This is a genomic window from Agrobacterium sp. LEGMi-208b, from assembly GCF_059511785.1.
In genome coordinates this window covers 669,513-723,176 of sequence record NZ_CM183445.1, presented here as the reverse complement: position 1 = coordinate 723,176, position 53,664 = coordinate 669,513, and the positions used below count along the sequence as shown (strand labels likewise).

Sequence of the window (53,664 nt, the reverse complement as noted above, 5' to 3'; positions counted from 1 at the left end):
ACGGCAAGCTGAAGCTGCTGACCGATTATTTTCGCGATACGCCCGATCCTGACCGGGGTTACGGATTGGCGGCGATTGCCGGCACGCTGGACCTCAAAAGCGTCAAACCCGCCATGCTGCGCGAACTGGTGCTGGAGCGCATGGATGAGGTGCTGTTCCGTTACTCCTATGATTATGTCGGCGATCTGGCCGAAACCATTTCGCTGGTCTGGGGCAATATCGGCGGGGCTGACGATTCCGAGGCGCAGGACCCGCGCCTCGGCGAAGTCGTCACATTGATGAATTCGCTGGGGCGTACCGAGGTGCGCGGCGCGGTGCGCGATCTGCTCGACCGGCTGGATACGTCGTCGCGTTTCGCTTTCCTCAAACTCGCCACCGGCAGCCTGCGCATCGGCGTTTCGGCGCGGTTGGCACGGCAGGCGCTGGCGGATTTTGCGGAGAAAGACATCACCGAAATCGAAACCCTCTGGCACGGGCTGACACCGCCCTATATACCGCTTTTCGCATGGCTTGAGGGGAAGTCCGAGCGGCCGGTACTAGCCACGCCCGCCATCTTCCATTCGGTCATGCTGGCGACGCCGGTGGCCGACGGCGACCTCGATGCGCTGGACCCGGCCGACTATGCCGCCGAATGGAAATGGGACGGTATTCGCGTGCAATTGTCCCGCGCTGGCGAGACGCGAAAACTCTATTCCCGCTCCGGCGACGATATTTCCGGCGCCTTTCCCGATGTTCTGGAGGCGATCGATTTCGAAGGCGTGATGGATGGCGAATTGCTGATTGGCGGCACAGTGCGCTCCAACAATCTCACCCGCACCTTTTCCGACCTGCAGCAGCGGCTGAACCGCAAGACGGTCACAGCGAAGATGCTGGATGATTATCCCGCCTTCATTCGCGCCTATGACCTGCTGTTCGATGGCGAGAGCGATGTTCGCGCGCAGACTTATCTGGAGCGCCGCGGCCGCCTTTCGGATATTATCGAGCACGCACCGCATGACCGTTTCGACCTCTCGCCGCTGATCGGCTTTTCCAGCTGGCAGGAACTCGACACGCTGCGCGCCGCCCCGCCCGATCCGGTGATCGAGGGGGTGATGATCAAGCGCCGCGACAGCGCCTATCAGGCCGGCCGCGCCAAGGGGCCGTGGTTCAAGTGGAAACGCGATCCTTACAATATCGACGCTGTCATGATGTATGCGCAGCGCGGCCACGGCAAAAGGTCGAGCTATTATTCCGATTTCACCTTCGGCGTCTGGGCGGAAGGCGAGGATGGCGAGCAGCTGGTGCCTGTCGGAAAGGCCTATTTCGGCTTCACCGATGCGGAGCTGGAGGTACTGGACAAGTTCGTGCGCGACAATACGGTCGAGCGTTTCGGTCCGGTGCGGGCGGTGCGCGCCACGCCGGATTTCGGTTTCGTGCTGGAGGTGGCCTTCGAGGGTATCAACCGTTCCACCCGCCACAAATCGGGCGTCGCCATGCGCTTCCCGCGCATTGCGCGACTTCGCGCCGACAAGCTGCCGGCGGAGGCTGACAGGCTCTCGACGCTGGTGGCAATGATCGATGCTGTGGAAGTGTAGGGTGCCTTGGCCGCCCCTTATCCTCCGTGGCAGGCACGGGAACGGCAAGACGCTGTCCAGAAATTGCCATGATGGCTGCGAATACATTGTTGTCATTCGCGAATCCGTGATTGGACAGCCTCCCGCCGCAGTGTTGAACTGCTGTTACAACCATCCCTTCAGGTGACCATATGGCAGACAAACGCTTTCTTTCCTCAGCCTTCGGACAGGAAGAGAGCGGCACGATCTTGCCGAGCCTGACGCGGCGAAGCCTGCTGGCCGGCGCCATGGGGCTATCAGCGGCCGCATTTTTACCGCCCCGTGCGAAAGCGGGCATTGCTGCGCCCGAGGTGTTGCCGCTGGAACGGCAGGATTATGCGGAGGCGCGTAAACGGTTCCACACCCATCTCCTGCGAAAAATGGCTGCGCCGGAAAAATCCTCTGCGCTCGGCACCCCGCCCGGGGCGGAACGTGTCACCTATCCCGGCGGGCCGGATGGTTCCATCGAACTTGTCGCCTGGCTCTCCCACTACCAGCCGTCAAAAACGCTGAAGCCCGCCGTACTTTTCCTCCATGGCGGCAACGCCACCGGGGACGGCCATTGGGCGCTGATGAAACCCTATTGGGAAGCGGGCTATGTCGTGCTTCTGCCGTCCTTCCGGGGGGAAAACGGCCAGAGCGGCAATTATTCCGGCTTTTACAACGAAACGGCGGATGCGCTGGCGGCGGCCGCCTATCTGGAAAACCTTCCCGGCATCGACAGAAATCGTTTCTTCATCGCCGGCCATTCCAATGGCGGCACGCTGACGCTTCTGGCCGCCATGAGCCGCAGGTTCCGCGCCGCGGCACCCATCTCCGCCGGTGTCAATTCCTGGCGTTATTTCAACCGCTATAGCGACGAGATATGTTTCGACGAGACAGACGAGCGCGAATTCATCATGCGCTCCTCCGTCTGCTTCGGCCCCAGCCTCAAATGTCCGGCGCTGCTTCTGCGCGGCACGGAGGAGCGGCCTTTCGATGCCGATCACCAGCTTTTCGTGGATCGCGCCCTGACATCCGGCTTCAAGGTCGACAAGAAGCTGTTGCCCGGCACCCATAACGGCGTGGTGCCGCATGCGGTCGAGGAAAGCATCCGCCTTTTCAACGCCTTCGTCTGAAATGCGATACTGTGCCGCTGCTTATCGACGCGTGCGGTCCTAGCTCTTGACGATGGACGTCTTGGCCTGTTCAGCCCACCATGCGCCGTCTTTTTTGTCGGCATATTGGGCGCGCTTGTTGGTGAACTGCCCCTGGGTGCACATCTCGCGGTAATTGCGGATCGGCAGCCCCAGTTCCTTGACGACGGCATGCACCACCGTCGGGCCGGTCATGTCGTAGACGCTGGCGAGCGTTCCGTCTTCGATATTCTGGGAAATACGATCGGCCATCAGCCCGAGCGCCGGGTGACCGGGCCTGGAGGCCATGAAGTAATTTGTGATCTCGCCGCTTTTCATGGCGATGAAGACGGCCTCTTCATCGGGTCCGATCACATCTTCCGGGCGCGCCGCGAAATTGGAATCGATATCGAGATAAATGCCGCCTTCCTGCAGAAGCACCAGAATACGCCAGAAATCCGCCTTGGCGGCGCCCACCTGCAGCCGCCGGAAGGCATCCGCATAACGTCCGGGAAAATGCCGGTCGATATAGGCCTGACACGCCTCGTCATCATGGTAGCGATATTCGAATTCCGGCGTCAGCCATCGGTTGAACAGGAAATTCGCATAGATCGGCGTCGTTACCCTATTGGAGTAATTCGTCTGCCAGATGATGCGGGGAATGGCCTTTTCCGTCTTCGGGCTGCGTCTGGCGGGCTGATATTCGGGAAGCGTTTTTCTTCTGCCGGGCCGGATGAACAGATCGATGGAAAAAATGACCTTGGCGATGTTTCCGCCGATCTTGATCGCGCGGTACGCGATGCGGTTATAGCCATGCTTTGCCAAGTTCAGCGCTCCTGCGCGTGGAATCGTTTGTCGCGCGCGTGGAAACGGCGGTACGCGGTATTTATTGGACGCAATTAGTTTGTCAATATGCCGTAAATGAGACGGCCGGACCTCGATTGACGAGGCCCGGCCGTCTTCTATGCGAATGGAATATCAGCCCTTGTTGCGGTTGAAATAGCCGAGAAGCCGCATCGCATTGGCGGTGACCAGAACCGTCGCGCCGGTATCGGCGAAAACGGCGAGCCACAGGCCCGAAACGCCGGTGACGGTGGTGACAAGAAAGACCGCCTTCAGGCCGAGCGCGATGGTCACGTTCTGGCGGATATTGCTCATGGTGGCGCGCGACAGGCCGATCAGGCGGGCAGCGTCGCCGACATTGTTGCGCATCAGCGCCGCATCCGCCGCTTCCATCGCCACATCGGTGCCGGAACCGATGGCGACCCCGACGCTGGCCGCCGCAAGGGCGGGTGCATCGTTGATGCCGTCGCCCACCATCACCACGGTCTTCTTTTCGGCAAGCTTGCGGATTTCCTCGACCTTGTTCTGCGGCAGCAGTTCGCCGCGCGCCTCAAGGCCCAGCTTGTTGCCGATGGCACGCGCCGTGCGGGCATTGTCACCCGACAGCATCAGCGAGGAAATGCCCATCTCCTTCAGCGCTTTGACGCCATCAGCCGCATCCTTGCGCGGCTCGTCACGCATGGCGAAGAGACCGCTTGCCGCCCCGCCGACTATCACGACGGCCACCGTCTTGCCTTCGCTTTCCAGTGCGGAAATGCGATCGGAAAGGTCCTTGGAGAGGGTGCCGACTTCCGTTGCAAAGCGCGGCGCGCCGATGAACAGGTCCTTCCCGCCGACATTGCCCTGCATGCCGCGACCGGAGATCGCCTTGATGTTGGAGCCGGGCAGGGGCTTCACGCCCAGTTTTTCGGCATGATTGACGATGGCGCGGGCGAGCGGATGGCTCGATTCGTGCTCGATGGTCGCGGCTTGCGCAATCAGTACGGCTTCGTTGCCGTCAAGCGCCACCACATCGGTCACGACGGGTTCGCCGAGCGTCAGCGTGCCGGTCTTGTCGAAGGCGACTGTTTCGGTGCGCGCCAGCATTTCGATGACCGCACCGCCCTTCACCAGCATGCCGTGGCGTGCCGCAGCCGAAAGGCTGGAGGCGATGGCCGCGGGAACCGAGATGACCAGCGCGCAGGGGCAACCGATCAGGAGCAGGGCGAGACCGCGATAAATCCAGGTATCCCAGTCGCCGAGGCCGACAAGCGGCGGCACGATGATGGTCAGCACCGAAATCGCCACGATCAGCGGCATGTAATAACGCGAGAAGCTCTGGATGAAGCGTTCCGTCGGTGCACGCGCATCCTGTGCTTCCTCGACGAGCGTGATGATGCGGGCAATGGTATTGTCTTCCGGTGCGCGGTCGACGCGGATGCGCAGCGAGCCGTCATGGTTGATCGAGCCGGCAAAGACGCGCGCACCCTTTTCCTTGGCGACGGGAATGCTCTCGCCGGTCATCGGCGATTCGTCGACGCTGGACTGGCCTTCCATGACAATGCCGTCGGCGGCGATACGGTCGCCGGGACGCGCCACGACCACCTGGCCGATGCGCACCTGATCGGCCGCGATCTGCCGAAGCGCACCGTTTTCCTCCACCAGCGCCGTTTTTGGCAGCAGCGAGCCGAGCGCCTTGATGCCCGAACGGGCGCGGGCGGCGGCGAAACCTTCCAGCAATTCGCCGACGGAGAAAAGCAGCACGACAATGGCCGCCTCTTCCGCCTCGCCGATGATGATCGCGCCGATGGCGGCAATCGTCATCAGCATTTCGATGGTGAAGACCGCGCCGAAACGGGCGGCGTTGAAGGCGTTCTTCGCGATGGGGAAGAGCGTGACCAGCGTGGCGACGATGAAGGCGTAACCGCCCCATGCCGGGAAGCTCAGTTCCGCCGCATAGGCGATGGCGACCAGAATGGTGCCGGTGAAGGTGTTGCGCGCCTTTGCGGTGCGCCACCACGCGCCTTTTTCATCCGCGCCATGGGCATGTCCCACTTCGGCGCTCTGCGCCGCAGCCGCCGGTGCGGAACCATGCGAAGGTTTTGCGTGGTCGTGACCGGAATGGTCGTGGCCAGAATGGTCATGCTTGGAGTGGTCATGATCATGCCCGCTGCAGGATGCGTGATCGTGCCCGGAATGGTCATGATCTGAATGATCGTGGTCGTGGTGATGGCCACTGCACGACCCATGGTCATGATCATGATCCGCGACTTTTTCGCGCGCGGTCTTTTCCTGCGGCAACAGGGCCGGTTTGAAACCGAGCTTGCGCAGCGTGTCCTCGATTTTTTCGACCGGGGTTTTGCTCTCTGCAAGCGAAAGGTTCAGCCTTTCGCGCGCAACCGAGACCTTAACGTCGGCAACACCCGGCAGGCGGGAGAGCGCGGTCTCGATCTTGGCGGCGCAACTGCCGCAATCCATGCCGCCGACCGAAAAGGTCAGCGCATTGCTGTTGTCGGCGCTCGTTCCGGCATCGGCATGATGGCCGCCGCAGGACGAATGATCGTGGTCATCATGGTCGTGGCCGTGATGATCCGCTTCGACTTTTGCGCGGGAGACTTTTTCCTGCGGCAGCAAAGCGGGTTTGAAACCGAGCTTGCGCAGCGTGTCTTCGATTTTTTCGACCGAGGTTTTGCTTTCGGCCAGCGAAAGGTTCAGCCTTTCCCGCGCAACGGAAACCTTGACATCGGCAACGCCCGGCAGGCGGGAAAGCGCGGTTTCGATTTTCGCCGCGCAGCTGCCGCAATCCATGCCGCCAACGGAGAAGGTCAGTTGCTCGCCGTCTTTGCCCTTGATGTTTATGCCTGTCGAAATATTCATGGTTTCCGCTCCTGAATTCCAGTCGACAGCCAATCTGGCACCTCTAGCAACTAGAGCTTCAAGAGCAAAAATGCGTTTTTTCGATTTTTTTTGAAAAACCGACGCCAGCTTCGCGCCAGCCGCACGGTTCATCATGCCGTCAGATTGGATTCCATGAAGCGGTTCAGATGATAGCACTCCTTTTGAAAAACGGTCGCCGGGCGGCCTCTCTGGCGGGGCTTTCCCTGCTGCCTCTCATGAGCGGCTGCCTTTTTGTGACGGATACGACCCGGATGGATCCGGATGTTTTCGTCAGGGAAACGGCGCCGGTATTCAATTTCAACTCCGTCAGCTCCAATCGCCAGCCGGAACTGCCACCGCAGCCGGGCCAGCTTTCGACGCGCCCGCCGGATCTGTTCAGAACCCGCTTCCATCAGGAATATGGTCCGCCGGTGCGCGGGCAGGGGCTGCAAGCCCCGCAGGTGCAGGGCTCTAACGCATCGCAGCCGCAGGGTCAGACGATGGGCCAGACGATGGCCTATGGCCTGCCTGTTTCCAATCCGCTGCACCGGGTCATGTACGGCCCGATCCGCGATGAGGACCGCTCGCTGCCGGCCATTCCCTATGGCCGCATCGATCCGCGTTATCTCCGGCAGGAAGTGAGCTATCAGACGGCGGAAGCGCCTGGCACCATCGTCGTCGATACCAGGCAGCATTTCCTTTATCTCGTGCAGTCCGGCGGCAAGGCGATCCGTTATGGCGTTGGGCTGGGGCGTGATGGTTATGCCTGGTCGGGCCGCGGCAAGATCCAGTGGAAGGCGAAATGGCCGCGCTGGACGCCGCCCGATGAAATGGTCAAACGCCAGCCGGAACTCGCCTCCATCTCCGCCGCCAATGGCGGCATGACGCCCGGTCTCAACAATCCGCTCGGGGCACGCGCGCTTTATATCTTCAAGGATGGCAAGGATACGCTTTACCGCGTTCATGGCACGCCGGACTGGCAGTCCGTCGGCAAGGCGACATCCTCCGGCTGCGTGCGCATGCTCAATCAGGATGTGATCGATCTCTACGAGCGCGTGCCGCAAGGGGCGCAGATTGTGGTTATCTGAACACGTTCTAAAAGAAAGAGATATTGGACCCATTCCGCCAGCGCCTTGTGACTGGCTTTTAGCGGTCGGTTAACTATTTTCGCAATACGCATGACACGGAACAAATGACGTACAACGGCGATATAGCCGTTCGAAATGTGGGACAAACCGGCCTTATGACAAGCACCGACACAGATCTTTCCAGACGCACCTTCCTTTCCCTCCTCGGCCTCTCTTCCGCTTCGCTTCTCGCAGGCTGTGCCTCCTCGGGCACGGGAGACGCCATCCGCCAGCAGGCAAGCGCCATCGGCAGCGATTTCCGGCAGATGTTCTCGCCGGGCGTCAGCGATGCGGAACTGGCCGTCATGTACGGTTCGGTCGAGGATGGCGGTTACGTCATTCCCGCCGTGCCCTATCAGAAAATCGACCGCCGTTATTACCGCCAGCGGGTTGTCGACCCGACCGGCGAGCGTCCCGGCACCGTCGTCGTCGATACGCGCTCGCGTTTCCTTTACGTCGTGGAGCAGGGCGGCAGCGCCATGCGGTACGGCGTCGGCATCGGCCGTGATGGTTTCGCCTGGTCGGGCGAAGGTGTCATCCAGTGGCGGCAGAAGTGGCCGAAATGGACGCCGCCGGACGAAATGGTCGCCCGCCAGCCGGAGCTGGTCAAATATTCCTCCAAGAACGGCGGCATGCCGCCGGGCCTGAAGAACCCGCTCGGTGCGCGCGCGCTTTATATCTTCCAGAACGGCAAGGACACGCTTTACCGCCTGCATGGCTCGCCGGAATGGAACTCCATCGGCAAGGCCGTTTCCTCCGGCTGCGTGCGCCTGATGAACCAGGACGTCATCGACCTCTACGACCGCGTGCCGCAGAAGGCGCGTGTGGTGGTGTGGCAGTAATCCCAAGCGCTTCTCTATAAAAAGGCGGTCTTGTGCCGCCTTTAAGGAAGCCTGCTTCCATCCTCGGGCTCGTCCCGAGGATCTAATCACGTCGCGTTAAATCGATGTAGCAGATGCTCGGGACAGGCCCGAGCATGACGGAAGAGAGATTATCAGCCCTTGTGATTTGCCGGAGGATTAGGGGCGGCTGAGACTGTCCTTCAGCGCATTCACCCGGTCGCGAATCTGGACCAGCTCCTCCAGACCGCAGCCGGTGGCATTGCCGATTGCCGCCATGATTTTCACGCCTTCTTTTTTAAGGTCGGCCCCTTTTTTCGTCAGCGCCACCAGCACCTGCCGCTCATCCACCGTGCCGCGTTTACGGGTGATCAGCCCGGCATGCTCCAGCCTCTTGAGAAGCGGCGACAGCGTGCCCGAATCGAGCCCCAGCATTTCGCCGAGCGCCTTGACGGTGGATGTCTCCTTTTCCCACAGCGCCATCATGACCAGATATTGCGGATAGGTCAGCCCGATCGGGTCCAGCAGCGGTTTATAGGCGCGTGTGAAGGCATGCGCCGCACCATAAAGGGCAAAACATATCTGCTGGTCCAGCCTCAGCAGGCTTTCCATTGTCTTCTCGTTGCCCTCTGCGTCCATTTTCCTGCTCCAAAATCAACCGGGGAGGGAACAATCAGCCCCCGCTTTCGGTTCCTGCCACATGGATGCGCGGCGAAATTTCGTGAAAATTATCGCAAAAAACAAATCTTCATTCAATGTGCAAAACTATATTGCGCACAATTTAATTGTGCGTTATAAGATGCTCAACACCAACCCGAAGGAGTAAATGCCATGCCCATTCTCTACACGACCAAAGCATCCGCCACCGGTGGCCGCGCCGGCAACGCCAAGTCGGAAGACGGCGTTCTCGACGTCACGCTTACCGTTCCGAAGGAACTGGGCGGCGATGGCGCCCGTGGCACCAATCCGGAACAGCTTTTCGCGGCCGGTTATTCCGCCTGCTTCCTTGGTGCGTTGAAATTCGTCGCCGGCAAGGAAAAGGTAAAGATTCCTGAAGACACCACTGTGACGGCAACGGTCGGCATCGGCCCGCGCGAAGACGGCGGCGGTTTCGGCATCGAAGTGTCGCTGAAGGCCAATATTCCGGGTGTCGAGCGCGAAGTCGCCGAAAAGCTGGTTGCGGCCGCACACATCGTCTGCCCCTATAGCCACGCCATGCGCACCTCCACGGAAGTGCCGGTCTCGGTGGCCTGATAAAGCGGCTAAGCGCTGGATCGTCACTCTTGGGGCCGGGTTCATCCCGGCCTTCTTGTTTTCAGAAAGAAAAATGCTATATTCTTTCCAAGGAAAGGATACGCGCCATGAATATTCACGCCAAGACCGCCATGGATCCCGCATCGCAGGGCAGGGTCGTCACCAAGGCCGTCATCGCCGCCGCCGAGCGGCTGGGCCTGAACGCTGCCCGCACGGCCGATATTCTGGGTGTCTCCGCGCCAACGGTCTCGCGCATGAAGCGGCTCGATTTCCTTTTGGAGCCGGGCGCCAAGTCCTTCGAGCTTGCGGTGCTGCTGATCCGGGTTTTCCGCTCGCTGGATGCGATTACCGGCGGCGACGAGGCGGTGGCCAAAAACTGGCTGCGCAATCACAATACGGCGCTTGATGCCGTGCCTGCCGAAAGGCTCACCACCATTACCGGATTGATCGATGTCCTCTCCTATCTGGACGCCCGACGCGCTCCTGTCTGAAAAACGTGCCGCATCGGGAAAATACTGGCGGCTGGTGGAAGCGCAGCATCAGGTTTCCACCATGAAACTGGTGGATACGGTGGAGGAGCAATCGCTGCTGGAAGATATTCTTGAGACGAGCAAGAGGCCGTTTCCGCCTGATTGCGCCGGTTTCGATTATCTTCTGGCCACGCCCTTCCGATATGGCGCCGCTTATCCGCATGGCTCGCGTTTCCGCCGCGCGGGCTATACCGAAGGCGTCTATTATGCCGCCGCGAAGGTGGAAACGGCGCTCGCCGAAATGGCCTTTTACCGGCTGCTGTTTTATGCCGAATCCCCCGGCACGCCGCTGCCGGCCAATCCCGCCGATTATTCCGCCTTTGCCGCCCGTATCGCCACCGATGCGGCGCTTGACCTCACGCAACCCAAACTGAACCGCGACGAGGCGCTCTGGACCGATCTCACGAATTACGAGCCATGCCAGGCGCTGGCCGAGCAGGCACGTCTGGCGAAGGTGGAGGCGATCCTCTACCGCTCGGTGCGCGATCCCGCCGCTGGCCTCAACATCGCGATCCTCTCTCCCAAAGCCTTTGCCGAAAAAGCACCGGTGGAACGCATGAGCTGGCGCATCCGCCTGTCGAAGACGGGCGTGCAGGCATTGTGCGAATTTCCGATGCGCAGAACCGGTTTCGCGGTCTCGGATTTCGCCGGCGATCCACGCCTCGCCAGCCTGCTCGGCTGACGAGGCGTCATTTGTCGGGGAGCATCATGCCGAGGCGAAAAACGCTTCGGGATCGTCGACTTCCACCAGCTTGCGCTTTTCGATCAGCCAGAAGCGGGTTCCGACCGTCCGCACGAAACTCCGGTCGTGCGAGACAAGCACGCAGCTGGCCTCACGGCTGATGATTTCCGCCTCCAGCGTTTCCTGGCCGTCTATATCAAGATGGTTGGTGGGTTCGTCCAGCAGGTAGAAATTCGGCTCCGCCAGCCGCAGCGCCAGCATGGCAAGCCGCGCCTTCTGCCCGCCGGACAACTTCGCGATGCGGCGTTTCTGCATTTCCATGTCGATGCCGGCGCCGGCGAGCAGGCCGTGGATGCGCTGGTCGCCAATGTCGAAACGGCGCGACAGCAGCGCCGCCGGCGTGCTGTCATCGTCGATTTCGGCCAGCGACTGGTCGACATAACCGGCCACCAGCGATGGCGTCGCCTTTATGCCGTCCTGTATCTGGCCGGCACCCGTCACCGCCGCCTGCAGCAGCGACATCAGCCGCGTCTTGCCGACGCCATTACGGCCGAGAATGACGATACGGTCGCCCTGGCGGATAAATTGCCGGCCGGTGCGAAACAGCACTGTTCCATCCGGCGTCGAGACCGGCACGTCCTCCAGCGTGACCAGAACCTTGGCATGGGTGCCGCGATTGGCGAGCTGGATCTTGCCGGCGGATCGCTCGATATGGGCGGGCCGCGCTTTATCCTCGATTTTTTCCGCACGCTCACGCAATTGCTTGGTCTTGATGGTCAGGAGATCGCTGCCGGAATTGATGCCGATATTGTTGAGTTTGGCCGCCTGCCGGCGCAATTGCTGCGCGGTTTTCATGTCGCGCTGGAAACGCCGCTCATCGGCGGCATCCTCCTCCTCCAGCGCCGCGCGCGCATGGCCATAGGGAAGGCGGAACAGCGCCGAGTTTTCCGGCCGCAGGAACAGCGTCGTCCGGGTGACGTTGTCGAGAAAGGCGCGGTCATGGCTGACGATGATGACGGCCGTATCGCGCGGCAATTCACCGAGCCAGCTTTCCAGCACATTGATCTTTTCGAGGTCGAGATGGTTGGTTGGCTCGTCGAGCAGCAGCACGTCAGGTTCGGTGATCCAGGCCTTGGCCAGCATGGCAAGCCTCTGCCAGCCGCCGCTCAGTTCCTTCAGGCGGCGCTCGCGGAAGGGTTCGGGCACCAGCATGGCGTCGAAGATGATGTCGGCGCGCCAGCTTTCGCTGTCGATCGTGTCTTCCGGCAGGGCGGAAAGCACGGCGTCCCGCATCGTGTGGTCCATCAGCGCGGAAGGCAGGTTTTGATGGACGATGGACTGCGTCAGCCCGCGCAGCCGGGTCAGGTCGCCGCTGGTGGGGTCCATCTCACCGGCAAGGCAGTTGAGCAGGGTGGATTTGCCGCAGCCATTGGCCGCAACGATGCCGATGCGGTCTCCCGCATTCACGGTGAGGCTGAGATTGGAGAAAAGCGGCTTACCCAGAATGATTCCGAGGTTTCGAAGCGTGATGATGGTCATGAAGTCGTCTCTGGCAGGACGGACCCGAACCGTTGTCTGCGCGTGCAGGACCGGTTTCGGTTCGCGGTGATCCGTCGTGAAAATATGCGCAATGGCAGACAAACTGCGTCCTGCGCGGCCTTTTAGGCAAACCAGAGTGTGGGTGTTCCGGTCAGCCCTGCAAACGTGTCCGCAGGGCAAAAAGGTGGCAGAGCTGACGATTGCGCCAGAAGCAGGAAATATCCATGCGAAGCCTCCTTTCATGAAACGTGTTGAACTGCTCTGAGCATTACCAGCGGCGGCTGTTCGTGGCAACCCGCTTTGATGGGGGATGCAGGGCTGGAATGCGTGGAGAGGTGGGCGGCGAATGCCTTCCCTGGGGATGGGGAGGCGACGAAAGCAGCACCCTATCGATTCAATAGGGTTCTGCCTCGGTCGGAGGGGCTACTGCTTGCCCACACGCGCGCGCAGTTCTTCGACATGCGCGGCGATTTCAGGCGTCACCGCATCGCCGAAATCCTCCATTTCGAACATCGGGCGGATTTCGATCTCGCTTTTCTCCAGCATCGGGTTCGGGCAGCGCTTCACCCATTCCACGGCCTCGTCCATGTCCTTAACGTTCCAGATCCAGAAACCGGCGACCAGCTCGTTGGTGTGGGGGAAGGGGCCGTCGACGACGGTGCGGCTGTCGCCGTCGAAAACAACCCTCTTGCCCTTGGAGGAGGGGTGCAGGCCGTCGCCGGACTGCATGATGCCGGCATTGACCAGTTCCTCGTTGAATTTTCCCATGGCCTCCATGAGTTCGGTCGTGGGCATTACGCCATCTTCGCTGCTTTTGGTGGCTTTTACAAAAACGATTGCACGCATGATCATTCCTCCTTGATTGCGCTTTCTTCGTAGTTTCGCTCCCCGGCGCGACGGCCGGATGACATTCTTACCGATAAAAGTGGCGCTATCCCGTCAGCCGAGGTCGATGAGATCGCGGCGCAGCCGGTCGGGGTCGCCGCTGCCGATACGCGCTTCGACTTCGGCGTGCGTCTCCTGCCAGATGGGAAAGGCGGCAGCGAGAACGGCCATGCCATCGGCCGTCAGCCGCAACCGCTTGCCGCGTTTGTCCTTCGGGTCCTGCTCGATGCTGACCAGCCCGCGCCGCTCCAACGGCTTCAGCGCCGCCGTCAGCGTCGTGCGGTCCATGGCCAGAAGATGGGCGACCGGCCCCATCGGCGGCGGCTCCGGCCGGTTGAGCGACATCAGCAACGAAAATTGCCCATTGTTGATGCCGATGGGTTTCAGCGCATTGTCGAATAGCCGCGCCAAAGCCCGCGCCGCACGCTGCGCATGCAGGCAGAGACAGGCGTCCCGCACGAAAAGAGTTGTCGAAAAAGGAATCACGCTGGCGTTTGACATGGGATAAATATGTTGATATCAACCTAATTAGTCAAGCGGAACTTGATGCTCCGCAGACTGTTTATTGACTTTCAGCACAGAAATAGGCGGTGCCCACCGGTAAAGCGGAGCGGTGCCGCGGTGAAAGACGGATCCAAGGAGGAAAGATCATGTCTCATCCCGTCGTTTCGAAGGAGGAGTGGCTTGCGGCCCGCCGCGATCTGCTGGTGAAGGAAAAGGAACTGACCCGCGCCCGTGACAGGCTGAACGAGGCCCGGCGCGCATTGCCCTGGGAGGAGGTGACGAAGGATTATATCTTCGACGCGCCCTCCGGTCCCAGATCGCTGAAGGAACTGTTCGGCGATTGCAGCCAGCTCATCGTTTATCACTTCATGCTGGCACCGGACTGGGAGGAGGGCTGCGTCGGTTGCTCCTTCTTCGCCGATCATGTCGATGGCGCGCTGGTCCACCTCAAACATGGCGATGCGGGTTTTGTCGCGGTTTCGCGCGCGCCGCTTGAAAAGATCGAAGGCTATAAAAAACGCATGGGCTGGAAATTCCCGTGGGTCTCAGTCGAGGGAACCGATTTCAACTATGACTATCAGGCCTCGTTCCGCGACGAGGACATGGCCAAAGGCGAAATCACCTATAATTACCGTGACATGGCGCCCTGGGGCGATCTGAAGGACCTGCACGGCATCAGTGTTTTCGCCAAGGGCGACGACGGCAAGATCTATCACACCTATTCCACCTATGCCCGCGGCGCGGAGCAGACGCTCGGCACGTTGATGCTGCTCGATCTGGTGCCAAAAGGCCGTAACGAAGAGGAGGTAATGGATTGGGTGCGGCGCCACGACCAGTATGAGGACGCGCCGAAGGTTGCATCCTGCTGCCACTGAAAATTGACAGACGAGGAGGAAACAAAAATGGAAATGGAAATCGCCAAGCCGCAGAAGGAACACGCGTTCCTGAACAGGATCGTCGGAGACTGGGTCATGACCTCCAGTTCCGGGCATGAGGACTACAATGCCGACGACCCGTCGCAGCAATACACCGAGAGCGTCCGCTCCATCGGCGGTTTGTGGATCGTCGGCAACGGCAGCGGCAAGATGCCCGATGGCACGGATATGACGGCCGTGATCACGGTCGGCTTCGACCCCGCCAAGGGCAATTTCGTCGGCACCTGGGTAGGCTCGATGATGACCAATCTCTGGGTCTACAAGGGCTGGCTGGAAGAGGACGGCAAGACCCTGACGCTGGAAGCGGAAGGCCCGGCCTTTGACGGTTCCGGAGGCACCGCCACCTATCATGACGTGCTGGTGCTGCATGACGACAACCACCGCAGCTTTTCCGGCAGCGTCAAGCAGCCGGACGGCACCTTCAAGACCTTCATGACATCGGAGTTCCGGCGCAAGGCATAAGCCGCGCCGGGTTCTGCCTGCACGACAAGCGCCGCCGCGTCCTGCGGCGGGCACTTAACCGAACCACACGCACCCAATCTCCAGAGGAGACGACAATGTCCGATACACATGGAAAATTCATCTGGGTCGAATTGATGACGCCCGACATGGAGGCGGCGGCCCGCTTTTATGGTCATGTCGTCGGCTGGCAGACCAAGGATTTCGGCTCGCCGGAAATGCCCTATCTGGTGCTGGAGGCCGATGGCAAAGGCATGGGCGGCGTCATGGAACTGACGGACGAACACAAGGGCCAGGGCATTCCCCCGAACTGGACCGCCTATGTCGATGTCGACGATGTCGACGCGACGGCGAAACTTTTCGCTGAAAAGGGCGGCGCAATCAGACGCCCGCCGCAGGATATTCCCGAAATCGGCCGTTTTGCCGTGGTCGCCGATCCCTTCGGCGCGGTAATCTGCATCATGACCCCGCAGCCGATGGAAACCGGCGGTTTCCCGGAGGATACGCAGGAAAAGCAGGGTCATGTCGGCTGGTACGAACTCTTCACCGACAATGTCGATGAGGCAATGGCCTTTTACGGCGATGTCTTCGGCTGGACCAAGGACCATGATTTCGACATGGGCGAGATGGGCCCGTACCGCATCTTCGCCCATAAGGGCAAGGCCGTCGGCGGCATGATGAAACGCATGCCGCAGGTACCGGTCTGTCACTGGGGTTATTACTTCAATGTCGACGGCATCGATGATGCGATCACCCGTGTCAGCACCGGCGGCGGCAAGGTCGTCAACGGGCCGATGGAAGTGCCCGGCGAAAGCTGGATCGTCAACTGCGTCGATCCGCAGGGCGCCTATTTCTCGCTGGTATCGCAGAAGAAATAGCCCTTTTTGCTTCATCTGCCATCTGCCATCTGCCATCTGCCATCTGCCATCTGCCATCTGCCATCTGCCGGAGCCCGCTCCGGCAGATCACCGCTCTCTCGACAGGCGGACGTGATCGATAAAGGCGCGCAGCTTTGGCGCCAGATTGCGACGGCTCGGATAATAGAGATAAAATCCCGCAAAACTCGGGGAATAGTCTTCCAGCATCGAAACGAGTTCTCCGCTTTCCAGATGAGGGCGGAACGTCTCTTCCATGCCGAATGTGATGCCGGCACCGGCGCAGGCCAGCTTGATCATCAGCTGCATGTCGTTGGTGGTGAAGTCCGGCTCCACCGCCACCGCAAATTCGCGACCGTTTTCGGCAAACTCCCACCTGTATGGCGCGACGCCCGGTCGGGGCCGCCAGCCGATGCAGCGGTGATGGATCAACTCGCGGGGCTGCGCCGGCAGGCCGAAGCGGTCCCGATAGTGCGGGGAACAGACGGCGAGCTGCCGCTGCGGAGCGGAAACCGGAACGGCAATCATATCCTGCGCGATCAGTTCTCCAAGACGCACGCCGGCATCGTAGTGCTCGGCGACGATATCGAATTCCTCATCCGTCACGACGATATCGAGCTGCACCTCCGGATGTATTTCCGCAAAGCCTGCAAGCAATGGCCCGGATAAAAAACGCTCGGCTATCGAGGAAACCGCAAGCCGCAATTGCCCGCGCACGGCGCCGCTCAGGGAGGAAGCGGCATTTGCCGCCTGAACGAGGTTGCCGATGGATGGCGACACATCCGCATAAAGCTGCTGTCCCGCTTCCGTCAGGCTGACGCTGCGTGTCGTGCGCTGTACGAGCGCTATGCCCATCGTTTCTTCAAGCTTGCGGATGGCCTGGCTGACGGCTGAGCGGGTTACGCCGAGCCTGTCCGCCACGGCCCGGAAGTTGCGTTCCTCGGCAACCATGCAGAATGTCGAAAGCGCGTTGAGGTCGATGTTCATTGGTTAGAAATTCTACCCACTGAGGTTAAGATTGAGGCGGTTATCACGACAATGCCCAAGCTTTATCTTGTCCGCAACGGCCGCTTCCAGAAAAAGCTTAGCCGTCACACCAAGGAGAAAGCCATGACATTGAACAAAGTCGTTCTCATTACGGGTGCATCGAGCGGGATCGGTGAGGGCATCGCAAGGGAGCTCGCGAGTGCCGGGGCGAAGCTGGTGCTGGGCGCGCGCCGCATGGACCGCTTGCAGGCGCTTGCCGAAGAATTGCGCGGGAAGGGCGCCGAGGTCGTCATCCAGCCGCTGAATGTTACGGAAAGACAGAGCGTCGCAGCTTTTGCGGAGGCCGGGCGCAAGGCTTTCGGACAGGTCGACGTCATCGTCAACAATGCCGGTATCATGCCGCTATCGCTGATGTCGTCCCTGAAGGTCGATGAATGGGACCGCATGATCGACGTCAACATCAAGGGCGTGCTTTATGGCGTCGCCGCCGTTCTGCCCGAGATGACCGCCCGCGCTTCGGGCCATATCATCAACATCGCGTCCATCGGTGCGCTTGCCGTTTCGCCGACGGCTGCCGTCTATTGCGCGACGAAATTTGCGGTGCGCGCCATTTCGGACGGGCTGCGGCAGGAAAACCGCGACCTGCGCGTCACCTGCATCCATCCCGGCGTGGTGGAAAGCGAACTTGCCCACACCATCACCGATCCGGCGGCCGCGGAACTGATGCAGAGCTACCGGGCCATCGCCCTGAAGCCCGACGCCATCGGCCGCGCGGTGCGTTACGCCATCGAGCAGCCCGACGATGTGGACGTCAACGAAATCGTCGTCCGACCCACCGCTGCATAAGGAGGATCGGGAAATGAACATTGTTTCGACATCGGTTGCGCTTCTGCTCGCAACGGCTTCCGCCGATACGGGCTCCCGCAAGGCGAGCAACGCCATGGACGTGAATATGACCGAAACGGCTCAAACCCGGAGCCACCCCTATATCGGCATGTGGGTCACCGGCGATGGCCATATTCGTCAGGAACTTCTGCCCAATGGCCGCTATGACGAGGCGCGTGGCAACCGCAAAAGCGCCTATCAGGGGCGGTATGAGGTGAAGGGAAACCATATCGACTATTGGGACGATACGGGCTTCACCGCCGACGGCGAATTCATCGACGATGTGCTTTATCACGGCGGCATGATCTTCTATCGCCAGAAGTAACCGTGACGCCAATAAAGCGCCGCCCGCCCCATCGAGGGCGGGCGGCGTATCTGTTCTATCGTTTCAAACTACCCAGGATCCCGCGCACGATGGCGCGGCCGACCGAGGTGGCAACCGAGCGGGCAGCACTTTTCATCGCCGCCTCGATCACCGTTTCGCGCTGGTATCCGGTCTTGCGCGCGCCGCCATTGCGCGAACCATTGTTGGTCTGGGCGGGTTCGTCGTCACCAAAGCCGGGCAGACGCCAGCGGCCGGCGGCGTTGTCGGACTGGTTTTTGGCGTTTTCTTCCTCCGCACGTCTGGCGGCCTCCGCATCGGCAGCCTTCTGGGCGCGGGCGGTAAGGATTTCGAAGGCCGATTCCCGGTCGATATCCTTGTCATATTGCCCGGCGACGGGGCTTACATCGATCAAAGACTTGCGTTCCGCATCGGTGAGCGGCCCGACGCGGCCCGATGGCGGGCGCACCAGCGTGCGCTCGACGATGGAAGGCGCGCCCTTATCGTGCAGGGTGGAAATCAGCGCTTCACCGGTGCCGAGCGTGGTGATGGTGTCGGCGGTGTTGAAGGCCGGGTTCTGGCGGAAAGTGTCGGCTGCGGTGCGCACCGCCTTCTGCTCGCGCGGCGTATAGGCGCGAAGCGCGTGCTGCACGCGGTTGCCGAGCTGGGCGAGAACGGTTTCCGGCACATCGAGCGGGTTCTGCGTCACGAAATAGACGCCCACGCCCTTGGAGCGGATCAACCGCACCACCTGTTCCACGCGTTCCACCAGCACGCGCGGCGCATCGTTGAACAGCAGGTGCGCTTCGTCGAAGAAGAACACCAGACGCGGCTTTTCCGGATCGCCCACTTCCGGCAATTCCTCGAAGAGTTCGGAAAGCATCCAGAGCAGGAAGGTGGCGTAAAGGCGCGGGTTCATCATCAGCCGGTCGGCGGCGAGAACCGAAATCGTGCCAACCCCATCCGTGCCCACACGCATGATGTCGGCGATCTTCAGCGCCGGTTCGCCGAAGAAATTGGCGGCACCCTGCTGTTCGAGAACCAGCAGCCCACGCTGCAGCGAACCCACCGAGGACTTGGAAATCAGGCCGAACTGGTTGGAAAGCTCGGTCGCGTTTTCGCCCATGTAGTTCAGGAGCGATTGCAGGTCTTTGAGATCGAGCAGCGGCAGCCCGCCCTGATCGGCGATCTTGAAGGCGATGTTGAGCACGCCTTCCTGGGCTTCCGAGGCATCCATCAGCCGGGCAAGCAGCAGCGGCCCCATCTCGGCGATGGTGGCGCGCACGCGATGGCCTTTTTCACCGTAGAGATCCCAGAAGATGACGGGCGATTTGCCATAGGCAAAATCGGTGAAACCGATCTGTTCGGCGCGTTTCTGCACCCAGTCTTTCGCTTCGCCCTGCGCCGCGATGCCGGAAAGGTCGCCCTTGATATCGGCGCAGAAGACCGGCACGCCGGCCTTGGAGAAACCTTCGGCGAGAACCTGCAGCGTCACGGTCTTGCCCGTGCCGGTCGCGCCGGTGATGAGGCCGTGGCGGTTGCCGAATTTCAGTTCCAGATATTCGCCCTTGTTCAGGCTGTCATCCGGGTTGCGGCTGGTCCCGATATAGAGCTGTCCGTCCTGCAACATCGACCATTTTCTCCTGCGGCTGATGCATGACCCTTAAAATCGCGGCGGATTTTGCAGAAAGTCATGTCCGAATTAAAGCGTAGCTGGCATGCTTTGACCGTTCCTCGCGAAAGCGGCCTTTTCATAGTTTGGTTGTGATGATCTTATAAGGACAGTTTCAAGGCGCAACAACTGCTTGATGGCGATGAAGAAAAACCGCTTGATGAAAGTTGCCGCGCCATTCATGGCCGCTTGAATGCGGCATGAGATTGTTTTACGTTGACGTTAACGTCAGTTATTCGATGTTGGCGTCGTTTTTCAACAGGAGGCAAGAATGAACGAAGTCGTGGATCAGATCGCCGTAAAGGCGGGGATCGACCCTGAACTGGCTGAAAAGGCCATTGGCATGATTCTCGGTTTTCTCCAGCGTGAGGCGGAAGACGGCCCGATCGCCCGGATGATCGAAGCCATTCCCGGCGCCAGCGATCTGGTTGCCCAGTATAATGGCGAAGGCACCGGTGGCGGCGGCGGTCTGCTCGGCGGCCTGATGAGCGCGCTCGGCGGCGGCGGCATCATGGGGCTGGGCCAGCAGCTGATGAGCCAGGGCCTCGGCATGAGCGAGATTTCCACGCTCGCCAAGGAAACCATCGCCGTTGCCCGTCAGCATGCGGGCGATGAGGTTGTCGATCAGGTGATCGCCTCGGTGCCGGGCCTCAGCCAGTTCGCTTGAGGCGCGCCGGCAAAGGGTGCGTAGTGGTCCCTGCCACAGGGCCTAGCACTCCCTCATCCCTGTGCTCGTCACAGGGATCCAGCCAGCCCAAGTCCTTGGGCTGAAAGGACTCTTCCCGCCGCGCAGACGCGCGTCGACTGGATTCCTGTGACATCCTCGGGCTTGTTCCGGGGAACAGGAATGAGGGTGAGAGGGAAGCGCTGGCACACCCACCCTTTGTGCCGTGTGAAGCGGTGCGCTTTACGCACTAAGGCATTTACTCAATAGCAGGGCGCGGCGGCTGTTCATTGAACCGCCGCCGCGCCTCTTCTATTTCGGCATGGTGCGTTTCCGCCCAGATCCACACGCCGCAGAACGCACTGCCGAGCGTCCGGCCGAGGTTCGTCAGGCCGTAATCCACATGCGGCGGAATGACGGGGTGCACGGTGCGCCGCACCAGCCCGTCGCTTTCCATCTGCCGCAGCGTTTTCGTCAGCATCTTCTGGCTGATGTTGCCCACCTGTTTGCCGATCTGCGTGAAGCGTTGCGTGCCGTGCTCTTCCAGCACTTCCAGAATGAGCATCGTCCATTTGTCCGCCACCTTGGCGATGATATCCTGAACCAGCGCCTCTATTACCGGATCGGTCTCCGTGGGTGGCGGAACCTTGCGCCGGTTCTCGATGGCCGGATCGGCCGCGTGCCGTTTCATCTTACACTCTCCATTGGGTAAGTATAAATCTTTTGGGTGCCTACTTTCGATTGGAGAGTATCATAGCTAACTTCCTTTCAGCCAACAAGCAAAGGATGCTCCCATGAAAATCTCGGGCAATACCATTCTCATCACCGGTGGCGGTTCCGGCATCGGCCGGGCGCTGGCGGAAGCGTTTCATCAGGCCGGCAACAGTGTCATCATTTCCGGCCGCCGCCAGAGCGTGCTGGACGAGGTGACGGCAGCCAATCCCGGCATGGCTTCGATGGTGATGGACGCGACCGATGCCGCGGGCATCCGTGCTTTCGCCGAAGCTCTGGTGAAGGCCCATCCGAGCCTCAACGCCGTCATTAACAATGCCGGCATCATGCGGCCGGAAGATATCGCCGCCGCGCCTGACTATCTGGACACGGCCGAAGAAACCATCGCCACCAATCTCCTCGCACCCATTCGCCTGACGGCGGCGCTTTTACCGCATTTCCTCAAGCAACCCGCCGCCACCGTGCTGACGGTTTCCTCCGGTCTCGCTTTCGTGCCCATGGTGCTGACCCCTACCTACAGCGCCACCAAATCGGCCATTCACGCCTATTCCGTCACCCTGCGCGAGCAATTGAAGGAGACGCCGGTTGAGGTCATCGAGATCGTGCCGCCCTATGTGCAGACGACGCTGATGGGCGAGGGGCAGGCCAATGATGAAAGAGCCATGCCGCTCGATGCCTTCATTTCCGAGGTGATGGATATTCTCAAGAACCGCCCGGATGAGAAGGAAGTGGTGGTGGAACGCTGCAAGCCTTTGCGTTTCGCCGCGCAGAACGGCAATTTCGATCAGGTCTTTGCCATGATCAACCATATGCATCCGTAAACGGGGCTGCGTCTGTCGCGACCGGACATACTGTGATAGCGTCGCGCTCTTATCCGCGGAGTGCGCGCTTTCATGGGCCAAGCCCAGTTCCTGATGCCGAAAACCGTTCTGCCCGGCGTCGCCGCCGTGGTGGCGGACAGCGACCGTTCCTTCCCGCGCCACATGCATGACCAGTTCGGCATCGGTCTCATCCATCGCGGCGCACAGAAATCGCTTTCCGGCCGCGGCATGGTGGAGGCCGGCGCGGGCCATGTCATTACCGTCAATCCGGGCGAGGTGCATGACGGCATTCCGCTCGGAGAGGGCGGTCGCGCCTGGCGGATGCTCTATCTCGACATCGAGATCGTCCGGGATGCGATTGCTGATGTCCGTGAGAAGGACCACGGCTCTTTTGAATTCGCCTATCCCGTCGACACAAGACCGCTGGTGCAGCGGTTCAACGCCGTTTTTTCAGCGATGACGGCGAAAGAACGGCGAGGGGAAACGCTGCATGGCGACGAGACCCTGCTGATGCTTCTGGCGGATGCCATGGAGACGGTGGCCAACCCACCTGTCATGGCTGCGCCCGACCAAATAAGGCGGGCGAAAACCAGCATCGATGACGACCCCGCCCGGCCGTTCCGCCTCATCGATCTGGCGAGCGAAGCCGGCATGAGCCAGTTCCGCTTCCTGCGGGCCTTCGCCAAGGCGACGGGGCTCACGCCGCACAGCTATCTTCTCCAGCGTCGCGTGCATCTGGCGCGCCACGCCCTGGCTGGCGGCACACCGCCCGCCGAGGCGGCCTTCACCGCCGGTTTTGCCGACCAGAGCCATCTAAACCGGTTCTTCGTACGCCAATTCGGTGTGACCCCGGCGGTTTATCGGGCGGCATTTTCGTAAGATAGGTTGCCGCAAAAGGGGAACGGCCTTATCCGGCAGCCTTGGTGTTCCGGGGGAGCGCAGGACGCACCTCTCCACCCTCATTCCTGTGCTTGTCACAGGAATCCAGCCAGCCCAAGTCCTTGGGCTGAAAAGAGTCCTTCCCGCCGCACAGACGCGCGTCGACTGGATTCCTGTGACAAGCACAGGAATGAGGGGGAGTGGAGTGAGCTGGAATGAACGGAACCGGACGGGACCGGACTAGGCCGGCACCGTAGCCTGCCACTTCGGCACTGGCCCCCGAGCATCAACCCTGCAATTTCATCCAAGACACCCACCCCCCGCATCATCATGCTCCCGTCCTCCACCCCAAGAGGACAGACCCGCACCATGACACCCGAATTCCTCATCACATCCTTCATCGTCGCCGCCTCTCCCGGAACCGGCGTGGTCTACACACTGGCCGCCGGCCTTTCGCAGGGGGCGAGGGCGAGCGTCATCGCGGCTTTCGGCTGCACCCTCGGCATCGTGCCGCATCTTCTGGCCGCCATCACCGGGCTTGCCGCCATCCTGCACACCAGTGCGCTGGCCTTCAGCGTCGTCAAATATCTGGGGGTCGCCTATCTCCTCTACATGGCGTGGAACACGCTGCGGGAGAATGGTGCACTGAAAATCGATGAGACGAGGCAACCACAAAAAGCCACCCGCGTCATCGGCGAGGCGATCCTCATCAATCTGCTGAACCCGAAACTGTCGATCTTCTTTTTCGCCTTCCTGCCGCAGTTCATCGCACCGGGCGAGCTTTCGCCGACAGGCCGCATGATCGAGCTCGGGCTGATCTTCATGGCCATGACATTTCTGGTCTTTGCGCTTTACGGCTGTTTTGCCGCCTCGGTCCGGCGGCAGGTCGTGTCGCGTCCTGCGGTTCTCGCCTGGCTGAGGCGCGGCTTCGCCGCCGCTTTCGTGGCGCTGGGTGCGAAACTGGCCCTGACCGAGCGGTGAGACCAGAGCCGATAGCCGGCCGCCTCAGTCGTCCCAGTCGGGTGCGAGGTGGCCGGGATTGACGATGCGGCCATTCGGCCTGGCAAGGGCGTGGATCGCCCGCATTTCGTCTCCCGAGAGCGCAAAATCGAAAATGTCGAAATTCTCCTTGAGCCGGCTTTCCGTCGCCGTCTTGGAAAGCGCCACGATATCCGGTTGCTGCACCGCCCAGCGCAGGGTCACCTGCGCGGCGGTCTTGCCGTGTTTCGCGCCGATATCCTTCAGCACGGGATCGTTCGGCACCTCGCCATTCGCCATCAGATAATAGGCGGTAACGGACATGCCGTGCCTGCGTGCGGCTGAAATCACCTTCGTCTGGTCGAGATAGGGGTGATATTCGATCTGGTTGGTGGCAAGCGGCGTGTCGGAGAGTTTCACCGCTTCTTCGGTCAGCGCCACGTTGAAGTTGGAAATGCCGATATTGCGGGCCTTGCCGGCCTTGCACACTGCGTTCAGTGCGCCCATGCGCTCGGCAAGCGGTACATCGCTTTGCGGCCAGTGCAAGAGCAGCAGGTCGACATAGTCGGTCTTCAGTTTCGCAAGGCTTTCATCGACGGAGGCGAGAAAATCGTCGTGACGATAGCGGTCCACCCAGACCTTGGTGGTGAGAAAGATATCGTGCCGGGAAATGCCCGATTGCGCGATGACCTCACCGACGGCGCCCTCGTTCTTGTAGATCTGGGCCGTATCGACATGGCGGAAACCGAGTTTCAGCGCTTCCGGCAGAATGCGCCTGATATCGTCTTCCTCTATGCGGAAGGTGCCGAAACCGAGGGCGGGAATATTCGCACCATTCGCGCTGACGTCGTACATGGTTGTCTCTCCTGTTTGCTGAAAACATGGCCGGCGGAAGAGGCCGGATGGGGAAGCCGTCTTTCTTTAACTGCTGTCGGTGCGATCGGTTTCAACCGTGCGGGAACGATATCACATCAGCACATAATCCACCGGGCGCGGGTCTTCGGGCAGATCGGTCTCGCCCATCGCCTCGCGCAGATTGATCTCGATGGTGGTGGCGAGGGCATTGATCGGCAGGGCATTGACGCCGCTGCCGAAGGGTTCCTCCAGCTCGTCGGACAGCGCATCGAGACCGAAAAACGTATAGGCGACGAGCGTGCTGGTAAATGGCGTCGCCCAGCCGAGCAGATCGGTAAAACCGAACGGCAGGAGAAGGCAGAAAAGATGCGCGGTGCGGTGCAGCAGCAGCGAATAACCGAAGGGAACCGGCGTGTGGCGGATGCGCTCGCACGAAGCCTGCGCGGCCGCCATCTGCTGCACGGCGGCGTCCAGCATCTGCAGCTGGATATCGCTGATCTGCCCTTTGGCGTTGGCGGCGATGAAAGCACCGGAGATTTCGCGCAGCAGCATGTCCGGCCGGTTGCGGCTGCGGGCATAGGTCGCGGCGAGATCGTCCGGGATGAGGCGGGTTGCGGTGGCGGTCGCCTCACCGGGGCGCAGATGCAAGACCAGCGCGTGGCAGAAGGCGATGGCGAGATCGATCACCCGCCGGCGCGCCACCGGTTCGGCCACATCCTGCCGGTTCTCGAGCAGCGCGCTCTGGCGCGCCAGCGTGCGGGCCACGGTAATCAGCGCGCCCCATTGCTTGCGGGCTTCCCACCAGCGGTCGTAACAGGCATTGGCGCGAAAGCCGAGGAACACCGAAAGCGCGATGCCGAGTAGCGAAAACGGCGCACCGTTCAGCGCCGGCACCAGATCGGGCCGGTCCTTGTGCGCCCAGACGACCAGCGTCGACAGCACAAAAACGGCAAGCACCTGCGGAAAGATGCGGACGATGATGGAGCCGCGCACAATGAAGAAAAGCTGCAGCAGGTTCGGTTTTGAACGAACGATCATGGGGAAAACCCGAAAGGCCTGGGATGGTGGCGAGGATGCGAAGATCCCGGCCCCTATCTACATGATGGCGGCTCGGGCTTGTCCACCCTTTTTTGCACGGTTGCGCCCGGCGGCGGGCGGGGTTACCCCTCGGGATACCGGGAAAACTGACCGGTATGATCCGACGATGCGGATGGAAGGAAATCTCGCGTGTCACGCTCACAACGGCTTCTCGATCTCCTGCAGATCCTGCGCTCCCACCGCATGCCGGTCAGCGGCGCGGCCCTTGCCGGGCAGACCGGCGTCAGCCTGCGCACGCTCTACCGCGATATAGCGACGCTGCAGGCGCAGGGCGCGGATATCGAGGGCGAGGCCGGTGTGGGTTATGTGCTGCGCCCCGGCTTCCTTCTGCCGCCGCTGATGTTTTCGCAGCAGGAAATCGAGGCGCTGGTGCTGGGCTCGCGCTGGGTGGCGGGCCGCGCCGATGCCGGGCTGGCGGAGGCCGCGCGCGCCGCACTCGTCAAGATCGCCGCCGTTCTGCCCGATGCGCTGCGCGAAGAACTCGATAATTCCACCCTGCTGGTTGGTCCGGGGCAGGGGCTTGCCGCCATGCATGTCGATCTGGCCGCCATTCGCGAGACCATCAGGCGGGAGAGCAAGGTGGCGATGACCTATCGCGATGAGAAGGGAGACCTGACGGAGCGGGTCGTCTGGCCCTTTGCGCTCGCTTTTTTCGATCTGGTGCGGGTGGTGCTGGCATGGTGCGAGACCCGGCAGGATTTCCGCAGTTTCCGGGCCGACCGTATCGAAAGCTTCCACCTACTCGACAGCCGTTACCCGCGCCGTCGCCAGGCGCTGCTGAAAGAATGGCGCGAGCGGGAAAAACAGCGGCGACGCAATCATGCTGACAAAAACTGACAGCAGGCGGGTCTAGAAACCGTTCATCCGCAAAAAAGGAGAACGATCATGACCCACCCCGATTTCACCATCCTCTATGTCGACAACCCGCCGGCCAGCACGGAGTTTTACAAGGCGCTGCTGGGTGTCGATCCCGTCGAATCCTCCCCGACCTTTTCCCTCTTCGTCCTTGCCAACGGCATGAAGCTCGGCCTCTGGTCGCGGCACACCGTGGAGCCAATGGCATCCGCGACGGGCGGCGGCGGCGAGCTTGCCTTCCGTGTCGAAAACGATGCGCAGGTGGATGAGACTTTCGCAGGCTGGAAGGCAAGAGGTGTGGCGATGCTGCAGCAGCCCGCGAAAATGGAGTTCGGTTATACCTTCACGGCCGCCGACCCCGACAGCCACCGCCTCCGGGTCTATGCTTTCGCGGGTTAAGGTCTTGGCCGGTATGAAGCGGACGCGGCTTGCGTCCGGAACCAGGACAGCACTCTGGAGCATTTTCGCAGATCCGAAGGCGGAGATGCTCCCGAGCAGCGGCCCGGCATGGCCGCTGCTCGGGTCATGGCAAAAGGCCCGCCCGTCAATTCGGCAGGAGCGGCAGGGTGATTTCAAAGCAGGCGCCGCCGGTCTGGTTGTTGGTCACGGCGATGCGGCCGCCATGCAGGGAGACGATCTCGCGCACGAGATTGAGGCCGAGCCCGGCGCCGCGGCCGTCCTGGCCTATGCGGCGGAACGGTTCGAAAATGCGCTCCTCCTCGCCGGCGGGGATGCCGTCGCCCTGGTCGCGCACCGTGATGCGGCCGTCGCGCTTAACGCTCACGCCGATGGTGCCGCGATGGCCGCCGTGATCGATGGCGTTCTGGATGAGGTTGGTTAAAGCCCGTTCCAGCGAGGTCTGATCGCCCGCCACCAGGATCGGCCCGTCATCGGCATCGAAGGAGACCTCATAGCCGGCGGCGAAAGCCAGGGGCGCGAGATCGACGGTGGCCCGTTCGGCAAGGGCGGCGAGATCGACCATCGCACTCGGTTTTTCCTGCTGGTCGAGCCGCTGAAAATCGAGGAGCTGGCCCGTCAGCACCGCCATACGGCTGGCATCCTCGAGCAGCCGCGTCTTTTCAGCCCCGGCCGGCAGCGAAGCGAGGCGCGTCGTTAGAATGGCGACCGGTGTTCTGAGTTCATGCGCCGCGCCGGCCAGAAAACGTCGATGCTTCTCATGGCCGTTATCGAGGCGCAGCAGCGCATCATTGACAGCCTTTACGATCGGAAGAATTTCGGCGGGAACGCCGGCAAGCGGCAGCCGCACGCCGCGCTTGTCGATATCGATATGTTGCGCCTGCGCGGCGACCGCTCCAAGTGCCCGCAAGGAACGGCGCACCACGATCGGCGTCACGATCAAGGTGACGAGGCCCATCAGCACGATCAGCGGCCCGCTGATCGTCGCCGAACTCAGCGATACGCCGGAGAGCAGGCGCTGCCAGGACATCTGGCCCTGGGTGCCGGTCAATATCTGGACCCGGCCGGCGGCGCTGTCGACCCATTTGAGCACGGCGTCGGGCTTGTCGGTATCGGGCAGATCCGCGCCGAGCCGGGCCTGCTGGATCTGCGCCATATGGGAAACGAACGGGGCATAAGCGGGCGGAACCACGCCTTCGGCCAATTGCCGGCCCTGTTTGTCGCGGATGACGAACCATAGATCCGGGGCTTCCATCCGCAACTGTGCAAGGGCGGCGGTCTCGGCAAGGGCAAGCCCCTGGCCGGGGCCGCCGGCCAGAGCCTCCTTGAGCACATCGACGGCGCTGTCCTCGTAAGCCCCGGCAAGGCGCGTCGCCCCCCAGACGCCGGCCCCGAGAATCACCACGATCATCGCAAGCATGAGGGCCTGGAAAGCGACCAGACGCCTGACCAGATGCCAGCGCAGGGAAGGGGTTTTGCCTGTCATTCCGCCTCGCGCAGAAGATAGCCGAAACCGCGAATGCCGTTGATGATGACCCCCGCATCGGCCTCGGCAAGCTTGCGCCGCAGCCGCGACACATGGGTGTCGAGCGCGTTGGACTGGATCTCGTCATCAAGGCCGAACACGGCCTCCATCAGGAAGGAGCGTAAAACCATGCGGCCGGTGCGGCGCACCAGGGCTTCCAGCACCAAAAGCTCGCGCCGCGGCATTTCCAGACGCTTGCCGGCGACGGTGGCCTCCTGATGGGTGAAATCGAAGCTGAGCCGGCCGACCCGCACCACACGCGCCTGCAAGGTGGTGGGGCGGCGCAGCAGCACGCGCAGCCGCGCCAGCAATTCCTCGAAAGCAAAGGGCTTGCCGAGATAATCGTCGGCGCCGTCCTCCAGCCCGGCAACCCGGTCGGCAAGATCGCCGCGGGCGGTGAGCACCAGCACCGGCAGCGGGTTGCCACGGGCCCGTAAGCCCGCGATCAGCGACAGGCCGTCGCCATCGGGCAATTGGCGGTCAAGCAGCAGAACGTCATGGACGCGGTCGCTTAAGACATCCCGCGCGCTGGCGATGTCGGACACGTGATCGACGACCATGTCGTGGCGCACCAGGGCCGAACATAGAGCCGACGCCATTTCCGGCTCGTCCTCCACCAGCAATATGCGCATCTGCCTTTCCCTGTCGTCCGTAAGCGCAAAGCCGTTCGGGGCCCGCCGGCATGGGCATGGATCTTTGCTTTTCCGCATTTCCGAACGGAAAACCGCTTCACAGTCTTGCCTCGGAAATGCTCTATGCCCCCTTCATTACATCAACCTTGCATCCATCGCCACGCGGCGGAAAACCCGTCCGGGTCCACGGATGGGTTTTCCGCCGGTGCGTCAATGTCCCGCGCCGCGTCGCATCCGGCGCACGACCCGCAGGACGGAAAATTCAGCGCCGATCAGGACGACCGCGACCGCAAGCCCGAGCCAGACCGGATCGCGGCCGCTGCCATGCAGCACGAAACCGAGGATCAAAAAGGGCGCGTTCCACAACAGGCTACCGATCAGGGCGGCGAGCGTGAAATGCCATATCTCGAGCCTGAAGACGCCGGCGGGCAGGCCGAGATAGACGCGGACGGTCGGGATGGTATGGCCGACAAGCGTGACCCAGAACTGATTGCGCCGATAGGCCTCCACCAGCCGCCGATACAAAGGCGGCGGCAAAAAGACGAAGCGGCCATAGCGCGACACCAGCGCCTCGACGCGGCGATGCCCTAGCCTGCGCCCAAGCCCGTACCAGACCAGCGAACCGAGCGCCGAGCCGACCACGGTGGCCGCCACGATGGCCGCGAGGTTAAAGCCGTCCGTCGCGGTCATGCCGAGCAGCATCAGCAGCACATAGGAGGGAAAGACGGGGACGAATTTTTCCGCCACAGCCAGAAAAACCATGCCGACGATGCCGAAACTCAGCATCGTGGCGATTGCGGGAGACATTTCCATGACAGGCTCCCGTCACCGGCAGGGGGAAGGATCGACGCTGCGGCTGATCCGGTAGACCGAAGCCGGCGGCAGATTGCGCATCGTCCAGCCGCACCGCACCGCCTCCAGATCCAGCCGGTCGAGAATGCGGCGCGGCACCGGGCAACGCGGGCCATAGGTGATCTGATAAAATGCCCCGCCGGGCACCATGCAGGCAAAAGCGCTGTCGAGAATGGCCGTCGCCTTGTCCGGCGGCATGGTCAAAATGCCCAATCCGCTGATCACCGCTCCGACCTTGGTGTCGGAAAACAGGCCCGTCTTCGCCAGTTCGGCGGCATCCATGTGCAGCACGCGCGCCAAGGGAAAGCGGCGCCCGAGCAGGCGGGCGAAAATCGGATCATATTCGACCAGCGTGATATTATGTTCGGGCACGCCGCGCGCCAGCAGGGCTCTGGTGAAGGGACCGGTTCCCGCGCCAAGTTCGAGAACCTGTCCGGTGCCGGGTGTGACATTGCGGGTCATCAGGGCAGCCACGGCGCTGCCGGACGGTGCGACGGCCGCAACGCGAAGGGGATTCTTGATCCATGCCCGCAGAAAGGCGAATGCGTCAGCGGCCACCATGGCAGCCTCGCTTGCCCGTGAAGGGTGCGGAAGCGCCGACATTCGTCGGCCTCGTGCATATTATCGATAACATTTTCGAACCATCCAGATCGTGAGAGCTGGCAATCGCTCCGCTTGAACGATTGCGTGATCGGTCCGGTGGGGCGCATGGTCCTCACCTGGATAGACCGATCACCCGGTTCTTTCCCACGTCTGGATTGAGGTAATCTGTCATGATGAAACGGGTCGAAAACCCTGCCCTTCGCCGCGCCAGCGCCGCCTCCGTTCCGTAGCAGGTTCAGAAGGGACTCCGCGTCACCGACGATGCGGGCACGAACCAGGGCGCTACTTCTTCACCGCCACCACGAAAAGCCGCGGAAAGCGCAGCAGCAACCGGCCGTCCGCCATGGGCGGATAGGCCGCCTTGATGCGTTGCGTATAATCGGCGAGGAAGGCGTCGCGGTTTTCCTCACCGGCGGCGGTCAGATAGGGGCGCAACCCCGTGCCTTTCACCCATTCGACAATGCTGTCCGCATCCTTCATCGGATGATTGTAGATGGTGTGCCACACATCCACACGGGCGGATTTCGGTGCCAGCGCGTCGAAATAGTCCGACGGTGCGGGCAGGGGTTTCCGGCGCAGCCTGCCATCTGCAAACGTGTCCTTCCAGATACCGTTCGCTCCCGTCTCCTCCATGGCGCGGTGCGTTGGCTCCTCCAGATTGTCGGGCATCTGCACGGCCAGAACGCCGCCGCTTTCCAGCTGGTCCATCAGCTGCGAAAGAACGGCGAGATGATCCGGCACCCACTGGAAAACGGCATTGGCGTAAAGCAGGTCTGCCTTCTGCGCCGGCTTCCACCGGGAAAGATCGGCCTTGGCGAAGCGCGTGGTCGGCAGCCTGTCCGCCGCCTTTTCCAGCATGTCGTCATCGCTGTCGATGCCGGTAATGACATTGACGCCATAACGGTCGGTCAGAAGCTCGGTGGAATTGCCGGGGCCGCAGCCGAGGTCATAGCCGTTCAGCACGCGCTCCAGCGGCACCTGCGCCAAGAGATCCCGTGCGGGACGCGTCCGCTCGTCTTCGAATTTCAGATATTGTTGGGCGGACCATGCCATGGTTTTCCTCCTGCAAACTGCCGTCAGATCGCCAGCATCGCATGGGCGAAATCACGCCGCCATCGTCAGATGCATGAATTATTGTGATGAATCTATTCATCAACCTTTTGTTTCACCTCATAAAACGTGCTTGCGGGGCCGTCGCTTTGTTATTTTCCATCAAAATCAGAAATCGCGGCAATTAAAACTTGACCTCGTCAGGGGAGAGGCATTCACTCCGGCCGATTTCCAGCACATGCCCGGTCAGGACGCGCGGCGTTCCTCTCCCGGCAATGCATCAGAACAAAAAGACGGAGCGTTTTTACCGAACGGAAACGCTTGAGACAGGAGACCGTTATGAGCGTCGATACCGCACCCCGATCAACCACCTGGACCTATGTTGACGGTCAATGGCTGCCCGGCAATCCGCCGCTGATCGGCCCGACCTCGCATGCCATGTGGCTGGCCTCGACGGTGTTCGACGGCGCGCGCTGGTTCGATGGCGTGGCGCCCGATCTCGATCTGCACTGCCAGCGCGTCAACCGCTCGGCCGCCAATATGGGCATGAAGCCGACCATGACGGCCGAAGAGATCGAGAGCCTGGCGCTGGAAGGCGTCAAGAAATTCGACGGCAAGATGGCGATCTATATCAAGCCGATGTATTGGGCCGAACATGGCATGCCCGGCAGCGTTGTCGCGCCCGATGCCAGCTCCACCCGTTTTGCGCTCTGCCTTTTCGAAGCGCCGATGGATGCCGGCAAGCCGCTGACGCTCACCGTCTCGCCGCTGCGCCGTCCTTCGCCGGAAACCGCGATGACCGACGCCAAGGCCGGCAGCCTTTACCCCAATAGCGGCCGCGCCATTCTGGAAGCCCGCTCGCGCGGTTTCGACAATGCCCTGATGCGCGACATGAACGGCAATGTCGCCGAATCCGCCTCGGCCAACATCTTCATGGTCAAGGACGGCGTCGTCCTGACCCCGGTTCCGAACCGCACCTTCCTTGCCGGCATCACCCGTTCGCGCGTGATCGGCCTTCTGCGCCAGGCCGGTTTCGAAGTGCGGGAAGCGACGCTTTCGGTCGAGGATTTCCGCGAGGCCGACGAAATCTTCTGCTCGGGCAATTATTCGAAGGTGTCGCCGGTTGTGAAACTCGATGACCGCGAATTGCAGGCCGGCCCCGTCGCCCGCAAGGCCCTCGATCTCTACATGGACTGGGCGCGTCTCGGCGCGGATGTTTAAGGTCAGGTAGGACCCTTATTTTCAAAAAGGCCGCGGCAGGTTTGTCCCTGCCGCGGCCTTTTGTTTTGAACAGCACGATTACCCATGAAAATTGAGGGGGAATTTAATCCAATTTTAGAAGACCACACGCTAGCTTGCGGCATTACCGATTTGGGCTAGTGGGGGCCGCCAAATGTCTTTCAGCATACGCAATATACTCGTGGGCTTTTTTCTGCTCGTCGGCATCGCGCTGGCAGGCTTCGTGGGCAACGGCATGCTGCAGTCCGTGCAGCGTGCCCGCAGCTTTTCAGAGGTGGCACAGCTCGTTTCGATCGACAGGCTGCTTTTTAACGCCTTGCTGAACTTTCGCAGCGAACGCGGCAACAGCGCTTCGGCGCTGACGGTCGATCCGGCAAAGACGGCCAATACCATCGCCAGCGTGCAGGCGTCGCGGCAGAAGGTGGATGCCGCCATGACCGCCTTTCTCGAACAGTCCGCCGCGCTCGATCAGGCTGGCCTCAAGGCCCCGCTTGCCCGCGTGAAGGATATCTACGCGCAATTCCTGGAGCTGCGCAAAAAGGTCGATGCCAACGTCACCCTGCCGCTTGACCGCCGTGAAACCGGGCTGGACAAGACCGTGCTGGCGCTCGGTCAGGATTTCCTGACGGCGCTCGAAGCGGGATCGACGGCGGTGGAAGGTGAGGTTCGTTCGCTGGACCAGAGCCTCACCGGCCTCATCCAGTTGCGGTCTTACGGTTGGTCGGCGCGTGCGCTGGGCGGCAGCGCCACCGTTGTCATCAATGCTGTTGTGGCCCAGCAGCGGCCGCTGACCCCGCAGGAAACCCAGCAGCTTGGCAATTTCGATGCCGGCGCGGCCTTTGCCTGGAAAGCCACCGGCGACCTCGTCGCGCATGAATCGACGCCGCAGGCGCTGAAGGATATCTATGCCGCTGCCGACAAGACCTATTTCAAGGGTGATTTCGTCACGCAGCGCGCCAAGCTGATCGATGATCTGAACAACGGCCGCACGCCGGCCTTCACCATCGATACATGGCGCAATACGGTGACCGAAAGCCTCGATACGGTCGCGAAAATCGCCTCCGAAGCGATGGGTATTCTCAACGCTAATGCCGAAAAGGCAAGGCAGGACGCCTTTATCGGCGCGATGATCTATCTCGCGGCTTTCATCCTCACGCTTGGCGTCTGCATTCTCTGCCTTGCCGTCATCGTCGGCCGCGTCACCCGCCCGATCAGCCGGTTGACCAAGGCGATGATGGAATTGTCCACCGGCAACCTGGCCATCGATGTGCCCGGCGCAAGACGCGGCGACGAGATCGGCGAGATGGCCCGCGCCGTGGAAATCTTCCGCGAGGCGGCCATCCGCAACCGGCAGCTGGAGGACGAAGCCATCGGCAACCGCGAGCGGGCCGAACGTGATCGCGCTGAATTGCAGCGGCGCGCCGAGGCCGAGGCCGAAGAGCGTCTCAGCCAGGCCACGGGCTCACTGGCTGGCGGCCTTCGCCGGCTTGCCTCCGGTGACATGGTCTGCGAGATCGCCACGCCCATCGCGCCGCAATTCGAGACGCTGCGGCACGATTTCAACAGCTCCGTGCACCAGCTGCGCGAAGCGCTGACCAGCGTCGGCCAGTCCGTGCAGACGGTGAACGGCGGCGCTCACGAGGTCTCGTCCGCATCCGACGATCTTTCCCGTCGCACCGAACAGCAGGCCGCGTCTCTGGAAGAAACCGCCGCCGCGCTGGAAGAAATCACCGCCAACGTCTCCGCCACCTCCAAACGGGCGAGCGATGCGCGCGACACGGTGCGTGAGGCAAGGACAAAGGCCGATCTTTCCGGCAAGGTGGTGCGCGATGCCGTCGCCGCCATGGAACGCATCGAACATTCCTCGCGCCAGATCGGCCAGATCATCGGCGTCATCGATGAAATCGCCTTCCAGACCAACCTTCTGGCGCTGAATGCCGGCGTCGAGGCGGCACGGGCGGGCGATGCGGGCAAGGGCTTTGCTGTCGTTGCACAGGAAGTGCGCGAACTGGCGCAGCGTTCCGCCAATGCCGCCAAGGAAATCAAGCAGCTTATCAATACCTCGGCCATTGCGGTGGGCGAAGGCGTGAAGCTGGTGGCCGATACCGGCGTCGGTCTCTCCGAAATCGAGCAGCTGGTGCTTTCGGTCAACAGCCATATGGATGCCATCGCCACCGCTGCGCAGGAACAGTCGGCCGGTCTCTCCGAGGTCAACACCGCCGTCAACCACATGGATCAGGCCACGCAGCAGAATGCCGCCATGGTCGAGGAAATGAATGCGGCCGGTGCGGGGCTGGCGCAGGAATGCGCCAATCTCCAGGCGCTGCTTGCGCAGTTCCAGATCGGCCAGCAGACCTCGGCGTTGCGGGAGACGGCCCGGCAGATGCAGCGCGCCGCAAGCCCTGCGCGCGCTCCGGCCGCACCCGTCGCCGCGCCGCCACGGCCCCGCCCCGCCGCCACGCACGGCAATGCGGCACTGGCCGTGAAGGGTGATGACTGGACGGAGTTCTGAGTTCGCACATCCAGCCCGCGTCATCAGATGGCGCGGGTGCACCGCACTCGCCGTCATTCCTTCCAAAGGCGGTGTATAGAAACGTCTCTCCCGTACTCGGGCTTGACCCACTGGTGTCCGGTTTAAATTTCTGGATAAGGTTTACGACATTGATTCCACTTGTTTTTAGCTGTTTTTTCGCGATTTGGACATGAATTGGAGAATGGCGTCGTCAGGTGAATAGCGAAGGGCGCCAAACACTCTAACGTCATCCTCGGGCTTGTCCCGAGGATCTGCAACCGATTGATTTTATTCAACGTGATTAGATCCTCGGCACAGGGCCGAGGATGACGTCGAGGGGATGCGCATCCTTCGCAACCGGCTTCAGGGGCATTGCCGCCGGTATGAAAATTCAAACCGGACACCAGTGGGTAAAGCCCGAGGATGACGGAGGAGGTGGTGACAACGCACCGTTTTTCTCTCTACTTCCCCGCAATGGCTTCAGTCTCGTTCAACAGCGGCTGGCACCCTTCAAAAACATCGACCTCATCCGTTCCGCGCATCCGGCAGCGCAGCGGCAAGCGCCCGCAGCGGCGCCGTCATATGTTTGTCGCGCCGCATCGCCAGCGCGATCCGGCGCTCCAGCGGCGGCTCGAGCGAGCGCCATTCAAGCCCGGATGCCGCTCCTTCATGCTCCATCGCCATACGCGGCACGATGGCAAGGCCAAGCCCCGCACCCGCGAGCTTCTTGATCGCCTCGACGCTTCCCAGTTCCATGGCGGGTTGCACGGTGCGGCCGCTCATCGAAAACCATTGATCCACCAGCCGGCGCGTATTGCCGCCTTCGTAAAGCAGCAGCGGCCGGGCCGAAAGCGTCTCGGCGTTGAGCACCGTTGCGTCGGGGACGGAGCCCAGCGGAAAAACCGCCACCAGCTCATCGAGATGGATATCGCTGATATCGAGGCTGCGGCCGCTGGCGGGCAGGGCCACCACCGCCGCATCGATGGTATTGGCCTCCAGAAGCCGGAGGATATCGTGGGTATTGCCGGTCTGCACGACGATCTCGATGCCGGGCATGGCCTGCCGGATTTTGCCCAGCACCGGCGGCAGCAGATAGATGCAGGCGGTGGCGCCCGTGCCGATGCGCAGGCGTCCCGTCACCCCGTTTCGATGCGGTGCGACGGTATCGATCGCATGCGCCACTTCCTCGGCAATCCGCCTTGCATGGATGAGAAAGTCGCGCCCCGCCGCCGTCGGCTGTGCCCGCCTGCCAACCCTTTCGATCAGCCGCACACCGAGCTGTTTTTCAAGCAGCCTTATATGCAGGCTGATGGCCGGCTGCGTCAGCCCCGCCTTGTCGGCGGCGGCGGAAAAGCTGCCGAGATCGGCCACATCCATGAAGCTGCGCACCTGCCGGAGATCGAGGTCCATCATCAAAGAAAACCTTATCGTTTGTATAAGGCAGATAATCTTTATTTTGGCTGCGCCGCAATGCACAATGATGGCGTGAATGATCCGCAGGACAAGAGAATGACCCTTCCCCCCGTTTCCAGCCTTTTGATCCGCCTCTGTGAAGAGGCGGATATTCCAGCCATTACCGAAATCTATCGGGACGCCGTTCTCTACGGCCGCGCGAGCTTCGAGATCGATCCGCCGAGCACGGAGGCAATGGCCGAGCGCCGCCGCCTGCTGGTGGAGGGCAATTACCCCTATCTCGTCGCCGAATGCGATGGAAAGATAGCCGGATACGCATATGCGGGCGCTTATCGCCCGCGTCCGGCCTATGGCGCGGCGGTGGAGAATTCCGTTTATATCGATCCGGCCATGAAAGGCAGGGGCATCGGCCGCAAGCTGCTCGATGCGCTGATCGGGGAGGCGACCGCACGCGGCTTCCGGCAGATGATCGCCGTCATCGGCGATTCGGCCAACGCCGCCTCGATCGGCGTGCACCGCGCCGCCGGTTTCGAACATGTCGGCACCTTCAAATCCATCGGCTGGAAACATGGCCAATGGCTGGATACGGTGCTGATGCAGCGCGCGCTGGGCGAGGGCGACACCACGCCGCGCTTTTGAACGATCAGGGCTTGGTGGAGCCGGGGATTTCCACCTTCAGCGTATCCCCGGCCAGCTCGCTGCCCAGTTCCACGGCCTTGGTCTTCTTGTCGTAGACGCAGATATGGCTGACGGTCGCCTCCGCGCCTTTACTCTTGCCGGTGAGAATGGCGAGGCCGTAATTCTCGCTGCCGACGGGATCGACGACGGCCTTGGCGTCCTCGATCATGTCGCTCGCGCCGGCAAGGCAGGCCGTCTGCACGTCGGCCACGAATTCCTTCCAGGCGTCATCCGACGATGCGGCGGCGGGGAGGGTAAGCGACGAGAAGGCCGCAAAGAGGAGGATGGAGCGGGTCAGCGAGCGGGGGATCGGGCGGGTCATGGAATTTCCTTCCTGCAATCTCGGCAAAAGCGAACCGATAGGGTGGAAAACGGTACGCCAAAGGTGTGAAACAAATGTGGTGGCCACCGCAAGGAGAGGAATTTTCTCTTTTGTCGGAACATTTTGATATTTCGCAGGTTGCCCAAATTGAGGTTCGCTCCTATGGTCCGCTCACACGGTTTCTAGGAGCGGTAACCCGCTGCAAAAAGGAGTAAAAACCATGGCCTTCGAACTTCCCGAACTCCCCTACGACTACGACGCGCTTGCACCCTACATGTCGCGCGAGACGCTCGAGTTCCATCACGACAAGCACCACAAGGCATATGTCGACAACGGCAACAAGCTGGCGGCCGAAGCAGGTCTTTCCGACCTGTCGCTCGAAGAAGTCGTGAAGAAGTCCTTTGGCACCAATGCCGGTCTCTTCAACAATGCGGCCCAGCACTACAACCACGTCCATTTCTGGAAGTGGATGAAGAAGGGCGGCGGCGGCAACAAGCTGCCGGGCAAGCTCGAGCAGGCGATTGCGTCCGATCTCGGCGGTTACGACAAGTTCAAGGCCGATTTCATCGCTGCCGGCACCACGCAGTTCGGCTCCGGCTGGGCATGGCTCTCCGTCAAGAACGGCAAGCTTGAAATCTCCAAGACCCCGAACGGCGAAAACCCGCTGGTTCACGGCGCTGATCCCATCCTCGGCGTCGACGTCTGGGAACACTCCTACTATATCGACTACCGCAACCTGCGTCCGAAGTACCTGGAAGCCTTTGTCGACAACCTCATCAACTGGGACTACGTCCTGGAGCGTTACGAAGCCGCCGCCAAGTAAGGCTTGCGGAAAGCGTGGCTGCTGATTGAGGCAGCCTCCTCCCGCGCGACGTCATCCTCGGCCCTGTGCCGAGGATCTGCTCCGTTTCTCAAAACGCGACGTGGCAGATGTTCGGGACAGGCCCGCGCATGACGACACAGTGGAAATATCCGCACATTTCAGACGCCCGGCTTCAAGCCGGGTGTTTTGCATTTGTGATATGGCGATACGGCCTGTCGGGTTTTATTGTCACAAGCCTGTCATCCGCCGGGTTTATCGCGGCGCATCATGACTGAAAAAACCTTCCCTCTCTTCTCCTTCGGCATCGTCGCCGATCCCCAATATGCCGATGTCGATCCCCGTCCGGATATGGGCCGTTATTACGCCGAGAGCCCGAAAAAGCTCGCAGACGCGGTCGCCGCCTTCAACCGCGAAGATCTGGCTTTCGTGGTGACGCTGGGCGACATCATCGACCGCGGTTTTGACAATTTCGATGCGATCCTTGCCGTTTACGACGGGCTTCGCCACCGCTCGGTGCTACTGCCGGGCAATCACGACTTCGCCGTCGCCGCCGAGCATTTGCCTGATATCCATGCCCGCCTCGGCATGTCCGCCCCCTGGCATGATTTCGCCATCGGCGATGTCCGCTTCGTGGTGCTTGACGGCAACGAGGTCAGCCTTTTCGCCCCGCCGCCCGGCGATCCGCGCCGCGCAATCGCGCAGGAGCGGTTGAAGGGTCTCAAGGATGCGGATGCGATCAATGCGCAGGATTGGAACGCCTCACTCAGCGACGAGCAATTCGAATGGTTGCGGACCGTTCTGGAAAAGGCGGATGCGGCGGGCGAAAAAGTGATCGTGCTGTGCCATTATCCCGTCTATCCGGAAAATGCCCACAACATGTGGGACGCGCCGCGCATCCTCGATCTCCTCGGCTCCCATCCGTCGGTTGCCGCATGGTTCAACGGCCATAATCACGAGGGCAATTACGGCCTGCTGGGCACCACCCACTTCGTCAATTTCAAGGGCATGGTGGATACGCCCGACCAGAACACCTTCGCCATCGCCGATGTCTTTGCGGACCGGATCGTCATTCGCGGTTTCGGACGCGAGGAGAATAGGGTGCTGGAGTATTTGCGGTAGAAGTGCTGCTGTGCTGTGATGCCGGACCTATCTCGAAGCCCTCATTCCTGTGCTTGTCACAGGAATCTAGCCAGCCCAAGTCCTTGGGCTGAAAGGACTCCTCTCGTCGCGCAGACGCGCGTCGACTGGATTCCTGTGACAAGCACAGGAACGAGGGCGGAGAGGGGTACTTCGACACATAACAGAGGCTGCGAGCTGCACTAAATCTCGTGCTCGTCGCACACTGCCAGCTCAATCTGCCGCGCGTTCCGGAGTTCCGTTTCCCAACTGGTTGCTCTGCCAGCCGCTCATCCACAATTGCCGCAGCTTCTCACCTTCCAGCTTGAAGAAGCTGCCGGTCGTTTCGCAGTCCAGCACCCGGTCCGAACGGAAATTGCGGATCGCCTGCCGCAGCTCGCACCAGGCGACGATATTAACTGTCTCCGAATAATAGATCACCGCAATCGGCCGAACCCGCCGCTGCGTTTCAGCGCCGCTTTCGTCGCGATAGCGCATGTCCAGCCGTTCCTCATCGCGCACCGCCCGCCGGACCGTCGCAAGATCGATGCCGGCGGGGGCAGGCGCGATGCTGCCCCAGGCATGCAGGGCATTGGCGGAAAGTGTCTTCGACAGTGGTTCGGGCAGGGAGGCGGCGATCTTGTCGCTGACCTTTCTTGCGGCCTGCCGCAATCCGGTATCGCCGGTGCGGGCGACCATGGCGAGCGCCAGCACGATCGCCTCCGTCTCCTCGATGGAGAACATCAGCGGCGGCAGGTTGAAGCCGGGGCGCAGGATATAACCGACGCCGCGTTCCCCTTCGATCGGCACGCGCATGGTCTGAAGCGCTGCTATGTCGCGATAGACCGAGCGCGTGGTTACCTCCAGCGTCTCGGCAATGGTCTGCGCGGTGACCGGCCGGCGCGCCACCCGCAGGATCTGGATGATCTCGAACAGTCTCGATGCCTTGCGCATTGCCGTTTTCCCGGTGGATTTGCACATGCAACTGACACAACGCTGTCAGTTGACCTTTCCTATAAATGAAAAAACACATTGAGAAACATGCGCTTTCCCTGATGTGTCGTGAACCGTTTTGGGAGATACTGACATGAGCTATGCCGAAAATCTCTGGCTTTTCTTTCTCGTCCTGTTCGGCATCATCATCCTGCCAGGCATGGATATGCTGTTCGTGCTGGCAAGCGCGCTGACGGGTGGCAGGAGAACCGGCCTTTCCGCCGCAAGCGGCATGAGCGCCGGCGGCATCGTGCATTCGCTTTATGGCGCCTTGGGTGTCGGCATGCTCGCGGCATGGATGCCGTCGCTGTTCCTGCCGCTTCTTGTCTTTGGCGCCACCTATATGATCTGGATCGGCATCGGCCTGATGCGCAGCGCGATCGTCGTGAATGGCGACGAGGCCGAGGCAAGCGCTTCGGTCAGAAAAGCCTTCTGGCGGGCGGTGCTGACCTGTCTTTCCAATCCGAAGGCCTATCTCTTCATGATGGCGATCTATCCGCAATTCCTCAAACCGGCCTATGGCCCGATCTGGATGCAGGGGCTGGTGATGGGCGCGATGGTGGCGGTAACGCAGTTCACCGTCTATGGCGCCCTGGCGCTGACGGCGGATAGGAGCCGGGCATGGCTGGTTTCCTCGCCCGCCGCCACGATCTTCATCGGCCGCGCCGCCGGTTTCATGCTGATTGCCGCAGCGTTGCTGACGCTGTGGGAGGCCTTGTCTTAGGCTTCTGTTTTCACGATGGAATTCACCGCAATGTGACTTCTTTTCGCCATCGGGAAAGGGCATCCTCGCGCCGTTCCATCTAGCGCCCGGTGTCCCAGCCGGAATCAAGGAGAGTGCGCATGAAACTGAAAACCATCACGGCGGCCATGCTGTTCGGCTGTCTTTGCGCCGGAGCGGTCTACGCTGCCGGCGAAGTCGAAAAACGTGAAGGCTTGATGAAGCAGATCGGCGGCTCCATGGGTGCGCTCGCCGCCATCTCCAAGGGCGAAAAGCCCTTTGACGCCGATACCGTCAAGGCCGCCGTAACGACCATCAGCACCAATGCCAAGGCTTTCCCCGACCAGTTCCCAGCCGGCACCGAGACCGGCAGCGCGGCTGCTCCCGCCATCTGGGAAAATTTCGCGGACTTCAAGGCCAAGGCCGCCAAGCTCGGCACGGATGCGGACATGGTTCTCGCCAATCTCCCCACCGATCAGGCCGGCGTCGCCACCGCCATGAAGACGCTCGGCGCCGATTGCGGCACCTGCCACCAGACCTATCGTCTGAAGAAGTGATCCAATGATTCTGGAAACGCCGCTTCCCGGCGGCGTTTTCCCGGCGCGAAAGACGCCTGACCGGGTCAGGTGAGAATGGGGAGAGGGGTATGTCTTCCATCTGGACGAAACTCGTGGGCGGGGCCGTGGTCGCGGCCATTGCGGGCTACGGCATATTCGCCTGGGTCACTGCGCCTGAGCGGCAGGCGCCCAGCCACTGGGTGAGCCTTGGCGAACCGGATCTCGCCAATGGCGAAACGCTGTTCTGGGCGGGCGGCTGCGCAAGCTGTCATGCCGCGCCCGATGCCAAGGGCGAGGGGCTGTTGACGCTTTCGGGCGGGCAGGCGCTGAAAAGCCCCTTCGGGACCTTTCATGTGCCCAATATTTCCTCCGATCCGCAGCATGGTATCGGCGGCTGGACGCTGGCGGAATTTGGCGATGCGATGACGCGCGGGGTGGGCAAGAACGGCGAACATCTCTACCCGTCCTTTCCCTATGCCTCCTATGCCCGCATGACGCAGAAGGACATCAACGATCTCTTCGGTTATCTGAAAGCCCTGCCGGCCAGCCAGAACGATGCGCCGGATCACGAGTTGCCGTTCCCCTTCAACCTGCGCATGGCGCTGGGCGGCTGGAAGTTCCTTTATTTCGATCCCTCGGCGCGGCCCCGCGTCGAGCTTGCCAATGCCAATGCCGAATTGCTGCGTGGCCAATATCTGGTGGAAGGACCCGGCCATTGCGGCGAATGCCACACGCCCCGTGATGCGCTCGGTGGCTTTGTGAAGGATCAGTGGCTGGCCGGCGGTCCCAATCCGGAGGGCGAAGGCCGCATTCCGGACATCACCCCCGGCTCGCAAAGCATCGGAAGCTGGGCGGAAGCCGATATTGCCAGCTATCTGGAAACCGGCTTCACCCCGGAATTCGACAGCGTCGGCGGCTCCATGGTCAAGGTGCAGCAGAACATGGCGCATCTGACGGCCGAAGACCGCGATGCGATTGCCGCCTATCTGAAGGCGATACCGCCGCGGTAGGGCCTGATACCTCTCCTCCGTCATCCTCGGGCTTGACCCGAGGATCCACCACCACGCCAGCCCATGGATCCTCGGGTCAAGCCCGAGGATGACGAACGAGAGGTGGGTAAGCGCCATTGACTCCCGTTCGCGCCCGGCAGATAACAATCCTGTGATGGTTCCTTCCGGACGTTCCGGAAGGTGAAAAGGGAACACGATAGGGAGCAATCCTCATTCGTGGCTGCCCCCGCAACTGTGAGCGGAGAGCCTGAAACGAAATGCCACTGGCAGCCCTCTTGCCGGAAACCGCGGTTTCCAGGGCGAGGCTGATGCCGGGAAGGTGTTTCAGGTTTTGACCCGCAAGCCAGGAGACCTGCCATCGCGGAAATGTCCATGCCGGCGGGGTGTCCGGAAGAGCGGAATGTCAGGGTGGCAAGATCAATGCTCCCTGTGTCAGTCTCGTATCCCCGTGGTGAAGTGTATCGCATGCGGTCCTGCGGCTTGTGCCGTTCGGCCGCGTCCAAGGGCGCGGGGTCGCGCCGGAGAGGGGTCACCATGTCCATCAACCAGAATACGGCCAACGCCGCCGTATCCGCAAAAACGGGCAGCTTCGCGCAATCGCTGACGGCGATCGTGCTTGGCCTGTTCGTCGTCGGTTTTGTCGGCTTTTCCCATGTGGAAGCCGTGCACAATGCCGCGCATGACACGCGCCATGCCAACGCCTTCCCCTGCCATTGAGGGGAAACGGCATGTCATCTTTTCGCAATATCGTCTTTACCGCCGTTCTCGTCGGTATTCTCGGCGGTTTGGCCGTGTCTGCCATGCAGTCTTTCGGCACCACGCCGCTCATCCTGCAGGCGGAAACCTATGAGAGCGCCGGCGAAGCGCCCCATAGCCATGATGCGCCGGCGCCCGGTGCCGCGGTTCCCGCCCATGAGCATAATGATGAAGCCTGGGCCCCGGCCGATGGTTTCGAGCGCACCGCCTATACCGTCGCCGCCAATGTGCTGACCGCCATCGGTTACGCACTGGTGCTGACCGGTCTCATCTCACTGCGCGGCACCAATACCGGCTGGCGTGAAGGCCTTCTCTGGGGCGTCGCCGGTTTTGCCGCCGTCATGCTGGCCCCGATGATCGGCCTGCCGCCGGAACTCCCGGGAAGCCCGGCCGCCGCGCTTGAGGCACGGCAGATCTGGTGGCTCGCAACCGTTGCCGCGACCGCGGGCGGCATTGCGCTCATCGCCTTCCGCCGCGAACCCTGGGCGGTTCTGCTGGCGCTGGTGTTGATCGTCGCGCCGCATGTGGTGGGCGCGCCCCTGCCGCCGGAAGGCGAACATGCGCTGGCGCCGCTGCCGCTCGAGCGTCAGTTCATCGTCGCCGCCACCATCACCAGCTTCGTCTTCTGGGCGCTGATCGGCACGTTGAGCGCGTTTTTCCTGAAGCGCTTCCAGCTGGCTTGAAACCATGCAGGACGCAGCGCAATGGAGTGAGGAACTCGATGCGCTGCGTTTTGCCGTTCCCGGTCACGGCGCTTTCTGCGCCGTGCACCGCCTTGCCTTCAAGGCGCTCCTTGGGGCAACACCGGGTCGCGAGGAGGCTCTCGCCTGTTTTCATGATCACGAGGCTGCCTTTGTCGCTGCGGCGCTCAGCAAGATAAACCGTTCAAATTTGCCCGCCGGCCGCAGCCTGCATCTGAATAGCCGCGATATTCGCCGTGCGATCGCGGGTGAGGGCGATGCCTCGGCGGCGCGGGTGTGCCGGGTGCTTGATCGGGGGTAGTCATCGCTGTTCTCACCTCCGTCATCCCGGCCTTGAGCCGGGATCCAGTCAGCCCAAGTCCTTGGGCTGAAAAGACTCTTTTCGCCGCGCAGACGCGCGTCGGCTGGATTCCGGCTCAAGGCCGGAATGACGGAGAGAGCATATTAAAGACGGCCAAGGCCGGTCCGCCTCACCCATGCTCCGCCGCAAAAACCTGAAGTTCCGCCTCGGCTTCCGGACCAAAGAGGCCGAGGCTTTTCAGAATTTCCACCGCGAAACTGACCGGCGCGCTGCCGGCCGCCGTGATGATGCCGCCATCACTGACCGCTTTCGGCTGATCGCGATAAAGCGCTTCACCGCGATAGGCCGGATAGGCCTTGTGCGATGCCAGCGCATTGCCGGTATGGGCGACATCGTTCAGCACCCCCGTGCCGCCGAGCGCGCTTGCCGCCGCGCAGATGCCGGCGACCAGCCGGTCCCTGTCGCGAAACCGCTTGACCAGCCCGCTAAGATCGGCAGCCGTTCCCTTTTCCCAGCTGAGACCGCCGGGAATGACGAGCGCATCGATGTCAACGGGATCGAGCGCGTCATAGGATGTGTCCGGCGTCACCTTCAGTCCGCCCATCGAGGTCACCGGCCTGCCATCAGGCGTGGCGTGCACGATCTCGACACCGAGATAGCTGCGCGCTGCCGCAGCAAGCAGCGCCGGCTCCCAGTCTGCAAAATCCTGCGCCAGCGCAATGGCGATCCGTGTCATGGCCGTCTCCGTTGGTTTTAATCAGGCGATGGACTGCATGTAGCGCATGCCGGTGACCGGCCGCGGCGCGAAATCCATGTTTTCGTAGAAACGATGCGCCGCGACATTGCCTGTTGTGGCGCTGACGGAAAGATAGTCGCAGCCCAGCCGCTTGGCGATATCGCGGGCGCGGGACACCAGATGCTGGCCCGTGCCATGGCCGCGATGGCCATCGCGCACGAAAAGATGATGCAATTCCATGCCGCGCCGGCCTTCCTGCGCCCTGTAGAGCGGCAGAAGCAGGGCGTAACCGATCAGCGCGCCATCGGCTTCAGCCACCAGCCCATGCACCCAGGGAAGCGGCCCGAACAGGTCGCGTTCCAGCTTGGCCGGCGTGATCGCAGCCGCATCGCCATGGTAGGAGGCAAGCAGCGTGATCATCTCGTTGAGTTCGGGCAGATCGGTCTTGCGCGCGCCGCGAATGATGACGACGGGCGGTCTTTCCAGTGTAAGGGAGCTATCTTCGGTCATTTTTTCGGTCCTTTGGTCTTATCGGTGCCGTCAGGACGTTTGAAAACAACAAAGCCGCCTGACGGCGGCTTGTTGACAATATGATCTGTCGAGCCGCCCTTAAAGGTAGGCCCAAAAGTACGAGCAGGAGATGGGTGCGCGTTCGTTGATCATGGGACATGCAATGCGCCCGAATCCGCAATCTGTCAAGCGGGTCAATTCGCAAATCGCGCGATTGCCGACAGGATGGCATCTTCCATTCCCGCATCGCCCGTTGAATGACCGGCGCCATCAATGGCAATCAATTCGCTATCCGGCCATGCCGCAGCCAGTTCGTAAGCGGTGACGGGCGGTCCCTGCAAATCGCGCATGCCCTGAATGAGTATGCCGGGAACGCCGGCCAGACTGCCGGCATTGCGCAGAAGCGCTCCATCGTCCAGCCAGGCTGCATGGTGGAAATAATGGGTGCAGAGACGGGCGCGGGCGAGAATGTAATCGTTGTCGCGCCATTTTTCCGGAAAGACCGAAACGCCCTCGGCACTGATCGAGCCTGCCTCCCATAAATGCCACTCAAAGGCGGCTGCAGCGCGCACGGCCGGGTCGGAATCGTTGAGAAGCCCGCGATAGGCGCCGACGGGGTCTTCCCTGGACATGTGATCCGGAATCGCGGCGATGAAGCGCTGCCATTGCTGCGGCAGAAACATTGCCAGCCCCTTGTACAGCCAGTCGATTTCCCGCTGCCGGGTGGTGGTGACACCCGCCAGCACCATGCCGCGCACGCGCTTGGTGTGGCGCTGCGCGTAAGCGAGAGCGAGTGTGGCCCCCCATGAACTGCCGTAGACCAGCCACTCGTCCGCCCCGAGCGTGGAGCGAATGACCTCCATGTCATCGATCAGATGATGCGTGGTGTTGTGCGCAAGGTTATGGGCGGCGTTCGGCGTGCTTTTGCCGCAGCCGCGCTGGTCGAACTGGATGATGCGGAAAATGGCAGGATCGAAGTAACGCCGCGCCGTCGACGATAGCCCTGAGCCGGGGCCGCCATGCAGCAGGACCGCAGGCCGTCCGGCCGGATTGCCGGCAATCGTCACGTGCAGCCTGTGGCCTTCGGAAACATCAAGGAAAATGGTGTCGAACGGCGTGATTTCGGGAAAGAGTTCGGCCATCCGGTATCCCTTTTTTCAGGCAGGTACGAGGCGCATACAGGGGTCGGATGACAGTTGAATGTCAGCCTCCCCTGTTGACGCTCAATGCTCACCTTCGCACATGCCGTGGTTGGAGAGTGCGCGGATGACGTAACAATCCTCGATGGAATGGCCGTGGCAATGGGAGACGATGCGCTCCAGCTCGTGCTCCAGCTTCTTCAGGCTGGCGATCTTTTCGCGCACATGGGCAAGATGCTCGGCGGCGATGCGGTCCGCGCCCTCGCAGGGCATCTGCCGGTGCTGGCTGAGCGCGATCAGCTCGCGGATGGCGTCGATATTCAGCCCGAGATCGCGGGCATGGCGGATGAAAGCCAGCCTTTCTAGGTCGGATTTTTCGTAACGGCGCTGGTTGCCGTCCGAACGATCCGCCTCGCGGATGAGGCCCATCTGCTCGTAATAACGGATCGTCGGCACCTTGACGCCGGTGCGTTTGGACAGTTCACCGATGGACAGCATGACTTTCTCCATATCTCGGGCAGCGGCGGCAGAACGGGGTGGTTCCGCCGTTCAGGTTCCGATGCTCTAGTCTCTAGAGATATGGCTTTTCAGCCCGCCATTCAATGGGTTTCAGGCGGCTTCATCCACACCAAGCGCCTGGGCGAGCGCCTTGAGGACATCATTCTCGATGCTGGATGCGGCTTCCGGCTGTGAGGATGCGGCCATGTCGCCCATGTCCAGAGCGGGCGTCGTCGTGGAGGCGCCGCTGTCGAGGTTCCAGAGCGCTGTGGCGAGGCCGGCGGAAAGGCTGGCGGCGGCCGGCGCGACGGCCGTGGCGATGCTTTCAACGCTCGAAATGGTGCGATGCGCGGCGCGCGTCAGCTCCAGCAGGGCTTCGGTGGTGGAGTGAGTTTCCTTGCCCTTTGCCGGCTCAAGGTTCCGGATCGGAGTGGGATGATAGCTGCTGATGCTTGCTGCGATAGTCGTCATGACTGAGTCCCCTAAGTTTCATGGGGTATTTTTAAGGGCCGAAACATTCGCGAGGATTGCGTCGCACGGGGCTTGAACGGAAAATTCACGCAATATACTATACCCCCCTATAGTATTTGAGGTCCCCATGTCCCATACGATCCGCAACAAGGAGAAGCTTCTGGCCCGCATCCGCCGCCTGAAAGGGCAGATGGAGGCCGTGGAGCGCGCGCTTGATGATGCCAAGCCCTGCGGCGAGGTGCTGCAATTGCTTGCCTCGGTGCGCGGCGCGCTTTCCGGCCTGACGGGGGAGGTGATGCAGGAACATCTGCATGAGCATGTGGTGCATGCCGAAAACGAAGACGAGCGGGCACGGGCGGCGGAAGAGCTGGCCCAGGTGCTGAAGACCTACATCCGGTAAAATCGAACAGGATTAGCGACATGACGACGACATCCGAATACCGTGCAGCAGCCGGTCACGACCATGTTTTCCTTGGCCGGAACCATGAGCGCAATGAAAGACGCGTCTGGATGGTCATCGCGTTGACCGCGGCCATGATGGTGGCCGAGATCGTTGCCGGCCACTGGTATGGCTCGATGGCGCTGACGGCGGATGGCTGGCACATGTCCACCCATGCCGGCGCGATGCTGATTTCGGCGCTCGCCTATCTCTATGCCCGCCGCGAGGCGCGCAACCCGCGCTTCACCTTCGGCACCGGCAAATTCGGCGATCTGGCGGGTTTTGCCAGCGCCATCGTACTGGCGGTGGTGGCGCTGCTGATTGCGGTGGAAAGCGCGATGCGCCTCATCAATCCCGTTGAAATCGACTTCAATCAGGCGATCCTCGTCGCCATCATCGGCCTTGCCGTCAATCTTCTCAGCGCCGTGCTTTTGAAGGATGATCATCACCACGATCTTGGCCACGGCCATGGTCACGCCCACGGCTCGCATGCCCATCACGATCATGGTCACCACGCTGAGCACGGGGAAAAGGGCGGCCGGGACAATAATCTGCGCGCGGCCTATCTGCACGTGCTGGCGGATGCGCTGACCTCGGTTCTCGCCATCGTCGCGCTGCTGCTTGGCAAATGGAACGGCTGGTCGTTCCTCGATCCGTTGATGGGCATCGTTGGCGGTCTGGTCATCGCCCGCTGGTCATGGGGCCTGATCCGCTCCACGGCGACGACCCTGCTGGATGCGCTGCCGCAGACGGAGGATTTGCCGCAGGAAATCCGTGAAAGCGTGGAAACGGAAGAGGATCGCATCACCGACCTGCATGTCTGGCAGGTAGGGCCGGGACATCACGCCGCCATCGTGGCGATCCATTCGCAGGCGCCGAAAGCGCCGGCTTTTTATAAGCAGAAACTTGCCGCCATACATGAACTCTCGCATGTGACGGTGGAAGTCAGCCCGGCAAGGGGCTGATCGGAATCGTTTATTCGGTATATTCCGAATAGGCGCTGCGCACCCATTCCACCTCGGCTTCCGCCTTGTCCTCGGGGGAAGCCGCGGCCGCATCCTGATAAGCGGGCGCGCTGCCATTGCCGACGGCCCACAGCACATTGGCCAGCGACTGGGAAAGAATGGTGCTGGAAACGGTGGGATTGCCGGGGCCGCGTTTCACGGCCTGCTCTTCCGGCGCAGCCTGTGCGCTGCCGGCTTTTTCGATGTCGCGGATGCGACCCTGATAATTATATCCGCCAATATTGCTTTCGATCTGCATGTCGGTGATTCCGCGTTCAAAAGTTAACGAATGGTTAACGGCGGCGACTTGCCTGAAACTTGCGCTTGCTGCGCTGCAGCGACCGCCAAGGGTTGACAGCCGGCGAAGTAGTGCTTCGTTTTTGCATGGGGAACGGGGGCGTGCGAGGATGCAGCAGCCGTTTATATACGAGACGAGGCAGGATCGCATGGGTGCCGAAAGGCCTGCCTCACACTCCACGTCATCCTCGCCTCAAGGGCGAGGATGACGGCGGAGAGTTTTAGAACTTCATAGACAGGATCAAGCGTATCACGCCGTTTCCTTCTCCACCGGAGCAACGGGCTCCCGCACCTTCTCCGGCTCCTCCGCCGCTTCCGCCTTCACCTCCACCTCTTGCGGGGTGTCCGCCTCCTGCGGCGCGGGCGTCACCATGGCGGCCACCAGCGTGTCAAGGCCGATGCTGCCGACCGGCTTGCCGTCCTCGTCCACCACATGGGCGGTGGTCTCGTTGGCTTCCGACATGTCGCGGGCAATGGTTTCCAGCGTCGCGTTCTCAGGCACCGGCATGCCCTCGGGGCGGCTTTCGAGCGGCTCCATGACGGTGGTGGCCTGCAGCACGCGGCCGCGATTGACGTCGCGCACGAAGTCGGTGACGTAACCATCGGCCGGCGAGAGGATGATGCTCTGACCGTCGCCCTGCTGCACCACTTCGCCGTCCTTCAGAATAGCGATGTGGTCGCCGAGCCTGAGCGCTTCGTCCAGATCGTGGGTGATGAACACCACGGTCTTTTTCAGCTCCTGCTGCAGATCGAGCAGCATGGTCTGCATGTCGACGCGGATCAGCGGATCGAGCGCCGAATAGGCCTCGTCCATCAGGAGAATATCGGCGTCATTGGCAAGCGCCCGGGCAAGGCCCACACGCTGCTGCATGCCGCCGGAAAGCTGGTTCGGATAATAATCCTCGTAACCGGCAAGGCCGACACGCTCCAGCCAGTAACGGCCCTTTTCTTCGCTTTCCTTGCGCGGCACGCCCTGGATATCGAGGCCGTAAACGCTGTTTTCCAGCACGGTGCGATGCGGCAAAAGGCCGAATTTCTGGAACACCATCGCCGTCTTGTGGCGGCGGAATTTTCTAAGCGCCGAGGTGCTCATGCCGCAGATGTCCTCGCCGTCATAGAGAACTTCACCGGCCGTCGGGTCGATCAGCCGGTTGATGTGGCGGATCAGCGTCGACTTGCCGGAGCCGGAAAGGCCCATGACGACGGTGATCTTGCCGCCCGGCATGGTGATGTTGATGTTGTTGAGGCCGAGAACGTGATTGTGCCTGTCGTTCAGCTCGGCCTTGTCCATGCCCGACCGCACCGCTTGGAGATATTTCTCGGGATGCTTGCCGAAGATCTTGTAAAGGTTGCGGATTTCGATGCTTTTAGCCATGGGAGACCTCGCGGTATTTCTGCAGGCGCTTGCCGAAAGCCTGGCTCGCCCGGTCGAACATGATGGCGATGGCGACCAGAGCGAAACCGTTCAGGAAGCCCACCGTGAAAAACTGGTTGTTGATGGCCTGCAGCACGTTCTTGCCGAGCCCGCCGACACCGACCATGGAGGCGACGACGACCATGGCGAGCGCCATCATGATGGTCTGGTTGATGCCGGTCATGATGGTGGGCAGCGCCAGCGGCAGTTGCACGTTGAACAGCTTCTGGCCATTGGAGGAGCCGAAGGCATCGGCCGCTTCCAGCACTTCGCGATCAACGAGGCGAATGCCGAGGCTGGTCAGCCGGATGACGGGCGGAATGGCATAGATCACCACTGCGATCAGGCCCGGTACCTTGCCGATGCCGAAAATCACCACCACGGGGATGAGATAAACGAAGCTGGGCAGGGTCTGCATCACGTCGAGCACGGGATTGATGAGGCGTTGCAGGCGTTCGGAACGACCCATCAGGATGCCGAGCGGCAGGCCGATGACGATGGCGATCAGGGTGGCGATGGCGACGATGGACAGTGTCGTCATGGCGTCTCGCCAGAGGCCGACGGCGCCGATCATCAGCAGCGACGCCGCCGTGCCGGCCGTGATCTTGATGCTGCGACCGGCGAGATGCACGATGGCGAGAATGACCAGCATGGTGATGATCCAGGGTGTCTGGATGAACAGCCGCTCCGAGGCATTGAGGAAGAGCTGCAGCGGATGCACGACGACATCGATCGCATCGCCGTAATTGCGCACGATATCGCGAAACCCGTCATCGATGGTTTTGCGTGCCACACGCATCGTGGAGTTGTCGATGGCCGGGAACTTGCAGAGCAGGTCCGGCAGGTAAGTGCAGAGGGCCATTATTGTTGTTTTCCCTTTGGGTTTTGGGGATGGGGGGAGGTTGGAGTGCGCGGGCACCCCCCTCTGTCCTGCCGGGCATCTCCCCCTCAAGGGGGGAGATCAGCAGGGCGCACCCTTTTCCAATTCTCAACGTTTGTGATGGGCGATACCCCGCCGCAGGTCGATCTCCCCCCTTGAGGGGGAGATGCCCGACAGGGCAGAGGGGGGTAAGCGGCTTGCGCCGACTCCCCCATCAACCAATCACATCGAAGCCTTGATCTTCTCCGCCACCTCGGCCGGAACCCACTTCGTCCAGATGTCCTCATGGTTCTCGAGGAAATATTCCGCGCCATCCTCGTTGGTGCCCTGGTTTTCATCCATCCAGGCGAGGATTTCGGCGACCACCTTGTTGTCCCAGTTGCGGGCCTTGAGATAATCCAGCGTCACCCCGGCCTTGCTTTCGAAGTCCTTGGTGATGACGGTAAAGACATCGGCCACCGGATAGGCGTTGACCTTGGGGCTGGCGCAATCGACCTTGGCGGTGCAGTCGTCGAAATGGGCGCGGTCGAGTTCGACGCCGTCATCCAGCTTCACCATCTCGTATTTGCCGAGAACGGCGGTGGGCGACCAATAATAGCCGAGCCAGCCCTGCTTCTTTTCGAACGCATTGGCGATCGAGCCATCGAGGCCGGCGGCGGAGCCGGTATCGACCAGCGTAAAGCCCTTTTTGTCGCCTTCGCGCGCCTTGTAGAGATTGGTCGTCGTCACCTGGCAGTTCCAGCCGGAGGGGCAATTGTGCACGGCGCCCTTGCTGGCGTCCTCCGGGGCGGGGAAGAGTTCGGGATGTTTCAGCGCATCCTCGACGGTCTTGATATCGGGATGTTCATCGGCGATGAATTTCGGGATCCACCAGCCTTCGATACCGCCTTCGGAAAGAATTTTCGATGCTTCGATCATGCGGCCATCCTTGACGGCGGCGTCGAGCGGCTCGCGCACGGCGTTCACCCACAATTCGGGCGCCATGTCCGGCTGGCCCTTTTCGTTCATGGAGGCGAAGGTCGGCATGGTATCGCCGCTGACGACATTGACCGTGCAGTCATAGCCGTTTTCCATGATGAACTTGTCGACGTAAGCCGCGACACCGGCGGATGCCCAGTTCATTTCGGCGATGGAGATGCTGCCGCACGCTTCGGCGGCATTGGCGGAATTTGCTGCACCGGCAGCGATGATAAAGCCCGTTACGAGAATGGTCGAGGCTAGGAGTTTCTTCATTTGTAAGACCCCCAAGTCTGATGCAGTGTTTTCAATTGG

At 61.5% G+C, this 53,664-nt stretch carries 60 protein-coding genes and 1 riboswitch (1 of these 61 cut by a window edge); of the genes, 32 read left to right on the top strand and 28 right to left on the bottom strand.

Going from position 1 to position 53,664, the window contains the following annotated elements:
* Together AC5YUO_RS03645 and AC5YUO_RS03640 are read left to right on the top strand one after the other, a co-directional pair.
* On the top strand, positions 1–1,574 hold the 3' portion of the coding sequence (locus tag AC5YUO_RS03645) for a cisplatin damage response ATP-dependent DNA ligase (protein ID WP_496154288.1). It extends 52 nt beyond the left edge of the window; only the last 1,574 of its 1,626 coding nucleotides appear in the window; its start codon lies beyond the left edge, outside the window; it ends in the stop codon at positions 1,572–1,574.
* 170 nt (positions 1,575–1,744) lie between these two features.
* Positions 1,745–2,710, top strand: a complete 966-nt coding sequence (locus AC5YUO_RS03640; RefSeq protein ID WP_496154287.1) for an alpha/beta hydrolase family protein — start codon at positions 1,745–1,747, stop codon at positions 2,708–2,710.
* 39 nt (positions 2,711–2,749) lie between these two features.
* On the opposite strand, the gene AC5YUO_RS03635 is transcribed toward AC5YUO_RS03640, so the two are convergent.
* Together AC5YUO_RS03635 and AC5YUO_RS03630 are read right to left on the bottom strand one after the other, a co-directional pair.
* Positions 2,750–3,532 carry a glycosyltransferase family 32 protein gene (locus AC5YUO_RS03635; protein WP_496154286.1) on the bottom strand — a complete coding sequence of 261 codons (783 nt, stop codon included), beginning with the start codon at positions 3,530–3,532 and terminating at the stop codon, positions 2,750–2,752.
* A gap of 153 nt (positions 3,533–3,685) precedes the next feature.
* Positions 3,686–6,406, bottom strand: coding sequence for a heavy metal translocating P-type ATPase (locus tag AC5YUO_RS03630; protein ID WP_496154285.1), 2,721 nt, complete (start codon positions 6,404–6,406; stop codon positions 3,686–3,688).
* A 167-nt stretch (positions 6,407–6,573) separates the two neighbouring features.
* Here AC5YUO_RS03630 and AC5YUO_RS03625 point away from each other — a divergent pair, with 167 nt between their 5' ends.
* Complete coding sequence (locus AC5YUO_RS03625) at positions 6,574–7,494, top strand: L,D-transpeptidase (protein WP_496154284.1); 921 nt, start codon at positions 6,574–6,576, stop codon at positions 7,492–7,494.
* Positions 7,495–7,649: 155 nt separating this feature from the next.
* On the top strand, positions 7,650–8,375 hold the full coding sequence (locus AC5YUO_RS03620) for a L,D-transpeptidase (RefSeq protein WP_003509381.1): 726 nt from the start codon (positions 7,650–7,652) through the stop codon (positions 8,373–8,375).
* Positions 8,376–8,552: 177 nt separating this feature from the next.
* On the opposite strand, the gene AC5YUO_RS03615 is transcribed toward AC5YUO_RS03620, so the two are convergent.
* Positions 8,553–9,011, bottom strand: a complete 459-nt coding sequence (locus AC5YUO_RS03615) for a MarR family winged helix-turn-helix transcriptional regulator (RefSeq protein WP_496154283.1) — start codon at positions 9,009–9,011, stop codon at positions 8,553–8,555.
* Positions 9,012–9,203: 192 nt separating this feature from the next.
* Between AC5YUO_RS03615 and AC5YUO_RS03610 the strand changes: the two genes are divergently transcribed.
* The 3 genes from AC5YUO_RS03610 to AC5YUO_RS03600 all read left to right on the top strand — a co-directional run bounded on the left by AC5YUO_RS03610 (position 9,204) and on the right by AC5YUO_RS03600 (position 10,838).
* Positions 9,204–9,626: an organic hydroperoxide resistance protein gene (locus tag AC5YUO_RS03610; protein ID WP_003509379.1), complete on the top strand. Its 423-nt coding sequence runs from the start codon at positions 9,204–9,206 to the stop codon at positions 9,624–9,626.
* Between the two features lie 107 nt (positions 9,627–9,733).
* A complete protein-coding gene (locus AC5YUO_RS03605; protein WP_269344386.1) occupies positions 9,734–10,117 on the top strand; it encodes an MbcA/ParS/Xre antitoxin family protein in 384 nt (127 codons plus the stop codon).
* On the top strand, positions 10,077–10,838 hold the full coding sequence (locus tag AC5YUO_RS03600; RefSeq protein WP_496154282.1) for an RES family NAD+ phosphorylase: 762 nt from the start codon (positions 10,077–10,079) through the stop codon (positions 10,836–10,838). The genes AC5YUO_RS03605 and AC5YUO_RS03600 overlap by 41 nt, the downstream gene beginning before the upstream one ends.
* A 24-nt stretch (positions 10,839–10,862) precedes the next feature.
* On the opposite strand, the gene AC5YUO_RS03595 is transcribed toward AC5YUO_RS03600, so the two are convergent.
* The 3 genes from AC5YUO_RS03595 to AC5YUO_RS03585 all read right to left on the bottom strand — a co-directional run bounded on the left by AC5YUO_RS03595 (position 10,863) and on the right by AC5YUO_RS03585 (position 13,763).
* Positions 10,863–12,377, bottom strand: a complete 1,515-nt coding sequence (locus AC5YUO_RS03595; protein WP_496154281.1) for an ABC-F family ATP-binding cassette domain-containing protein — start codon at positions 12,375–12,377, stop codon at positions 10,863–10,865.
* 423 nt (positions 12,378–12,800) lie between these two features.
* Complete coding sequence (locus tag AC5YUO_RS03590; RefSeq protein ID WP_400820072.1) at positions 12,801–13,223, bottom strand: YciI family protein; 423 nt, start codon at positions 13,221–13,223, stop codon at positions 12,801–12,803.
* 93 nt (positions 13,224–13,316) lie between these two features.
* Positions 13,317–13,763, bottom strand: a complete 447-nt coding sequence (locus AC5YUO_RS03585) for a MarR family winged helix-turn-helix transcriptional regulator (RefSeq protein WP_400820070.1) — start codon at positions 13,761–13,763, stop codon at positions 13,317–13,319.
* 149 nt (positions 13,764–13,912) lie between these two features.
* Here AC5YUO_RS03585 and AC5YUO_RS03580 point away from each other — a divergent pair, with 149 nt between their 5' ends.
* From AC5YUO_RS03580 to AC5YUO_RS03570, 3 genes are all read left to right on the top strand, one after another.
* Positions 13,913–14,641, top strand: a complete 729-nt coding sequence (locus AC5YUO_RS03580; protein ID WP_496154280.1) for a DUF899 domain-containing protein — start codon at positions 13,913–13,915, stop codon at positions 14,639–14,641.
* A gap of 27 nt (positions 14,642–14,668) precedes the next feature.
* On the top strand, positions 14,669–15,163 hold the full coding sequence (locus AC5YUO_RS03575; protein WP_400820066.1) for a DUF1579 domain-containing protein: 495 nt from the start codon (positions 14,669–14,671) through the stop codon (positions 15,161–15,163).
* 95 nt (positions 15,164–15,258) lie between these two features.
* A complete protein-coding gene (locus AC5YUO_RS03570) occupies positions 15,259–16,038 on the top strand; it encodes a VOC family protein (RefSeq protein ID WP_496154279.1) in 780 nt (259 codons plus the stop codon).
* 87 nt (positions 16,039–16,125) lie between these two features.
* Here the strand turns inward: AC5YUO_RS03570 and AC5YUO_RS03565 are convergent, their stop codons facing one another.
* Positions 16,126–17,022: a LysR family transcriptional regulator gene (locus tag AC5YUO_RS03565; RefSeq protein ID WP_496154278.1), complete on the bottom strand. Its 897-nt coding sequence runs from the start codon at positions 17,020–17,022 to the stop codon at positions 16,126–16,128.
* Between the two features lie 123 nt (positions 17,023–17,145).
* On the opposite strand from AC5YUO_RS03565, the gene AC5YUO_RS03560 reads away from it, so the two are divergent.
* A complete protein-coding gene (locus AC5YUO_RS03560; protein WP_496154277.1) occupies positions 17,146–17,868 on the top strand; it encodes an SDR family oxidoreductase in 723 nt (240 codons plus the stop codon).
* 13 nt (positions 17,869–17,881) lie between these two features.
* On the top strand, positions 17,882–18,232 hold the full coding sequence (locus AC5YUO_RS03555) for an Atu4866 domain-containing protein (protein WP_496154276.1): 351 nt from the start codon (positions 17,882–17,884) through the stop codon (positions 18,230–18,232).
* A 55-nt stretch (positions 18,233–18,287) separates the two neighbouring features.
* On the opposite strand, the gene AC5YUO_RS03550 is transcribed toward AC5YUO_RS03555, so the two are convergent.
* Positions 18,288–19,859 carry a helicase HerA-like C-terminal domain-containing protein gene (locus AC5YUO_RS03550; RefSeq protein WP_496154275.1) on the bottom strand — a complete coding sequence of 524 codons (1,572 nt, stop codon included), beginning with the start codon at positions 19,857–19,859 and terminating at the stop codon, positions 18,288–18,290.
* A 313-nt stretch (positions 19,860–20,172) separates the two neighbouring features.
* Between AC5YUO_RS03550 and AC5YUO_RS03545 the strand changes: the two genes are divergently transcribed.
* Complete coding sequence (locus AC5YUO_RS03545) at positions 20,173–20,568, top strand: hypothetical protein (protein ID WP_400820051.1); 396 nt, start codon at positions 20,173–20,175, stop codon at positions 20,566–20,568.
* Between the two features lie 256 nt (positions 20,569–20,824).
* On the opposite strand, the gene AC5YUO_RS03540 is transcribed toward AC5YUO_RS03545, so the two are convergent.
* Positions 20,825–21,256, bottom strand: a complete 432-nt coding sequence (locus AC5YUO_RS03540) for a winged helix-turn-helix transcriptional regulator (protein WP_496154274.1) — start codon at positions 21,254–21,256, stop codon at positions 20,825–20,827.
* A 103-nt stretch (positions 21,257–21,359) separates the two neighbouring features.
* Here AC5YUO_RS03540 and AC5YUO_RS03535 point away from each other — a divergent pair, with 103 nt between their 5' ends.
* The 3 genes from AC5YUO_RS03535 (at position 21,360) to AC5YUO_RS03525 (ending at position 23,978) form a co-directional block, all read left to right on the top strand.
* Positions 21,360–22,118: an SDR family oxidoreductase gene (locus AC5YUO_RS03535; protein WP_496154273.1), complete on the top strand. Its 759-nt coding sequence runs from the start codon at positions 21,360–21,362 to the stop codon at positions 22,116–22,118.
* 72 nt (positions 22,119–22,190) lie between these two features.
* Complete coding sequence (locus AC5YUO_RS03530) at positions 22,191–22,997, top strand: AraC family transcriptional regulator (RefSeq protein WP_496154272.1); 807 nt, start codon at positions 22,191–22,193, stop codon at positions 22,995–22,997.
* 369 nt (positions 22,998–23,366) lie between these two features.
* Positions 23,367–23,978 carry a LysE family translocator gene (locus AC5YUO_RS03525; protein WP_496154271.1) on the top strand — a complete coding sequence of 204 codons (612 nt, stop codon included), beginning with the start codon at positions 23,367–23,369 and terminating at the stop codon, positions 23,976–23,978.
* 24 nt (positions 23,979–24,002) lie between these two features.
* On the opposite strand, the gene AC5YUO_RS03520 is transcribed toward AC5YUO_RS03525, so the two are convergent.
* Positions 24,003–24,830: an aldo/keto reductase gene (locus AC5YUO_RS03520; RefSeq protein WP_496154270.1), complete on the bottom strand. Its 828-nt coding sequence runs from the start codon at positions 24,828–24,830 to the stop codon at positions 24,003–24,005.
* A 111-nt stretch (positions 24,831–24,941) separates the two neighbouring features.
* The gene (locus tag AC5YUO_RS03515) at positions 24,942–25,868 is read right to left on the bottom strand and encodes a bestrophin family protein (protein ID WP_496154269.1); all 927 of its coding nucleotides are present in this window, start codon (positions 25,866–25,868) and stop codon (positions 24,942–24,944) included.
* 189 nt (positions 25,869–26,057) lie between these two features.
* Between AC5YUO_RS03515 and AC5YUO_RS03510 the strand changes: the two genes are divergently transcribed.
* On the top strand, positions 26,058–26,765 hold the full coding sequence (locus AC5YUO_RS03510; protein ID WP_496154268.1) for a helix-turn-helix transcriptional regulator: 708 nt from the start codon (positions 26,058–26,060) through the stop codon (positions 26,763–26,765).
* Positions 26,766–26,813: 48 nt separating this feature from the next.
* Positions 26,814–27,182, top strand: coding sequence for a VOC family protein (locus tag AC5YUO_RS03505; protein WP_496154267.1), 369 nt, complete (start codon positions 26,814–26,816; stop codon positions 27,180–27,182).
* A 145-nt stretch (positions 27,183–27,327) separates the two neighbouring features.
* Here the strand turns inward: AC5YUO_RS03505 and AC5YUO_RS03500 are convergent, their stop codons facing one another.
* The 5 genes from AC5YUO_RS03500 to tam all read right to left on the bottom strand — a co-directional run bounded on the left by AC5YUO_RS03500 (position 27,328) and on the right by tam (position 31,865).
* Positions 27,328–28,686 carry a sensor histidine kinase gene (locus tag AC5YUO_RS03500; protein WP_496154266.1) on the bottom strand — a complete coding sequence of 453 codons (1,359 nt, stop codon included), beginning with the start codon at positions 28,684–28,686 and terminating at the stop codon, positions 27,328–27,330.
* Positions 28,683–29,357: a response regulator transcription factor gene (locus tag AC5YUO_RS03495; RefSeq protein ID WP_496154265.1), complete on the bottom strand. Its 675-nt coding sequence runs from the start codon at positions 29,355–29,357 to the stop codon at positions 28,683–28,685. The genes AC5YUO_RS03500 and AC5YUO_RS03495 overlap by 4 nt, the downstream gene beginning before the upstream one ends.
* Positions 29,358–29,567: 210 nt before the next feature.
* Entirely contained in the window at positions 29,568–30,170 is a 603-nt protein-coding gene (locus AC5YUO_RS03490) for a DedA family protein (RefSeq protein WP_496154264.1), read from the bottom strand.
* A 12-nt stretch (positions 30,171–30,182) separates the two neighbouring features.
* On the bottom strand, positions 30,183–30,812 hold the full coding sequence (locus AC5YUO_RS03485; protein WP_496154263.1) for a class I SAM-dependent methyltransferase: 630 nt from the start codon (positions 30,810–30,812) through the stop codon (positions 30,183–30,185).
* A gap of 282 nt (positions 30,813–31,094) precedes the next feature.
* Positions 31,095–31,865 (bottom strand): trans-aconitate 2-methyltransferase, encoded by a 771-nt coding sequence (tam, locus tag AC5YUO_RS03480; protein WP_496154262.1) that lies wholly within the window; start codon positions 31,863–31,865, stop codon positions 31,095–31,097.
* Between tam and AC5YUO_RS03475 the strand changes: the two genes are divergently transcribed.
* The 3 genes from AC5YUO_RS03475 to AC5YUO_RS03465 all read left to right on the top strand — a co-directional run bounded on the left by AC5YUO_RS03475 (position 31,864) and on the right by AC5YUO_RS03465 (position 35,613).
* A complete protein-coding gene (locus tag AC5YUO_RS03475; protein WP_496154261.1) occupies positions 31,864–32,187 on the top strand; it encodes a hypothetical protein in 324 nt (107 codons plus the stop codon). The genes tam and AC5YUO_RS03475 overlap by 2 nt on opposite strands.
* Before the next feature lie 14 nt (positions 32,188–32,201).
* Positions 32,202–33,083, top strand: coding sequence for a branched-chain amino acid aminotransferase (locus AC5YUO_RS03470; protein ID WP_400821371.1), 882 nt, complete (start codon positions 32,202–32,204; stop codon positions 33,081–33,083).
* Positions 33,084–33,255: 172 nt separating this feature from the next.
* Entirely contained in the window at positions 33,256–35,613 is a 2,358-nt protein-coding gene (locus tag AC5YUO_RS03465; protein ID WP_496154260.1) for a methyl-accepting chemotaxis protein, read from the top strand.
* Between the two features lie 525 nt (positions 35,614–36,138).
* Here the strand turns inward: AC5YUO_RS03465 and AC5YUO_RS03460 are convergent.
* Positions 36,139–37,026 carry a LysR family transcriptional regulator gene (locus AC5YUO_RS03460; protein WP_496154259.1) on the bottom strand — a complete coding sequence of 296 codons (888 nt, stop codon included), beginning with the start codon at positions 37,024–37,026 and terminating at the stop codon, positions 36,139–36,141.
* Positions 37,027–37,122: 96 nt separating this feature from the next.
* On the opposite strand from AC5YUO_RS03460, the gene AC5YUO_RS03455 reads away from it, so the two are divergent.
* Positions 37,123–37,665: a GNAT family N-acetyltransferase gene (locus tag AC5YUO_RS03455; RefSeq protein ID WP_496154258.1), complete on the top strand. Its 543-nt coding sequence runs from the start codon at positions 37,123–37,125 to the stop codon at positions 37,663–37,665.
* A gap of 4 nt (positions 37,666–37,669) precedes the next feature.
* On the opposite strand, the gene AC5YUO_RS03450 is transcribed toward AC5YUO_RS03455, so the two are convergent.
* The gene (locus AC5YUO_RS03450; RefSeq protein WP_496154257.1) at positions 37,670–38,026 is read right to left on the bottom strand and encodes a hypothetical protein; all 357 of its coding nucleotides are present in this window, start codon (positions 38,024–38,026) and stop codon (positions 37,670–37,672) included.
* Positions 38,027–38,246: 220 nt separating this feature from the next.
* Here AC5YUO_RS03450 and AC5YUO_RS03445 point away from each other — a divergent pair, with 220 nt between their 5' ends.
* Together AC5YUO_RS03445 and AC5YUO_RS03440 are read left to right on the top strand one after the other, a co-directional pair.
* Entirely contained in the window at positions 38,247–38,849 is a 603-nt protein-coding gene (locus AC5YUO_RS03445; RefSeq protein ID WP_046798591.1) for a superoxide dismutase, read from the top strand.
* Positions 38,850–39,116: 267 nt separating this feature from the next.
* Positions 39,117–39,968, top strand: a complete 852-nt coding sequence (locus AC5YUO_RS03440) for a metallophosphoesterase (RefSeq protein ID WP_496154256.1) — start codon at positions 39,117–39,119, stop codon at positions 39,966–39,968.
* Positions 39,969–40,199: 231 nt separating this feature from the next.
* Here the strand turns inward: AC5YUO_RS03440 and AC5YUO_RS03435 are convergent, their stop codons facing one another.
* On the bottom strand, positions 40,200–40,919 hold the full coding sequence (locus AC5YUO_RS03435) for a helix-turn-helix transcriptional regulator (protein WP_496154255.1): 720 nt from the start codon (positions 40,917–40,919) through the stop codon (positions 40,200–40,202).
* A gap of 133 nt (positions 40,920–41,052) precedes the next feature.
* Between AC5YUO_RS03435 and AC5YUO_RS03430 the strand changes: the two genes are divergently transcribed.
* From AC5YUO_RS03430 to AC5YUO_RS03405, 6 genes are all read left to right on the top strand, one after another.
* Positions 41,053–41,682, top strand: a complete 630-nt coding sequence (locus AC5YUO_RS03430; protein ID WP_496154254.1) for a LysE family translocator — start codon at positions 41,053–41,055, stop codon at positions 41,680–41,682.
* Between the two features lie 119 nt (positions 41,683–41,801).
* Positions 41,802–42,236, top strand: coding sequence for a c-type cytochrome (locus AC5YUO_RS03425; RefSeq protein WP_400811524.1), 435 nt, complete (start codon positions 41,802–41,804; stop codon positions 42,234–42,236).
* Between the two features lie 89 nt (positions 42,237–42,325).
* A complete protein-coding gene (locus AC5YUO_RS03420; protein ID WP_496154253.1) occupies positions 42,326–43,246 on the top strand; it encodes a c-type cytochrome in 921 nt (306 codons plus the stop codon).
* Positions 43,247–43,384: 138 nt separating this feature from the next.
* A riboswitch (cobalamin riboswitch) is annotated at positions 43,385–43,620 on the top strand.
* Between the two features lie 160 nt (positions 43,621–43,780).
* Complete coding sequence (locus AC5YUO_RS03415; RefSeq protein WP_003494386.1) at positions 43,781–43,963, top strand: CbtB domain-containing protein; 183 nt, start codon at positions 43,781–43,783, stop codon at positions 43,961–43,963.
* A gap of 11 nt (positions 43,964–43,974) precedes the next feature.
* On the top strand, positions 43,975–44,685 hold the full coding sequence (locus tag AC5YUO_RS03410; RefSeq protein WP_496154252.1) for a CbtA family protein: 711 nt from the start codon (positions 43,975–43,977) through the stop codon (positions 44,683–44,685).
* A gap of 4 nt (positions 44,686–44,689) precedes the next feature.
* The gene (locus AC5YUO_RS03405; RefSeq protein ID WP_496154251.1) at positions 44,690–45,004 is read left to right on the top strand and encodes a hypothetical protein; all 315 of its coding nucleotides are present in this window, start codon (positions 44,690–44,692) and stop codon (positions 45,002–45,004) included.
* 169 nt (positions 45,005–45,173) lie between these two features.
* On the opposite strand, the gene AC5YUO_RS03400 is transcribed toward AC5YUO_RS03405, so the two are convergent.
* From AC5YUO_RS03400 to AC5YUO_RS03380, 5 genes are all read right to left on the bottom strand, one after another.
* Positions 45,174–45,740, bottom strand: a complete 567-nt coding sequence (locus AC5YUO_RS03400; RefSeq protein ID WP_496154250.1) for a type 1 glutamine amidotransferase family protein — start codon at positions 45,738–45,740, stop codon at positions 45,174–45,176.
* 21 nt (positions 45,741–45,761) lie between these two features.
* Positions 45,762–46,250 (bottom strand): GNAT family N-acetyltransferase, encoded by a 489-nt coding sequence (locus AC5YUO_RS03395; RefSeq protein WP_400811542.1) that lies wholly within the window; start codon positions 46,248–46,250, stop codon positions 45,762–45,764.
* Between the two features lie 194 nt (positions 46,251–46,444).
* Entirely contained in the window at positions 46,445–47,392 is a 948-nt protein-coding gene (pip, locus tag AC5YUO_RS03390) for a prolyl aminopeptidase (RefSeq protein WP_496154249.1), read from the bottom strand.
* An 81-nt stretch (positions 47,393–47,473) separates the two neighbouring features.
* Positions 47,474–47,887, bottom strand: a complete 414-nt coding sequence (locus AC5YUO_RS03385; protein ID WP_400811547.1) for a MerR family transcriptional regulator — start codon at positions 47,885–47,887, stop codon at positions 47,474–47,476.
* Positions 47,888–47,998: 111 nt separating this feature from the next.
* Positions 47,999–48,358 carry a hypothetical protein gene (locus AC5YUO_RS03380; protein WP_496154248.1) on the bottom strand — a complete coding sequence of 120 codons (360 nt, stop codon included), beginning with the start codon at positions 48,356–48,358 and terminating at the stop codon, positions 47,999–48,001.
* Between the two features lie 127 nt (positions 48,359–48,485).
* Here AC5YUO_RS03380 and dmeR point away from each other — a divergent pair, with 127 nt between their 5' ends.
* Positions 48,486–48,758, top strand: a complete 273-nt coding sequence (gene dmeR, locus AC5YUO_RS03375; RefSeq protein ID WP_003509296.1) for a Ni(II)/Co(II)-sensing transcriptional repressor DmeR — start codon at positions 48,486–48,488, stop codon at positions 48,756–48,758.
* A gap of 20 nt (positions 48,759–48,778) precedes the next feature.
* Positions 48,779–49,762, top strand: coding sequence for a CDF family Co(II)/Ni(II) efflux transporter DmeF (dmeF, locus tag AC5YUO_RS03370; RefSeq protein ID WP_496154247.1), 984 nt, complete (start codon positions 48,779–48,781; stop codon positions 49,760–49,762).
* 10 nt (positions 49,763–49,772) lie between these two features.
* Here dmeF and AC5YUO_RS03365 read toward each other — a convergent pair whose 3' ends face one another.
* The 4 genes from AC5YUO_RS03365 to AC5YUO_RS03350 form a co-directional block, all read right to left on the bottom strand.
* On the bottom strand, positions 49,773–50,060 hold the full coding sequence (locus tag AC5YUO_RS03365) for a hypothetical protein (RefSeq protein ID WP_400811562.1): 288 nt from the start codon (positions 50,058–50,060) through the stop codon (positions 49,773–49,775).
* A 288-nt stretch (positions 50,061–50,348) separates the two neighbouring features.
* Complete coding sequence (locus AC5YUO_RS03360; RefSeq protein ID WP_496154246.1) at positions 50,349–51,473, bottom strand: quaternary amine ABC transporter ATP-binding protein; 1,125 nt, start codon at positions 51,471–51,473, stop codon at positions 50,349–50,351.
* On the bottom strand, positions 51,466–52,374 hold the full coding sequence (locus tag AC5YUO_RS03355; protein WP_496154245.1) for an ABC transporter permease: 909 nt from the start codon (positions 52,372–52,374) through the stop codon (positions 51,466–51,468). The genes AC5YUO_RS03360 and AC5YUO_RS03355 overlap by 8 nt, the downstream gene beginning before the upstream one ends.
* Positions 52,375–52,614: 240 nt before the next feature.
* Positions 52,615–53,625: an ABC transporter substrate-binding protein gene (locus tag AC5YUO_RS03350; protein ID WP_496154244.1), complete on the bottom strand. Its 1,011-nt coding sequence runs from the start codon at positions 53,623–53,625 to the stop codon at positions 52,615–52,617.
* Between the last annotated feature and the right edge of the window lie 39 nt (positions 53,626–53,664).

Excerpts from the sequence above, each read along its gene's own strand:
- AC5YUO_RS03640 (WP_496154287.1), top strand. The coding sequence starts at position 1,745 with ATGGCAGACAAACGCTTTCTTTCCTCAGCCTTCGGACAGGAAGAGAGC.
- AC5YUO_RS03630 (WP_496154285.1), bottom strand. The coding sequence starts at position 6,406 with ATGAATATTTCGACAGGCATAAACATCAAGGGCAAAGACGGCGAGCAA.
- AC5YUO_RS03625 (WP_496154284.1), top strand. The coding sequence starts at position 6,574 with ATGATAGCACTCCTTTTGAAAAACGGTCGCCGGGCGGCCTCTCTGGCG.
- AC5YUO_RS03620 (WP_003509381.1), top strand. The coding sequence starts at position 7,650 with ATGACAAGCACCGACACAGATCTTTCCAGACGCACCTTCCTTTCCCTC.
- AC5YUO_RS03615 (WP_496154283.1), bottom strand. The coding sequence starts at position 9,011 with ATGGACGCAGAGGGCAACGAGAAGACAATGGAAAGCCTGCTGAGGCTG.
- AC5YUO_RS03610 (WP_003509379.1), top strand. The coding sequence starts at position 9,204 with ATGCCCATTCTCTACACGACCAAAGCATCCGCCACCGGTGGCCGCGCC.
- AC5YUO_RS03605 (WP_269344386.1), top strand. The coding sequence starts at position 9,734 with ATGAATATTCACGCCAAGACCGCCATGGATCCCGCATCGCAGGGCAGG.
- AC5YUO_RS03600 (WP_496154282.1), top strand. The coding sequence starts at position 10,077 with ATGTCCTCTCCTATCTGGACGCCCGACGCGCTCCTGTCTGAAAAACGT.
- AC5YUO_RS03595 (WP_496154281.1), bottom strand. The coding sequence starts at position 12,377 with ATGACCATCATCACGCTTCGAAACCTCGGAATCATTCTGGGTAAGCCG.
- AC5YUO_RS03590 (WP_400820072.1), bottom strand. The coding sequence starts at position 13,223 with ATGCGTGCAATCGTTTTTGTAAAAGCCACCAAAAGCAGCGAAGATGGC.
- AC5YUO_RS03585 (WP_400820070.1), bottom strand. The coding sequence starts at position 13,763 with ATGTCAAACGCCAGCGTGATTCCTTTTTCGACAACTCTTTTCGTGCGG.
- AC5YUO_RS03580 (WP_496154280.1), top strand. The coding sequence starts at position 13,913 with ATGTCTCATCCCGTCGTTTCGAAGGAGGAGTGGCTTGCGGCCCGCCGC.
- AC5YUO_RS03575 (WP_400820066.1), top strand. The coding sequence starts at position 14,669 with ATGGAAATGGAAATCGCCAAGCCGCAGAAGGAACACGCGTTCCTGAAC.
- AC5YUO_RS03570 (WP_496154279.1), top strand. The coding sequence starts at position 15,259 with ATGTCCGATACACATGGAAAATTCATCTGGGTCGAATTGATGACGCCC.
- AC5YUO_RS03565 (WP_496154278.1), bottom strand. The coding sequence starts at position 17,022 with ATGAACATCGACCTCAACGCGCTTTCGACATTCTGCATGGTTGCCGAG.
- AC5YUO_RS03560 (WP_496154277.1), top strand. The coding sequence starts at position 17,146 with ATGACATTGAACAAAGTCGTTCTCATTACGGGTGCATCGAGCGGGATC.
- AC5YUO_RS03555 (WP_496154276.1), top strand. The coding sequence starts at position 17,882 with ATGAACATTGTTTCGACATCGGTTGCGCTTCTGCTCGCAACGGCTTCC.
- AC5YUO_RS03550 (WP_496154275.1), bottom strand. The coding sequence starts at position 19,859 with ATGTTGCAGGACGGACAGCTCTATATCGGGACCAGCCGCAACCCGGAT.
- AC5YUO_RS03545 (WP_400820051.1), top strand. The coding sequence starts at position 20,173 with ATGAACGAAGTCGTGGATCAGATCGCCGTAAAGGCGGGGATCGACCCT.
- AC5YUO_RS03540 (WP_496154274.1), bottom strand. The coding sequence starts at position 21,256 with ATGAAACGGCACGCGGCCGATCCGGCCATCGAGAACCGGCGCAAGGTT.
- AC5YUO_RS03535 (WP_496154273.1), top strand. The coding sequence starts at position 21,360 with ATGAAAATCTCGGGCAATACCATTCTCATCACCGGTGGCGGTTCCGGC.
- AC5YUO_RS03530 (WP_496154272.1), top strand. The coding sequence starts at position 22,191 with ATGGGCCAAGCCCAGTTCCTGATGCCGAAAACCGTTCTGCCCGGCGTC.
- AC5YUO_RS03525 (WP_496154271.1), top strand. The coding sequence starts at position 23,367 with ATGACACCCGAATTCCTCATCACATCCTTCATCGTCGCCGCCTCTCCC.
- AC5YUO_RS03520 (WP_496154270.1), bottom strand. The coding sequence starts at position 24,830 with ATGTACGACGTCAGCGCGAATGGTGCGAATATTCCCGCCCTCGGTTTC.
- AC5YUO_RS03515 (WP_496154269.1), bottom strand. The coding sequence starts at position 25,868 with ATGATCGTTCGTTCAAAACCGAACCTGCTGCAGCTTTTCTTCATTGTG.
- AC5YUO_RS03505 (WP_496154267.1), top strand. The coding sequence starts at position 26,814 with ATGACCCACCCCGATTTCACCATCCTCTATGTCGACAACCCGCCGGCC.
- AC5YUO_RS03500 (WP_496154266.1), bottom strand. The coding sequence starts at position 28,686 with ATGACAGGCAAAACCCCTTCCCTGCGCTGGCATCTGGTCAGGCGTCTG.
- AC5YUO_RS03495 (WP_496154265.1), bottom strand. The coding sequence starts at position 29,357 with ATGCGCATATTGCTGGTGGAGGACGAGCCGGAAATGGCGTCGGCTCTA.
- AC5YUO_RS03490 (WP_496154264.1), bottom strand. The coding sequence starts at position 30,170 with ATGGAAATGTCTCCCGCAATCGCCACGATGCTGAGTTTCGGCATCGTC.
- AC5YUO_RS03485 (WP_496154263.1), bottom strand. The coding sequence starts at position 30,812 with ATGTCGGCGCTTCCGCACCCTTCACGGGCAAGCGAGGCTGCCATGGTG.
- AC5YUO_RS03475 (WP_496154261.1), top strand. The coding sequence starts at position 31,864 with ATGGTTTTCCTCCTGCAAACTGCCGTCAGATCGCCAGCATCGCATGGG.
- tam (WP_496154262.1), bottom strand. The coding sequence starts at position 31,865 with ATGGCATGGTCCGCCCAACAATATCTGAAATTCGAAGACGAGCGGACG.
- AC5YUO_RS03470 (WP_400821371.1), top strand. The coding sequence starts at position 32,202 with ATGAGCGTCGATACCGCACCCCGATCAACCACCTGGACCTATGTTGAC.
- AC5YUO_RS03465 (WP_496154260.1), top strand. The coding sequence starts at position 33,256 with ATGTCTTTCAGCATACGCAATATACTCGTGGGCTTTTTTCTGCTCGTC.
- AC5YUO_RS03460 (WP_496154259.1), bottom strand. The coding sequence starts at position 37,026 with ATGATGGACCTCGATCTCCGGCAGGTGCGCAGCTTCATGGATGTGGCC.
- AC5YUO_RS03455 (WP_496154258.1), top strand. The coding sequence starts at position 37,123 with ATGACCCTTCCCCCCGTTTCCAGCCTTTTGATCCGCCTCTGTGAAGAG.
- AC5YUO_RS03450 (WP_496154257.1), bottom strand. The coding sequence starts at position 38,026 with ATGACCCGCCCGATCCCCCGCTCGCTGACCCGCTCCATCCTCCTCTTT.
- AC5YUO_RS03445 (WP_046798591.1), top strand. The coding sequence starts at position 38,247 with ATGGCCTTCGAACTTCCCGAACTCCCCTACGACTACGACGCGCTTGCA.
- AC5YUO_RS03440 (WP_496154256.1), top strand. The coding sequence starts at position 39,117 with ATGACTGAAAAAACCTTCCCTCTCTTCTCCTTCGGCATCGTCGCCGAT.
- AC5YUO_RS03435 (WP_496154255.1), bottom strand. The coding sequence starts at position 40,919 with ATGCGCAAGGCATCGAGACTGTTCGAGATCATCCAGATCCTGCGGGTG.
- AC5YUO_RS03430 (WP_496154254.1), top strand. The coding sequence starts at position 41,053 with ATGAGCTATGCCGAAAATCTCTGGCTTTTCTTTCTCGTCCTGTTCGGC.
- AC5YUO_RS03425 (WP_400811524.1), top strand. The coding sequence starts at position 41,802 with ATGAAACTGAAAACCATCACGGCGGCCATGCTGTTCGGCTGTCTTTGC.
- AC5YUO_RS03420 (WP_496154253.1), top strand. The coding sequence starts at position 42,326 with ATGTCTTCCATCTGGACGAAACTCGTGGGCGGGGCCGTGGTCGCGGCC.
- AC5YUO_RS03415 (WP_003494386.1), top strand. The coding sequence starts at position 43,781 with ATGTCCATCAACCAGAATACGGCCAACGCCGCCGTATCCGCAAAAACG.
- AC5YUO_RS03410 (WP_496154252.1), top strand. The coding sequence starts at position 43,975 with ATGTCATCTTTTCGCAATATCGTCTTTACCGCCGTTCTCGTCGGTATT.
- AC5YUO_RS03405 (WP_496154251.1), top strand. The coding sequence starts at position 44,690 with ATGCAGGACGCAGCGCAATGGAGTGAGGAACTCGATGCGCTGCGTTTT.
- AC5YUO_RS03400 (WP_496154250.1), bottom strand. The coding sequence starts at position 45,740 with ATGACACGGATCGCCATTGCGCTGGCGCAGGATTTTGCAGACTGGGAG.
- AC5YUO_RS03395 (WP_400811542.1), bottom strand. The coding sequence starts at position 46,250 with ATGACCGAAGATAGCTCCCTTACACTGGAAAGACCGCCCGTCGTCATC.
- pip (WP_496154249.1), bottom strand. The coding sequence starts at position 47,392 with ATGGCCGAACTCTTTCCCGAAATCACGCCGTTCGACACCATTTTCCTT.
- AC5YUO_RS03385 (WP_400811547.1), bottom strand. The coding sequence starts at position 47,887 with ATGCTGTCCATCGGTGAACTGTCCAAACGCACCGGCGTCAAGGTGCCG.
- AC5YUO_RS03380 (WP_496154248.1), bottom strand. The coding sequence starts at position 48,358 with ATGACGACTATCGCAGCAAGCATCAGCAGCTATCATCCCACTCCGATC.
- dmeR (WP_003509296.1), top strand. The coding sequence starts at position 48,486 with ATGTCCCATACGATCCGCAACAAGGAGAAGCTTCTGGCCCGCATCCGC.
- dmeF (WP_496154247.1), top strand. The coding sequence starts at position 48,779 with ATGACGACGACATCCGAATACCGTGCAGCAGCCGGTCACGACCATGTT.
- AC5YUO_RS03365 (WP_400811562.1), bottom strand. The coding sequence starts at position 50,060 with ATGCAGATCGAAAGCAATATTGGCGGATATAATTATCAGGGTCGCATC.
- AC5YUO_RS03360 (WP_496154246.1), bottom strand. The coding sequence starts at position 51,473 with ATGGCTAAAAGCATCGAAATCCGCAACCTTTACAAGATCTTCGGCAAG.
- AC5YUO_RS03355 (WP_496154245.1), bottom strand. The coding sequence starts at position 52,374 with ATGGCCCTCTGCACTTACCTGCCGGACCTGCTCTGCAAGTTCCCGGCC.
- AC5YUO_RS03350 (WP_496154244.1), bottom strand. The coding sequence starts at position 53,625 with ATGAAGAAACTCCTAGCCTCGACCATTCTCGTAACGGGCTTTATCATC.